The sequence below is a fragment of the Xylophilus sp. genome, from assembly GCA_009914555.1.
In the GTDB taxonomy this organism is placed as follows: domain Bacteria; phylum Pseudomonadota; class Gammaproteobacteria; order Burkholderiales; family Burkholderiaceae_C; genus WNDY01.
Window position 1 is genome coordinate 1 of record WNDY01000019.1, and the last position, 54729, is coordinate 54729.

The 54729-nt window shown below is 70.4% G+C and carries 56 protein-coding genes and 1 tRNA gene (1 of these 57 only partly in view); 32 read left to right on the plus strand and 25 right to left on the minus strand.

Going from position 1 to position 54729, the window contains the following annotated elements:
• Positions 1–456: 456 nt before the first annotated feature.
• The 4 genes from GAK38_RS10490 to GAK38_RS10505 all read right to left on the minus strand — a co-directional run bounded on the left by GAK38_RS10490 (position 457) and on the right by GAK38_RS10505 (position 4480).
• Positions 457–735 carry a hypothetical protein gene (locus GAK38_RS10490; protein WP_325343865.1) on the minus strand — a complete coding sequence of 93 codons (279 nt, stop codon included), beginning with the start codon at positions 733–735 and terminating at the stop codon, positions 457–459.
• Positions 736–1164: 429 nt separating this feature from the next.
• Positions 1165–1241, minus strand: a tRNA-Val gene (locus tag GAK38_RS10495).
• 87 nt (positions 1242–1328) lie between these two features.
• Complete coding sequence (locus GAK38_RS10500) at positions 1329–3545, minus strand: RelA/SpoT family protein (protein WP_325343867.1); 2217 nt, start codon at positions 3543–3545, stop codon at positions 1329–1331.
• Positions 3542–4480: an alpha/beta fold hydrolase gene (locus tag GAK38_RS10505; RefSeq protein WP_325343869.1), complete on the minus strand. Its 939-nt coding sequence runs from the start codon at positions 4478–4480 to the stop codon at positions 3542–3544. Before GAK38_RS10505 ends, GAK38_RS10500 begins: the two co-directional genes overlap by 4 nt.
• 73 nt (positions 4481–4553) lie before the next feature.
• On the opposite strand from GAK38_RS10505, the gene GAK38_RS10510 reads away from it, so the two are divergent.
• A complete protein-coding gene (locus GAK38_RS10510; RefSeq protein ID WP_325343870.1) occupies positions 4554–5336 on the plus strand; it encodes a 3-hydroxybutyrate dehydrogenase in 783 nt (260 codons plus the stop codon).
• A 60-nt stretch (positions 5337–5396) separates the two neighbouring features.
• Here GAK38_RS10510 and GAK38_RS10515 read toward each other — a convergent pair whose 3' ends face one another.
• Entirely contained in the window at positions 5397–6113 is a 717-nt protein-coding gene (locus tag GAK38_RS10515) for an SIMPL domain-containing protein (RefSeq protein ID WP_325343871.1), read from the minus strand.
• Here GAK38_RS10515 and GAK38_RS10520 point away from each other — a divergent pair.
• The 3 genes from GAK38_RS10520 (at position 6088) to GAK38_RS10530 (ending at position 8641) form a co-directional block, all read left to right on the plus strand.
• Positions 6088–6231 (plus strand): hypothetical protein, encoded by a 144-nt coding sequence (locus tag GAK38_RS10520; protein ID WP_325343985.1) that lies wholly within the window; start codon positions 6088–6090, stop codon positions 6229–6231. The genes GAK38_RS10515 and GAK38_RS10520 overlap by 26 nt on opposite strands.
• Positions 6232–6321: 90 nt before the next feature.
• The gene (gene ompR / locus GAK38_RS10525) at positions 6322–7053 is read left to right on the plus strand and encodes an osmolarity response regulator transcription factor OmpR (RefSeq protein WP_325343873.1); all 732 of its coding nucleotides are present in this window, start codon (positions 6322–6324) and stop codon (positions 7051–7053) included.
• A 73-nt stretch (positions 7054–7126) separates the two neighbouring features.
• Positions 7127–8641, plus strand: coding sequence for a sensor histidine kinase (locus GAK38_RS10530; protein ID WP_325343875.1), 1515 nt, complete (start codon positions 7127–7129; stop codon positions 8639–8641).
• Here GAK38_RS10530 and ispF read toward each other — a convergent pair.
• On the minus strand, positions 8627–9130 hold the full coding sequence (gene ispF / locus GAK38_RS10535) for a 2-C-methyl-D-erythritol 2,4-cyclodiphosphate synthase (RefSeq protein ID WP_325343877.1): 504 nt from the start codon (positions 9128–9130) through the stop codon (positions 8627–8629). The two genes, GAK38_RS10530 and ispF, sit on opposite strands and share 15 nt — an antisense overlap.
• Entirely contained in the window at positions 9127–9906 is a 780-nt protein-coding gene (gene ispD, locus GAK38_RS10540) for a 2-C-methyl-D-erythritol 4-phosphate cytidylyltransferase (RefSeq protein WP_325343879.1), read from the minus strand. Before ispD ends, ispF begins: the two co-directional genes overlap by 4 nt.
• A 110-nt stretch (positions 9907–10016) precedes the next feature.
• On the opposite strand from ispD, the gene mfd reads away from it, so the two are divergent.
• The 7 genes from mfd to serB all read left to right on the plus strand — a co-directional run bounded on the left by mfd (position 10017) and on the right by serB (position 16442).
• A complete protein-coding gene (gene mfd, locus GAK38_RS10545; RefSeq protein WP_325343881.1) occupies positions 10017–13484 on the plus strand; it encodes a transcription-repair coupling factor in 3468 nt (1155 codons plus the stop codon).
• A gap of 84 nt (positions 13485–13568) precedes the next feature.
• Positions 13569–13889, plus strand: a complete 321-nt coding sequence (locus GAK38_RS10550; RefSeq protein WP_325343883.1) for an antitoxin — start codon at positions 13569–13571, stop codon at positions 13887–13889.
• Positions 13886–14323: a PIN domain-containing protein gene (locus GAK38_RS10555; protein ID WP_325343884.1), complete on the plus strand. Its 438-nt coding sequence runs from the start codon at positions 13886–13888 to the stop codon at positions 14321–14323. The genes GAK38_RS10550 and GAK38_RS10555 overlap by 4 nt, the downstream gene beginning before the upstream one ends.
• Positions 14324–14389: 66 nt before the next feature.
• Positions 14390–14656 (plus strand): hypothetical protein, encoded by a 267-nt coding sequence (locus tag GAK38_RS10560; RefSeq protein ID WP_325343886.1) that lies wholly within the window; start codon positions 14390–14392, stop codon positions 14654–14656.
• Positions 14653–15051 carry a PIN domain-containing protein gene (locus GAK38_RS10565; protein ID WP_325343888.1) on the plus strand — a complete coding sequence of 133 codons (399 nt, stop codon included), beginning with the start codon at positions 14653–14655 and terminating at the stop codon, positions 15049–15051. The genes GAK38_RS10560 and GAK38_RS10565 overlap by 4 nt, the downstream gene beginning before the upstream one ends.
• Positions 15052–15062: 11 nt before the next feature.
• Positions 15063–15686 carry a hypothetical protein gene (locus GAK38_RS10570; RefSeq protein WP_325343890.1) on the plus strand — a complete coding sequence of 208 codons (624 nt, stop codon included), beginning with the start codon at positions 15063–15065 and terminating at the stop codon, positions 15684–15686.
• A 9-nt stretch (positions 15687–15695) separates the two neighbouring features.
• Positions 15696–16442 carry a phosphoserine phosphatase SerB gene (gene serB, locus GAK38_RS10575; RefSeq protein ID WP_325343892.1) on the plus strand — a complete coding sequence of 249 codons (747 nt, stop codon included), beginning with the start codon at positions 15696–15698 and terminating at the stop codon, positions 16440–16442.
• A 43-nt stretch (positions 16443–16485) separates the two neighbouring features.
• Here serB and GAK38_RS10580 read toward each other — a convergent pair whose 3' ends face one another.
• Positions 16486–16821, minus strand: coding sequence for a hypothetical protein (locus GAK38_RS10580; RefSeq protein ID WP_325343894.1), 336 nt, complete (start codon positions 16819–16821; stop codon positions 16486–16488).
• A gap of 103 nt (positions 16822–16924) precedes the next feature.
• Here GAK38_RS10580 and GAK38_RS10585 point away from each other — a divergent pair, with 103 nt between their 5' ends.
• Together GAK38_RS10585 and GAK38_RS10590 are read left to right on the plus strand one after the other, a co-directional pair.
• Positions 16925–17167, plus strand: coding sequence for a hypothetical protein (locus GAK38_RS10585; protein ID WP_325343895.1), 243 nt, complete (start codon positions 16925–16927; stop codon positions 17165–17167).
• A complete protein-coding gene (locus GAK38_RS10590) occupies positions 17164–18561 on the plus strand; it encodes a DEAD/DEAH box helicase (RefSeq protein WP_325343897.1) in 1398 nt (465 codons plus the stop codon). The genes GAK38_RS10585 and GAK38_RS10590 overlap by 4 nt, the downstream gene beginning before the upstream one ends.
• Here GAK38_RS10590 and GAK38_RS10595 read toward each other — a convergent pair.
• Both GAK38_RS10595 and GAK38_RS10600 read right to left on the minus strand, forming a co-directional pair.
• Entirely contained in the window at positions 18498–18836 is a 339-nt protein-coding gene (locus GAK38_RS10595; protein ID WP_325343899.1) for a DUF6172 family protein, read from the minus strand. The two genes, GAK38_RS10590 and GAK38_RS10595, sit on opposite strands and share 64 nt — an antisense overlap.
• A 27-nt stretch (positions 18837–18863) precedes the next feature.
• Positions 18864–21302: a penicillin-binding protein 1A gene (locus GAK38_RS10600; RefSeq protein ID WP_443089193.1), complete on the minus strand. Its 2439-nt coding sequence runs from the start codon at positions 21300–21302 to the stop codon at positions 18864–18866.
• Between the two features lie 158 nt (positions 21303–21460).
• Between GAK38_RS10600 and GAK38_RS10605 the strand changes: the two genes are divergently transcribed.
• The 5 genes from GAK38_RS10605 to GAK38_RS10625 all read left to right on the plus strand — a co-directional run bounded on the left by GAK38_RS10605 (position 21461) and on the right by GAK38_RS10625 (position 29772).
• Positions 21461–22975: a GGDEF domain-containing protein gene (locus GAK38_RS10605; protein ID WP_325343900.1), complete on the plus strand. Its 1515-nt coding sequence runs from the start codon at positions 21461–21463 to the stop codon at positions 22973–22975.
• Positions 22972–24543: an alkaline phosphatase D family protein gene (locus tag GAK38_RS10610; protein WP_443089194.1), complete on the plus strand. Its 1572-nt coding sequence runs from the start codon at positions 22972–22974 to the stop codon at positions 24541–24543. Before GAK38_RS10605 ends, GAK38_RS10610 begins: the two co-directional genes overlap by 4 nt.
• 245 nt (positions 24544–24788) lie before the next feature.
• Entirely contained in the window at positions 24789–26762 is a 1974-nt protein-coding gene (gene dnaG, locus GAK38_RS10615) for a DNA primase (RefSeq protein ID WP_325343902.1), read from the plus strand.
• A 286-nt stretch (positions 26763–27048) separates the two neighbouring features.
• On the plus strand, positions 27049–29445 hold the full coding sequence (gene rpoD, locus GAK38_RS10620) for an RNA polymerase sigma factor RpoD (protein ID WP_325343904.1): 2397 nt from the start codon (positions 27049–27051) through the stop codon (positions 29443–29445).
• A 168-nt stretch (positions 29446–29613) separates the two neighbouring features.
• Positions 29614–29772 carry a hypothetical protein gene (locus GAK38_RS10625; RefSeq protein ID WP_325343906.1) on the plus strand — a complete coding sequence of 53 codons (159 nt, stop codon included), beginning with the start codon at positions 29614–29616 and terminating at the stop codon, positions 29770–29772.
• Positions 29773–29782: 10 nt separating this feature from the next.
• On the opposite strand, the gene GAK38_RS10630 is transcribed toward GAK38_RS10625, so the two are convergent.
• A complete protein-coding gene (locus tag GAK38_RS10630; RefSeq protein WP_325343908.1) occupies positions 29783–30985 on the minus strand; it encodes an ammonium transporter in 1203 nt (400 codons plus the stop codon).
• A 136-nt stretch (positions 30986–31121) separates the two neighbouring features.
• On the opposite strand from GAK38_RS10630, the gene GAK38_RS10635 reads away from it, so the two are divergent.
• On the plus strand, positions 31122–32552 hold the full coding sequence (locus GAK38_RS10635) for a phospholipase D-like domain-containing protein (RefSeq protein ID WP_325343910.1): 1431 nt from the start codon (positions 31122–31124) through the stop codon (positions 32550–32552).
• A 12-nt stretch (positions 32553–32564) separates the two neighbouring features.
• On the opposite strand, the gene GAK38_RS10640 is transcribed toward GAK38_RS10635, so the two are convergent.
• Both GAK38_RS10640 and GAK38_RS10645 read right to left on the minus strand, forming a co-directional pair.
• Positions 32565–32753, minus strand: coding sequence for a hypothetical protein (locus GAK38_RS10640; protein WP_325343912.1), 189 nt, complete (start codon positions 32751–32753; stop codon positions 32565–32567).
• A 72-nt stretch (positions 32754–32825) separates the two neighbouring features.
• A complete protein-coding gene (locus tag GAK38_RS10645; RefSeq protein ID WP_325343913.1) occupies positions 32826–33293 on the minus strand; it encodes a bifunctional diaminohydroxyphosphoribosylaminopyrimidine deaminase/5-amino-6-(5-phosphoribosylamino)uracil reductase RibD in 468 nt (155 codons plus the stop codon).
• Between the two features lie 154 nt (positions 33294–33447).
• Between GAK38_RS10645 and GAK38_RS10650 the strand changes: the two genes are divergently transcribed.
• Positions 33448–33801, plus strand: coding sequence for a winged helix-turn-helix transcriptional regulator (locus GAK38_RS10650; RefSeq protein ID WP_325343915.1), 354 nt, complete (start codon positions 33448–33450; stop codon positions 33799–33801).
• Complete coding sequence (locus GAK38_RS10655; protein ID WP_325343917.1) at positions 33792–34151, plus strand: FKBP-type peptidyl-prolyl cis-trans isomerase; 360 nt, start codon at positions 33792–33794, stop codon at positions 34149–34151. The genes GAK38_RS10650 and GAK38_RS10655 overlap by 10 nt, the downstream gene beginning before the upstream one ends.
• 9 nt (positions 34152–34160) lie before the next feature.
• Here GAK38_RS10655 and GAK38_RS10660 read toward each other — a convergent pair whose 3' ends face one another.
• The 6 genes from GAK38_RS10660 to GAK38_RS10685 all read right to left on the minus strand — a co-directional run bounded on the left by GAK38_RS10660 (position 34161) and on the right by GAK38_RS10685 (position 40585).
• On the minus strand, positions 34161–34643 hold the full coding sequence (locus GAK38_RS10660) for a hypothetical protein (RefSeq protein ID WP_325343919.1): 483 nt from the start codon (positions 34641–34643) through the stop codon (positions 34161–34163).
• A gap of 176 nt (positions 34644–34819) precedes the next feature.
• Positions 34820–36904 carry a VC_2705 family sodium/solute symporter gene (locus GAK38_RS10665; RefSeq protein WP_325343921.1) on the minus strand — a complete coding sequence of 695 codons (2085 nt, stop codon included), beginning with the start codon at positions 36902–36904 and terminating at the stop codon, positions 34820–34822.
• Positions 36897–37181 (minus strand): DUF4212 domain-containing protein, encoded by a 285-nt coding sequence (locus GAK38_RS10670; protein WP_325343922.1) that lies wholly within the window; start codon positions 37179–37181, stop codon positions 36897–36899. The genes GAK38_RS10665 and GAK38_RS10670 overlap by 8 nt, the downstream gene beginning before the upstream one ends.
• Before the next feature lie 122 nt (positions 37182–37303).
• A complete protein-coding gene (gene ppsA / locus GAK38_RS10675; protein WP_325343924.1) occupies positions 37304–39694 on the minus strand; it encodes a phosphoenolpyruvate synthase in 2391 nt (796 codons plus the stop codon).
• A 238-nt stretch (positions 39695–39932) separates the two neighbouring features.
• Positions 39933–40331: a type II toxin-antitoxin system VapC family toxin gene (locus GAK38_RS10680; protein WP_325343926.1), complete on the minus strand. Its 399-nt coding sequence runs from the start codon at positions 40329–40331 to the stop codon at positions 39933–39935.
• Entirely contained in the window at positions 40322–40585 is a 264-nt protein-coding gene (locus GAK38_RS10685) for a type II toxin-antitoxin system Phd/YefM family antitoxin (RefSeq protein ID WP_325343928.1), read from the minus strand. Before GAK38_RS10685 ends, GAK38_RS10680 begins: the two co-directional genes overlap by 10 nt.
• A 125-nt stretch (positions 40586–40710) precedes the next feature.
• Between GAK38_RS10685 and ppsR the strand changes: the two genes are divergently transcribed.
• The 5 genes from ppsR to GAK38_RS10710 all read left to right on the plus strand — a co-directional run bounded on the left by ppsR (position 40711) and on the right by GAK38_RS10710 (position 43183).
• Positions 40711–41532 carry a posphoenolpyruvate synthetase regulatory kinase/phosphorylase PpsR gene (gene ppsR / locus GAK38_RS10690; RefSeq protein ID WP_325343930.1) on the plus strand — a complete coding sequence of 274 codons (822 nt, stop codon included), beginning with the start codon at positions 40711–40713 and terminating at the stop codon, positions 41530–41532.
• Positions 41533–41690: 158 nt separating this feature from the next.
• Entirely contained in the window at positions 41691–42023 is a 333-nt protein-coding gene (locus GAK38_RS10695; RefSeq protein WP_325343932.1) for a YnfA family protein, read from the plus strand.
• 307 nt (positions 42024–42330) lie between these two features.
• A complete protein-coding gene (locus GAK38_RS10700) occupies positions 42331–42543 on the plus strand; it encodes a hypothetical protein (RefSeq protein WP_325343934.1) in 213 nt (70 codons plus the stop codon).
• A gap of 9 nt (positions 42544–42552) precedes the next feature.
• The gene (infA, locus tag GAK38_RS10705) at positions 42553–42816 is read left to right on the plus strand and encodes a translation initiation factor IF-1 (RefSeq protein WP_325343936.1); all 264 of its coding nucleotides are present in this window, start codon (positions 42553–42555) and stop codon (positions 42814–42816) included.
• A 79-nt stretch (positions 42817–42895) separates the two neighbouring features.
• On the plus strand, positions 42896–43183 hold the full coding sequence (locus GAK38_RS10710) for an RNA recognition motif domain-containing protein (protein WP_325343938.1): 288 nt from the start codon (positions 42896–42898) through the stop codon (positions 43181–43183).
• An 88-nt stretch (positions 43184–43271) separates the two neighbouring features.
• On the opposite strand, the gene dxs is transcribed toward GAK38_RS10710, so the two are convergent.
• Genes dxs through GAK38_RS10725 form a run of 3 tightly spaced genes read right to left on the minus strand, consistent with a single transcriptional unit; the run spans position 43272 to position 46357 of the window.
• Positions 43272–45155: a 1-deoxy-D-xylulose-5-phosphate synthase gene (dxs, locus tag GAK38_RS10715; RefSeq protein ID WP_325343940.1), complete on the minus strand. Its 1884-nt coding sequence runs from the start codon at positions 45153–45155 to the stop codon at positions 43272–43274.
• 21 nt (positions 45156–45176) lie between these two features.
• A complete protein-coding gene (locus GAK38_RS10720; RefSeq protein WP_325343942.1) occupies positions 45177–46130 on the minus strand; it encodes a polyprenyl synthetase family protein in 954 nt (317 codons plus the stop codon).
• Positions 46115–46357: an exodeoxyribonuclease VII small subunit gene (locus GAK38_RS10725; RefSeq protein ID WP_325343944.1), complete on the minus strand. Its 243-nt coding sequence runs from the start codon at positions 46355–46357 to the stop codon at positions 46115–46117. The genes GAK38_RS10720 and GAK38_RS10725 overlap by 16 nt, the downstream gene beginning before the upstream one ends.
• A gap of 253 nt (positions 46358–46610) precedes the next feature.
• Between GAK38_RS10725 and GAK38_RS10730 the strand changes: the two genes are divergently transcribed.
• From GAK38_RS10730 to GAK38_RS10745, 4 genes are all read left to right on the plus strand, one after another.
• Complete coding sequence (locus GAK38_RS10730; protein ID WP_325343946.1) at positions 46611–47747, plus strand: aromatic ring-hydroxylating oxygenase subunit alpha; 1137 nt, start codon at positions 46611–46613, stop codon at positions 47745–47747.
• 34 nt (positions 47748–47781) lie between these two features.
• Entirely contained in the window at positions 47782–48693 is a 912-nt protein-coding gene (locus GAK38_RS10735) for a DMT family transporter (protein ID WP_325343948.1), read from the plus strand.
• A 150-nt stretch (positions 48694–48843) separates the two neighbouring features.
• Positions 48844–49653, plus strand: a complete 810-nt coding sequence (locus tag GAK38_RS10740) for a GGDEF domain-containing protein (RefSeq protein WP_325343950.1) — start codon at positions 48844–48846, stop codon at positions 49651–49653.
• 13 nt (positions 49654–49666) lie between these two features.
• Positions 49667–50500 (plus strand): MinD/ParA family protein, encoded by an 834-nt coding sequence (locus GAK38_RS10745; RefSeq protein WP_325343952.1) that lies wholly within the window; start codon positions 49667–49669, stop codon positions 50498–50500.
• 53 nt (positions 50501–50553) lie between these two features.
• On the opposite strand, the gene GAK38_RS10750 is transcribed toward GAK38_RS10745, so the two are convergent.
• Positions 50554–51186: an NAD(P)-dependent oxidoreductase gene (locus GAK38_RS10750; RefSeq protein WP_325343954.1), complete on the minus strand. Its 633-nt coding sequence runs from the start codon at positions 51184–51186 to the stop codon at positions 50554–50556.
• 98 nt (positions 51187–51284) lie between these two features.
• On the opposite strand from GAK38_RS10750, the gene GAK38_RS10755 reads away from it, so the two are divergent.
• Together GAK38_RS10755 and GAK38_RS10760 are read left to right on the plus strand one after the other, a co-directional pair.
• Positions 51285–52100, plus strand: coding sequence for an AraC family transcriptional regulator (locus GAK38_RS10755; RefSeq protein WP_325343956.1), 816 nt, complete (start codon positions 51285–51287; stop codon positions 52098–52100).
• A gap of 62 nt (positions 52101–52162) precedes the next feature.
• Positions 52163–52816, plus strand: coding sequence for a LysE family translocator (locus GAK38_RS10760; RefSeq protein ID WP_325343957.1), 654 nt, complete (start codon positions 52163–52165; stop codon positions 52814–52816).
• A gap of 4 nt (positions 52817–52820) precedes the next feature.
• Here the strand turns inward: GAK38_RS10760 and GAK38_RS10765 are convergent, their stop codons facing one another.
• A complete protein-coding gene (locus GAK38_RS10765) occupies positions 52821–53645 on the minus strand; it encodes an undecaprenyl-diphosphate phosphatase (RefSeq protein ID WP_325343959.1) in 825 nt (274 codons plus the stop codon).
• Positions 53646–54729 carry the 3' portion of a glutamine--tRNA ligase/YqeY domain fusion protein gene (locus GAK38_RS10770; protein WP_325343961.1) on the minus strand. Its footprint extends 737 nt past the window's final position, so only the last 1084 of its 1821 coding nucleotides appear in the window; its start codon lies off the right edge, out of view; it ends in the stop codon at positions 53646–53648.

Below are 54729 nucleotides of genomic sequence, written 5' to 3' on the forward strand. Positions count from 1 at the left end.
TTGGGGATCGTGGGCAACGCCGCCGTTCGGGCGGCTATCGCTGCGTTCTTCGTTTTCGTCTTGCTCGTCGGCATACATGCTCCTCATTGACATGCTATGCCTCACACACAAAATTTCGGACAGGCTCAGCCTCCGGGACGGACAGAGACTGGTTGTAATCGACCGCAAGTACTGCCTCCTGCCCGAGCACCGATTGCACTTTCCGAACCACGATCAGGTCTTCCTTGACAGTGGGATAGCCGATTTCACCTTCATGGCTTTAAAGCCTTGCTTCAAGCACTCCTCGGCGAGTTCCGAGCCACGCTTGGCCCATCCATTCCTTGGCCTGGCTGAAGTATGAAGGCACGGGACGAAGGCTATCGCCAAGGAGACGCGCCAATGGCATGCCAGCGGCAAGCGCAAGCGCAAGCGCAAGCGCATCCCAGGCAGCCATGATGCCCGCGAGGGCCGTACCGGTCAAGCCGGTGTCACCGAGCAGACGCAAGGCAGCGCCCAGGTCCCTACCGATGTCGAAGGGCGACACCTCTTTCCCGTCAGACGCTCACCGAGCCCATGCAGGCGAGTCCAGCAGGTGGTGCCGCGCACTTGGCTTGCCAGCACCCGCTGTGCGGCCTGCAACACCTCATCGGCCACGCCCGGCCGGTCCTGGCCGGCGCCCTCGCACACCAGCAGCGGCGAAGGGGAAGCGGAAGGGGAAGCGAAGGATTCGAGGTAGGAAAATAGATCGCGCGTCATGGCGGACTCCAGTGATCGGGCGGGATTGCCTGAGACCGGAGACGGCACGCCGCAACGCAGCGGTCACAGTTTCGCTAGACGGCCGCAGGCCGCAGGCCGCAAGCGTGCAGCGCACGCGCCGACCTTGACCGCAAGACCGGCGTGACAGGATGGAGGGAACCAGCAAGCCACCGCCATGCAACCCGCACGGCAAGCGCAGCGCACAGCACCACGGCTGCGGAGGCATCAGCGATGGGAGCCGAAAGGTCGAGACGCTGCAGGCGGCTCGATGCGGAGCACAGTACAGCGCGGCCCGGCGCAGCCGGGAGATGTCCCAAATCTTGAAGGAAGGATTGATGCAGACAAAAAAATAGCCCCTTGCGGGGCTACTTTGATTTCCGTACTGACCAACAAAATCTGGATCAAACTTGCGTAAGTTGTTGATTTTATTGGTAGGCGCGATTGGACTCGAACCAACGACCCCCACCATGTCAAGGTGGTGCTCTAACCAGCTGAGCTACGCGCCTGTCGTTCGTTTCTGAACGGACTTGGATTATAGCCATGGAAAAATGGCGTTCCGGGCAAAAACGGACAAAAAGTTGCTGGCCGCCGGATCAGCGCCTGCGCGCCGCGCGCACGCCGCCGACCTCGCGCACGATCCCGAGCACACGCTGCAGGCGGCCTGCATCCGAGACCTCGACGGTGAACGTCATCCACGCCGTGCCCTTGACTGATTGCGTCTGCACGCTGATCACGTTGGTCTTCTCGCGCGCGAACACATCGGAGATGTCGCGCAGTAGGCCCTGGCGATCCGCGGCCTCGACCATCACGTCGACCGGATAGACGGCGGCGACGCCGGACTTGGGCTGGCCCCACTCGACGTCGATGACCCGCTCGCCGTTGCGTGCAGCCATCTCGCGGAAGTTGCTGCAGTCGGCACGGTGCACGCTGACGCCCTTGCCCCTCGTGACGAAGCCGCGGATCTCGTCGGGGGGCGCCGGCTTGCAGCACTTGGCCAGCTGCGTCATCAGCGAATCGATGCCGACCACCAGCACGCCGCCGCGCGGCGGCCTGCCCTCGCTGCGGGGCTTGCGAAGCAGCACCTCGCCGGCAGTGGGCTCGGGCTCCGACGGGCGCAGCAGCGTTTCGATGGTGCGCAGCGAGAACTCGTCCTTGCCCACCACCTCGAACAGCGCATCGGCGGTCTTGAAGCCGAGCTGCGATGCCAGTTCGTCGAGCTTGATCGCCGTCCTGCCTTCGCGCTGCAATAGCTTCTCGACCGCCTCGCGGCCGCGCGCGACGGTTTCATGCGTGGCCTGGGCGTTGAACCAGGCGCGGATCTTCGACCGCGCGCGGTGGCTGGTCGCATAGCCCAGGTCGGCATTGAGCCAGTCGCGCGACGGCCCGCCTTCCTTCACCGTGGCGATCTCGACGGTCTGGCCGTTTTGCAGCGGCGTGTTGAGCGGCACCATCGCGCCGTCGATGCGCGCGCCGCGGCAGCGGTGGCCGACGCTGGTGTGCACGCTGTAGGCGAAGTCGACCGGCGTGGCGCCGCGCGGCAGCTCGACGATGGCGGCGTCGGGCGTGAGCACGTAGATACGGTCGTCGAACAGGCCGCGGTTGCCCGGCAGGCCCGACAGGTCGCGCTCCCAGGCCAGCAGCTGGCGCAGCACCGCGATCTTCGCGTCGTAGGCGCTGGCTGCCGACACGCCAGCATAGCCCTTGGCGCCCGCCTCCTTGTAGGCCCAGTGCGCGGCCACGCCGTGCTCGGCATGCTCGTGCATGGCCTGGGTACGGATCTGGATCTCGATGGGCTTGCCGTCGCTGCCGCGCACCACCGTGTGCAGCGACTGGTAGCCGTTGGGCTTGGGGCGGGCGATGTAGTCGTCGAACTCCTCGACGATGGGGCTGAAGCGCTCGTGCACCCACGAGAGCGCCGCATAGCAGTCCTTGACCGTGGGCACGACGACGCGCAGCGCGCGCACATCGAAGACCTGGTCGAAATCCAGCGACTTGCCGCGCATCTTGCGCACGATGCTGTAGATGTGCTTCGGACGGCCCTGCACGGTGGCGCCGATGCTGCGCGCGCGCAGGTCCGCCTCGAGCCCGGTGCGCAGCTGCTCCATCGCGACTTCGCGCTCGGCGCGCTTCTCGTCGAGCAGCCGGGCGATCTGCTTGTAGGTCTCGGGCTCCAGGAAGCGGAAGGACAGGTCTTCCAGCTCCCATTTCAGCTGCCAGATGCCCAGGCGGTTGGCCAGCGGCGCGAAGATGTGCAGCGACTCGTGCGCAAGCGCCTCGGACACCGGCCGCTTGCTTGCCGCGCTGAAACGCAGCGTCTGCAGGCGCGAGGCGAGCCGCAGCATCACCACGCGCAGGTCGCGCGAGAAGGCCAGCAGCATCTTGCGCACGTTCTCGGTCTGCGCCGCCGAATCGCCGGGCACCGTGCCGCCGACCGATGCGGCCCGCGCCTGCTGCTGCACGCGCATGAGCTTGGTGGTCTCGACCGCGAGTTCCGCGAAGTTGGCGCCGAAGGCCTTGGCGATCACTTCCTGCGGCCGGTTCAGGTGCTCGCAGGCATGGACGAGATAGCTCGCGGCCTGCATGGCCTCGGAGCCGCCGAGCTGGCGCAGGATCGCGGCGACCGCGTCGGCATGGGCCAGCGTGTTCTCGCCGGTGTCGAGCCGTTCGCCCTCGATCAGCGGCACGGCGAAGGCCCGCGCCCGCGCCAGGGCGTTCGGCTGGCCGTCCGGGCTCTGCGCCGTCGCGGCAATCAGCTCGGGGACCGGGGCATGCGTGACGGCGGCCGGCAGTGCGGCTGCGCGGCTCTTCATGGCGCCTCCGGCGATCCGGGGCCGAAGAGGAAGCCTTCGACCACGGCGATCTGGACCGGGGCCACGAAGGTCGGCGCATGGCCGACACCGTCGAATTCGACCAGGCGCGCATGCGGGCCGCGGTGCGTCATGGCCTCGGCCGTCTCGCGGCTCAGCAGGTCGGAGTCCGCGCCGCGCACCAGCAGCGTGGAGGCGGTGATGTGGTCGTAGAGCTGCCAGAGGATGGCTTCGCTGCGCGCCGTGCCTTCCTCGTCGACCGCGCGGAAAGGCGCGGCGATGGCCGGGTCGTAGTGCAGCCTGAAGCCGCCGTCGCCCAGCGGTACGAGCATGGGCCGCGACAACGCGAGCCACTGCTCCTGCGTGTGCGGGCCGAAGCCGGAGGCGGCCTGCCGCAGCCAGTCGGCGCCCTGCTCCAGCGTGTCGAAGCGCAGCGGCAGACCGACATTGCCGCCGATGCGTTGCAGCGCCGACCACTGCAGCACCGGGCCGATGTCGTTGAGCACCAGCCGGCGCACCGGCAGCGGCAGGGGCAGCCCGGGCTGGCCACACAGCGCCAGCGCGATCAGCCCGCCCATGCTGGTGCCGACCCAGTCGAGCGTGCCGATGGGCGACTGCCGGTGCAGGTGCGCCAGCAGGGCCAGCATGTCGCCGGCATAGACGGGGATCTGGTAGCCGGCCGCGTCGGCCAGCCAGTCGCTGCGGCCGCGGCCGACGACATCCACGCCGATGACGCGGGCGCGCTGCGCGAGCGCCAAGGCCAGCGCGTCGAAATCGCGGCCCTGCCGCGTGAGGCCGTGCACGCAGACGACGACGTGCGGATGGCGGGGGTCGCCGGTGCCGTTCCACTCCCAGTACGCCATCCGGTGGCCCGCGCCGGCTGCGCCTCCGATGGCATCGGGACCGGGGCAGGTTACGTAGTTCAGCGTAGGTTGCATGGACGTCGAGCAGAGAAACGGGATGCCTTTGATAATGGCCTTTCGGGATCGTAAATCAACCGGAGCACCTTCCATGACCCAGGGAAAAACAGTTCTCGTGACCGGCTCGACCAGCGGCATCGGCCTCGGCATTGCGGAGGCTTTCGCCGGCGCGGGGGCCAACGTGGTGATCAACGGCTTCGGCGACGCCGAAGCCGCCAAGCAGGCCGTGCAGAAGGCTGGGGCGGCCCACGGCATCCGCGTGGTCTACCACGGCGCCGATCTGAGCAAGCCCGCCGAGATCGAGGACCTGATCCGCTTCGCGGAGAAGGAGTTCGGCCGCGTGGACATCCTGGTGAACAACGCCGGCATCCAGCACGTGGCGCCGGTCGAGGACTTCCCGGTCGAGAAGTGGGACGCCATCATCGCGCTCAACCTCACGAGCGCCTTCCACACGACCCGGCTGGTGCTGCCGGCCCAGAAGGCGGCCAACTGGGGCCGCATCATCAACATCGCGAGCACGCACGGCCTCGTGGCCTCGGCGCAGAAGTCGGCCTATGTCGCGGCCAAACATGGCCTCGTGGGCTTCACCAAGACCGTGGCGCTGGAGACGGCGACCACCGGCGTCACGGTCAACGCCATCGCCCCGGGCTGGGTGCTGACGCCGCTGGTGCAAAAGCAGATCGACGCCCGCAAGGCCAAGGACGGCCTCTCCGAGGAAGACGCGGAGCGCGAACTGCTCGGCGAGAAGCAGCCCTCCCTCCAGTTCACGACGCCCGAGCAGCTCGGCGCGCTGGCGCTGTTCCTGGCATCGGACGCCGCCGACAACGTGCGCGGCGTGACCTGGCAGGTGGACGGCGGCTGGACCGCCCAGTAAACTCCCCCGAGCAACCTTCCCTGGCGTGCGCCAGCCGCCTGCCTGGGAGGTATACCCCCTTCACTGCATCTGCACGCTGCCCGACACCGTGACGGTGACGGTGCTGCGGCCGGCCTGGACCGGCACCGGCGCCGGCGCATCGGAGAAGCTCTTGGCCTCGGCCGCCATGAAACGCGGTCGCGGGCCCGGCGACGCATCGCTGGTATCGACCGACACCTCGCGCAGCGTGTAGCCGGTGAAGCCGAAGCCCCGCGCCAGGTCGCCGGCGCGGGCCTTGAACCGCTCGATGGCCTGGGTCTGGGCCTCGCCCTCCACCTTCTGCCGCTGCGCGCGGCTCAGGCCGAACGCGATCTGGCCGAGCGTCAATTCGCGGATCGTGGCGGCCGTCGACGTGATGCGGTCGAAATCGCGCCCCTCCAGCACCAGTTCGACGCTGCCCTGCCAGTTGGCGATGCGCCCGTCCTTGTTGTAGCGCGGGTGGATGCTGAAGTTGCCGGTCCGCACATCGAGCTGCCCGCGCTGCTCCGCACTGCGAGCACGCGCCAGCGCTTTGTCAAGAGCTTCCCGCAGCTCCAACTGCACGGCCGCGGGCTCGGCCCCCTCGCGCGTGGTGCTCAAGGTGAGCTGGAGCAGGTCCTGCTGCACCTCGACCGTGCCGTTGGCCGACAGTTGGACGACGTTGCGCGGCTCGGAATGGGCCACGGCGGTCTGGGCGGCGGCGGTAGCAGTTCCAAGGATCACGCTCACATATATGAGCAACCTGACGGCATTTTTCATCAACATTTTCTATTCAATGGCAATTGCCGTGACCACACCGCTGAGCAGCGCAAGCCCGGCGCAACCGATTGGACACGCATCGGAAAGACACCCCGACCAGCCGCCGAAACTCTTGTAACAGTTGGTCAGAACGTGGGGGAAAAGCCGCTTTTTGACGGGTAAACCCCGCAGAATCGGTCGCTGTTACAAATTCAGCTCGCGAACGCTTATGACCCAGACCGCCAGCCGTACCGACAAGATCCTCGTGGTGGATGACGATGCCCGCATCCGGGACCTGCTGCGCCGCTACCTCACGCAGGAGGGATTCGAGATCATGGTCGCCGAAGACGGCAAGGCGCTCAACCGCATCCTGCTGCGCGAGACGGTGGACCTCATCGTGCTCGACCTCATGATGCCGGGCGAGGACGGCCTGTCGATCTGCCGCCGCCTGCGCGCGGCCAACGACCGCACCCCCATCATCATGCTGACCGCCAAGGGCGAGGACGTGGATCGCATCGTCGGCCTCGAAGTGGGTGCCGACGACTACCTCGGCAAGCCCTTCAATCCGCGGGAACTGCTGGCCCGCATCCACGCGGTGCTGCGGCGCCGCCCGCCGCAGGAGGCGCCGGGCGCGCCCTCGGGCGAAAACGAGGTCGTCACCTTCGGCCCGTTCACCTTCGACATGGGCACGCGCGCCCTGCAGAAGAACGGCGAGGAACTGCCGCTGACCACCGGCGAGTTCGCGATGCTCAAGGCCCTGGTGCGCCATCCGCGCCAGCCGCTGTCGCGCGAGAAGCTGGCGCTGCTGGCCCGCGGCCGCGAGTTCGAACCGTTCGACCGCAGCCTGGACGTGCAGATCTCGCGCCTGCGCAAGCTGGTGGAGGCCGATGCGGCGGCGCCGCGCTACATCCAGACCGTCTGGGGCGTAGGCTACGTGTTCGTTCCCGACGGAACGAATTAGATGACGGCTTCCCGAGCGGCGTCTCCCGCGGCCGCAGGCTGCGGCCGTGCGCAGGCCGTCGGCGGGGCCTGAGGTGCCCAGCCATCCTTCTTCCTCCTCGCTGGTTCCGGAGCCGACGAGCCCCGCGCCGCTGGAGTGGGCGCAGGCCCAGGCGCGGCATGAGCGTGCGCGGGCGCGGGTCGGTCTCAACCTTTTCTGGCGCACTTTCTTTCTGCTCGCGATCCTGCTGACCGGATGCATCCTGGCGTGGGTGCAGACGCTGCGGGCGCTGGAGTTCGAGCCACGCGCGGTCAGCACGGCGCAGCAGATCGGCTCGCTGGTCAACCTGAGCCGGGTGGCGCTGATCCATGCCGATGCGATCGCGCGCGTGTCGCTGATCAAGACCATGGCCGAGCAGGAGGGCGTGCGCATCCTGCCGCGCGAGCCGGGCGACCGCTTCGAACTGCTCGACGGCTCCGACATCGGCGGGCGGCTGGCCGCGGAACTCAAGCGTCGGCTCGGCGCCGAGACCATCCTGGCGCAGGCCGTCAACGGCGAGCCGGGGCTGTGGATCGGCTTCACCATCAATGGCGATGCCAACTGGCTGCTGCTGGACCGCGAGCGCTTCACGCCGGCCACCGGCAAGACCTGGCTGGTCTGGCTGGTGACGGCCGCGGCGCTGTCGCTGGCAGGCGCGGCGGCGATCGCGCGGCTGATCAACCGGCCGCTCAAGCAGCTGTCGTTCGCGGCCAACCGGGTGCGCGACGGCGACTTCGCCGCCAGCCGTCTGGACGAGGAGGCCGTGACCAGCGAGATCCGCGAGGTCAACATCGGCTTCAACCGCATGGCGCAGCGCTTGGCCAAGGTGGAGCAGGACCGCGCCATCATGCTGGCCGGCATCTCGCACGACCTGCGCACGCCGCTGGCGCGCCTGCGGCTCGAAACCGAGATGAGCGTGGCCGACAAGGCCGCGCGCGACCACATGGTGGCCGACATCGCGCAGCTCGACGCGATCATCGACAAGTTTCTCGACTACGCCCGTCCGGACCAGGTCGAGCTCAAGCCCATCCTGCTGCGCGACGTGGTCGCCTCCTGCCTCTACGCGGTGCAGCAGCAGCCGGACATCCTCATCAACGACTCGGTGCCGCCGGACCTGCGCGTGCTGGCCGACGAGGTGGAACTGCGCCGCGTGATCTCCAACCTGCTGGAGAATGCCCGCCGCTACGGCAAGTCGCCAGGCACCGGCGTGGCCTATGTGGACATCGCGGCCAAGGAACGCGACGAATGGGTTCTGGTGAAGGTGCGCGACCATGGGCCGGGCGTGCCGGACGACGCGATCGGCGACCTGACCAAGCCCTTTTTCCGCGGCGACTCGGCCCGCACCGAGGCCACGGGCGCCGGCCTGGGTCTGTCGATCGTCGACAAGACGGTGCAGCGCATGGGCGGCGTGTTCGCGCTGGCCAACACCAGTTCGGGCGGCCTGGCGGCGCATCTCCAGCTGCGCCGTGCGGTCGAGCAGCCGGGCAGCGGCTCGGCCGCCCGCAAGAGCCGCCTGCAGCGCGGCAACCGCGACGACAGCGGCGGCGCGGCCCTCTCAAGCGCCAAATAGCAGGACGGCGGCGTTGGCCTCGATGCCCTCGCCCCGCCCCACCGGCCCCAGGCGCTCGGCCGTCTTGGCCTTCACGTTGACCTGGGACGCCTGAAGCCCCAGCGCCCCGGCGATGCGCTCCTGCATGCGCGGGATGTGCGCGGCCAGGCGCGGCGCCTGGGCGACGACCGTGGAGTCGATGTTGCCGATCTTCCAGCCGGCCGCGGCCACCCGGCGCGCGGCCTCCTGCAGCAGCGCAACCGAATCGGCGCCCTTGAAGCGCGGGTCGGTGTCGGGAAAGTGACGGCCGATATCGCTCAGCCCCGCGCCGCCCAGCAGCGCATCGGTGATCGCATGCAGCAGCACGTCGGCGTCCGAATGGCCGAGCAGGCCCCGGGTGTGCGGTATCTCGATGCCGCCGATGATCAGCGGCCGGCCTTCGACCAGGGCGTGGACGTCCCAGCCCTCACCGATGCGAAAGGGCGGGAAGGGGGTGTTGGATGAGGTCATGCAGAAGTGGAAGGCGATGCAATGGAGAGGATCCGGCGTGTGGACAGCAGGGCTTCGGCCAGCGCGAAGTCCTCGGGCCAGGTGACCTTGAAGTTCTGGGCGCTGCCCGGCACCAGGCGCGGGCGCAGGCCGAGCCGCTCGAAGGCGCTGGCTTCGTCGGTGACCTCGTCGCCGGCGCGGTCGAGCGCATCGGCCAGCGCGCCCAGGCGGAACATCTGCGGCGTCTGCGCCAGCCACTTGCCGCCGCGGTCGAGCGTCCGCTCGACGCGGGGGCCGTGCGGGCCGGGCGGCGAACCTTCCTTGAGCGTGTCGGCCAGCGGCTGGGCCAGCAGACCGCCGACCGGATCGCCGGCGCAGGCGTCGATCAGCGCGTCGATCTGGGCTGTAGTAACCAGGCAGCGCGCGGCGTCGTGCACCAGCACCCAGTCGCCATCGAGCGCACCGGCATGGCGCAGCCGGTCGAGGCCGCGGCGCACCGTGGCGGCGCGGGTGGCGCCGCCGCAGCCGCCCAGTGTGAAGGCTTCGGCATAGGGCCGCAGGAATTCATCGCCCGGCGCCACGGCCACGAGAATGCCGCGCAGCCGGGCGACACCGGCGAATGCGGCCAGCGTGTGGAGCACCAGCGGCCGCCCGGCCACATCGCGGTACTGCTTGGGCAGGCCGCCCGCGCCGGCGCGCGATCCGCTGCCGGCACAGGGCACCAGGGCCCAGGCGGCTGCCTGCGCGACGGAGGAGGCAGGAGGCACAGGGGCGGATACGGGCGGCAGCGCGGTCATGGGAGGCGCATTCTAGAATCGCTTCTTTCCTCTTCTGGCCCCGATCCCGGGGCGCATCAGAAACAGTTGCCAGTATGTGCGCCACGCGCGCGCATCACGCCCGCCCCCGCATGGTACTCCCCCCCCTATTCCCCGGCAAGCGCTATGCGCTGCCGCGCCCGGCCGGTTCGGCCGATGCCCTGCTGCTGGCCCGCGTGGCCGAGCGCGACTGCGCCGCAGGCCGGCGCACGGCCATCATCGCGGCCGACCCGGCCGATGCGCAGCGGCTCATCGACGAGATCGCGTTCTTCGCGCCGGCGCTGCGCTGCGTGCTGTTCCCGGACTGGGAGACGCTGCCCTACGACACCTTCTCGCCGCACCAGGACCTGATCAGCGAGCGTCTGGCCACGCTGTGGAGCATCAGCCAGGGCGAGGCCGACGTGGTGATCGCCCCGGCCACCACGGCGCTCTACCGCCTTGCGCCGCCCTCGTTCCTGGCCGGCTACACCTTCCACTTCCAGACGAAGCAAAGGCTCGACGAGGCGAAGTTCAAGGCGCAGCTGACGCTCGCCGGCTACAGCCATGTGACGCAGGTCGTAAGCCCCGGGGAGTACGCCGTGCGCGGCGGCCTGATCGACCTGTTCCCGATGGGTTCCTCCCAGCCGTATCGGGTGGACCTGTTCGACGACGAGATCGACTCGATCCGCACCTTCGACCCCGACAGCCAGCGCAGCCTGTATCCGGTGCCCGAGGTGCGGCTGCTGCCGGGCCGCGAGTTCCCGATGGACGAGGACGCACGGGCCGGGTTCCGCCGCCGCTGGCGCGAGCTGCTCGAAGGCGACCCGACGAGGAGCCGCATCTACAAGGACATGGGCGCGGGCCTGGCCACGGCCGGCATCGAGTACTACCTGCCGCTGTTCTTCGACGAGACGGCCACCGTGTTCGACTATCTGGGAGAAGGTGCCACGGTCGTGCTGCACGGCGACCTGGAGGCCGCGTTCCAGCGCTTCTGGCAGGACACGCGCGAGCGCTTCCGGCTGATCCAGGGCGATCCCGACCGCCCCGCGCTGCCGCCCGAGACGCTGTTTCTCACGGCCGAGCAGTTCTACGGCCGCGCCAACGCGCATGCGCAGATCGCCGTGCGGCCCGGCGCCAGCGACCACCCGGACAGCGCCCTCTTCCAAGCCCTGCCCGACCTCTCGGCCGCGCGCGGCACCGAGGAGCCGCTCGCGCGGCTGCAATCGCACATCGCGGCCACGCCCGACCGCGTGCTGCTGCTGGCCGAAAGCGACGGCCGGCGCGAGAGCCTGCTCGACTTTCTGCGCGCGAGCGGCCTGAACCCGCCCGCGTTCGATTCGCTGGCCGAGTTCGAGGCCAGCGACGAGAAGGCCGGCATCGCCACCGCGGCGCTCGCCGCGGGCTTCCGCTGGGTGGAGCAGGCGATCGACTTCGTCACCGAGACCGAGCTGTTCGCCGCCGCGCCCACCGCGCGGCGCCGCCGGCGGCAGGAGCAAGTCAGCGACGTCGATGCGCTGATCAAGGACCTGGCCGAGCTCACGCCGGGCGACCCGGTGGTGCATGCCCAGCACGGCATCGGCCGCTACCACGGCCTGGTCAACATGGACCTCGGCGCGAAGAACGAGGACGGCAGCCCGGCGGTGCAGGAGTTCCTGCACCTCGAATACGCCGACAAGGCCACGCTCTACGTGCCGGTGAGCCAGCTCCACCAGATCAGCCGCTACACCGGCGTCTCCGCCGACGAGGCGCCGCTGCACAAGCTCGGCTCGGGCCAGTGGGAGAAAGCCAGGCGCAAGGCCGCCGAGCAGGTGCGCGACGCCGCGGCCGAGTTGCTCAACATCTACGCCCGCCGCGCGGCGCGCGAGGGCCATGCGTTCCGCTACGCGGCGCAGGAATACGAAGTCTTCGCCAAGGACTTCGGCTTCGAGGAGACGGCCGACCAGCGCGCCGCGATCCATGCGGTGATCCAGGACATGGTGAGCCCGCAGCCGATGGACCGCCTGGTCTGCGGCGACGTCGGCTTCGGCAAGACCGAGGTGGCGCTGCGCGCGGCCTTCATCGCGGTGCTCGGCGGCCGGCAGGTCGCCTTCCTCGCGCCGACCACGCTGCTGGCCGAGCAGCACTACCAGACGCTGGTGGACCGCTTCGGCAAGTGGCCGATGAAGATCGCCGAGATGAGCCGCTTCCGCTCCGCCAAGGAGATCGGCGCGGCCGCCAAGGGCCTGGCCGAAGGCAGCGTGGACATCGTCGTGGGCACGCACAAGCTGCTCAGCGAATCGGTGAAGTTCGCCAACCTCGGCCTGCTCATCATCGACGAGGAGCACCGCTTCGGCGTGCGCCACAAGGAGGCGATGAAGGCCCTGCGCGCCGAGGTGAACGTGCTCACGCTCACGGCCACGCCGATCCCGCGCACGCTCGGCATGGCGCTCGAAGGCCTGCGCGACCTGAGCGTGATCGCCACCGCGCCGCAGCGCCGGCTCGCGATCAAGACCTTCGTGCGCAACGAGGGCACCGGCGTGATCCGCGAGGCGGTGCTGCGCGAGTTGAAGCGCGGCGGGCAGGTCTACTTCCTCCACAACGAGGTCGAGACGATCGAGAACCGGCGCCAGAAGCTCGAAGAGATCCTGCCCGAGGCCCGCATCGCCGTGGCCCACGGCCAGATGCCCGAGCGCGAGCTGGAGCGCGTGATGCGCGACTTCGTCGCCCAGCGCTACAACATCCTGCTGTGCTCGACCATCATCGAGACCGGCATCGACGTGCCGACGGCCAACACCATCGTCATCAGCCGCGCCGACAAGTTCGGCCTGGCGCAGCTGCACCAGCTGCGCGGCCGCGTGGGACGCAGCCACCACCAGGCCTATGCCTACCTCATGGTGCCCGACATCGACGGGCTGACCAAGCAGGCCGCGCAGCGGCTCGACGCGATCCAGCAGATGGAGGAACTGGGCTCGGGCTTCTACCTTGCGATGCACGACCTGGAGATCCGCGGCGCCGGCGAGGTGCTCGGCGAGAGCCAGAGCGGCAACATGATGGAAGTGGGCTTCCAGCTCTACAACGAGATGCTGGCCGAGGCCGTGGCCGCGCTCAAGGCCGGCAAGGAGCCCGACCTGCTCGCGCCGATGGCCGCGACCACCGAGATCAACCTGCACGCCCCCGCGCTGCTGCCCGACGACTACTGCGGCGACGTGCACCTGCGCCTGTCGTTCTACAAGAAGCTCGCCACCGCCAGGACGGCCGACCAGTTGGATGCGCTGGTCGAGGAGATCGTGGACCGCTTCGGCAAGCTGCCGCCGCAGGCGCAGACGCTGATCGACGTGCACCGCCTGCGCGTGCTGGCCAAGGGCTACGGCGTGGTCAAGGTCGACGCGGCGCCGGGCGTCATCAGCATCACCTTCCAGCCGAATCCGCCGATCGACCCGATGCGCATCATCGGGCTGATCCAGAAGAACAAACACATCAAGCTGGCGGGCAACGACAAGCTGCGCATCGAACGCGAGCTCGCGGCGCCGAAGGACCGGGCGCAGATGGTGCGCGACGTGCTGCGCAGCCTGGGGCAGCCGGTGGCCGAAGCCGTCGCCTGAGCCGCGCGCCAAGACGGCGCAGCTTGCCATATGCCCAGGCATATGTCAGACTGCGCCATCGTCCTGCTTCCGAAAGGATCTGCCATGCACCCCGTTGCCGAAGCCCCCCTTCCCTCCGCCGCCGGGCAGGAAGACCAGGTGCGCCGCGTGCGCCTGTTCCGCAACGGCGCCAACCAGGCCGTGCGCATTCCGCGCGAGTTCGAACTGCCGGCGCAGGAGGCCATCCTGCGCAAGGTCGGCGACACGCTGGTGCTCGAACCCGTGGCCCCGCTGCCGCGCAAGGGCAGCCTGGAGGCGCTGCAGCTGGCCCGCGAGCGCATCCGGACGCTCGGCCCCTGGCCCGAAGGCTATGAATTCCCGGACGCGGACGCGGGCCAGCCGGCGCTCGACGACGTGGCGCTGTGAGCCCGCCGGCGGCCGCGGGCCTGCTCTACCTGCTCGACACCAACATCGTCAGCGACCTGGCGAAGCACCCCGACGGCCCGGCCGCGCAGCGCGCCGCCGCGGCCCTGGCCCGCGCCGGGGACGGCGCGACGCTGGCCATCAGCGCCGTCGTGCAGTGCGAGCTGCTCTACGGCCTGGCCAAGCGGCCGGCCGCGCGCGTGCAGCAGGCCGTCGAGGCGCAGCTCGAACTGCTCGAGGTGCTGCCGCTCGATGCGGCCGTGGCGCCGCACTATGCCGCGCTGCGCGCCCGGCTCGAAGCGCTCGGCACGCCGATCGGCCCCAACGACGGCCTCATCGCCGCGCATGCGCTGTCGCTCGGCGCCACGCTGGTCAGCGGCGACGCGGAATTCGCCCGCGTGCCGGGCCTCGTGCTGGAGAACTGGCTGCGGCCCTGAACCCAGGGCTGCAAACCGGCCGCCTCCGTATAATTGTTCATGTAATTGCCGAGCTGGAGGTGCCGCATGTCGCAAGTCACCATCTACCTGGAAGAAGACACCCTCGCCGCCGCCAAGGCCGCTGCGGCACGGGCGCAGATGTCGGTCAGCAAGTGGTTCGCGCAGTTCGCCGAGGCCGAGAAGGCGCGGCTTGCCGCCGATCGACAGAAGTTCTGGAACGAAATCGATGCCTTGCGCCAACCCGGCGAGGACGACGGTCTGGACTTTCTGCTCGATCCCAAGCGGCGCTACGAGGGCCTGGGCGAAGACGTACCGCGCGTGCCATTCGAATGAGCCTGCTGGTCGATACCAACATCCTGATCTACGCCTACCGCCACCAGGGTGGCTGCCGCGAACGGATTGAAGCCTGCGCGCCCGCCGAGGTCGCCATCAGTGCCGTCAGCATCGTGGAAATCGAATCGGGCATCGCCAAGGCCACCCGGCCCGAACCACTGCGGCGCTTTCTGGAAGACTCCATCGGGCGCTACCGGGTGCTGCCGCTGGATAACGAGGCCGCCCGGCGGGCGGGCCGACTGCGCGCCCAACTGGAATCGCAGGGCAGGCCCATCGGCCATTACGACACGCTCATCGCCGCCACCGCACTCGCCCACGGCCTCACCGTCGTCACCCACAACACCCGCGAATTCGCCCACGTGCCCGGCCTGCGCCTGGAAGACTGGTACGACTGACCCGCCACGCCATGCTGCTCGAAACCCTGCTCCTGCTGGCGGCCCTGGCCGCCGCGCTCGCGCTGCAGCCCTGGCGGATGCTGCGCGGCGGTGCGCTCGGCGGGCCGCTGCTGGCCACGCTCGTGCTGCTGCCGTGGCTCTGGGCGCTGCCGGCGCTGCATGCGATGCCGCTGCAGCTGCAGTGGTCGGGCGCCTGCCTGGTGCTGCTGATGCTCGGCTGGCCGCTCGCGGTGCCGGTGTTCGCCGCCGTGGCCGCGCTGGCCTGGGCCTTCGCGCCGTCGATGGCGGCGGGCGATGCCCTGGGCCTGGCCGGCTGGCAGGGCATCGCGCCGGCCACGCTCGCGCTCGGGCTCGGCTGGCTGGTGCGGCGCTTCGTCGGCGCGCACCTGTTCGTCTATGTGCTCGGCCGCGCCTTCCTCGGCACCGTGGTCTGCGTGTTCATCGCCGGCGCACTGTCGCAGTTCGCGGGCCATGCGCTGCCGCGCATCGACGGCGGGCTGTCGCTGGTGGGCCGCTGGCTCATGGCCTGGGGCGACGGCATCGTCACCGGCATGCTCGTGGCGGTGTTCGTGGCCTTCAGGCCGGCCTGGCTCGCAACCTGGTCGGACCGGCTCTACCTGCCGCCGCCTGGATAATCGCCGCCCATGACGCTTCCCGCTGCCCAGCCCACCGAAATCTCCCCCGGCCTCGTCGTCCAGCGCATCGCGCCGCCACTGCGGCTGGCCGACTTCAAGCTCATCGCGTTCGACATGGATTCGACGCTGATCAGCATCGAATGCATCGACGAGATCGCCGACGCCGTGGGCAAGAAGGCGGAGGTGGCCGCGATCACCGAGGCCACGATGCGCGGCGAGATCGCCGACTTCAAGGAAAGCCTGCGCCGCCGCGTGGCGCTGCTCGAAGGCGTGCCGGTGGCCGCGCTGCAGCAGGTCTACGACGAGCGGCTGCGGCTCAACCCCGGCGCGCGGGAACTTGTGGCCGCGGCCAAGGCGGCCGGGCTGAAGGTGCTGCTGGTGTCGGGCGGCTTCTCCTTCTTCGCCAACCGCGTGAAGGACCGGCTCGGCATCGACTTCGCGCGCTCCAACCTGCTCGACGAGCAGGACGGCCGGCTGACCGGCCGTGTGGTGCGGCAGAGCTGGGGCGACATCTGCGACGGCGCCGAAAAGCGCCGCACGCTGCTGGAGGTGGCCTCGCTGCTCGGCATCTCGCCGGCCGAGACCATCGCCGTGGGCGACGGCGCCAACGACCTGCCGATGATGGGCGAGGCCGGCCTGTCGGTGGCCTACCACGCCAAGCCCAGGGTGCGCGAGCAGGCCCAGGTAGCGATCAACGACGGCGGGCTGGACCGGCTGCTGGAGATCGCCCAGCCTTGCATACCCCCAGCAGGATAGCTTTATAGCGGGCGAGTCTCGCTCACCAGCAGCATATACTCCCTCAGGCAGCGCGAGGTGGCATGGCGCCTTCGCTGCGCCGCGCCCGGGCGATCGCCTCGCGGGCACGCAGCTCGGCCGCGACCGCCACGTCGATCGGCGCGCGGCACAGCCCGGCCGCGGCGTACTGGATGTTCTCGTAGACGGCAGAGGCCGCCGGCGAGACGTTCAGCAGGTTCTCGAGCGCCGCGTCGTGCGGCACGTCCGCCAGCTCGCGGGCGAGCCGGGCGGCGACATCGCGGTACTGGCCGGCGTCGGCGGGGCCGCGGCTTTCCAGCCGCTCCAGCAGACCGGCCAGCACGGCGGCATGGGTCAGGGGATGGGTGGTCGAGGTGGTCATGGCACACAGTTTGTGCCTCGGCCGGTTTTTGCAAGGCAGCCGCCCGTCTGGCGCGGTGACGGACAATAGGCGCCCTTTTCCGACTCTTTGACCCCTCCATCGCATGGCCACCAGCCCCAAGGCAAAGAAACCCGACTGGACGGCGCAGATCCTCGCCGTGCTGCGCAGCGGCAACACCACGGCCGCGATCGCGCAGATCAAGGTTGCGCCGACCCACAAGGACCTGCTGGCGCTGCAGGCCCGGCTGGCGCAGCCGGACTGCGCCGGCACGTGGCGAGACGTCGAAGCCGCCGTGCGCGACAACCTGCCGCTACTGGCCGCGCCACGGCTGCACCGTTCGCCATGAGCCCCGCCCGGCCGCCCGAAGGGGCTCGCACCGCAGGCCGCCCGGCCGAAGGCATTCCTGCGCGCGGGTTCAACTCGCTCGGGCTGGCTGCCGGGCTGGGCCAGGCCGCGGCCGACGCCGGCTTCGCCACGCCGACCGCCGTCCAGGCCCAGGCCATCCCGCCCGCGCTCGCCGGCGCCGACCTGCTGGCGACCGCGCCCACCGGCTCGGGCAAGACGGCCGCCTTCGCGCTGCCGCTGCTGCAGCGGCTGCTGCGGCCCGCCGCGGCGGGCCAGACCCCTTCCTTGCGCGCACTGGTGCTCGTGCCCACGCGCGAGCTGGCCCACCAAGCCGGCACGGTGCTGCGCGACCTGGCGCGCCAGCTCCAGCCGCGCCCGCGCATCGCCGTGGCCTTCGGCGGCGTATCGATCAACCCGCAGCTCATGGCGCTGCGCGGCGGCACCGACGCCACCGTGGCCACGCCGGGGCGCCTGCTCGACCTGGTCGAGCACAACGCGCTCACGCTGTCGCAGGTGGAGCTGCTGGTGCTCGACGAGGCCGACCGGCTGCTCGACCTGGGCTTCGCCGGGGAGTTCGACCGCGTGCTGTCGCTGCTGCCGGCGCGGCGGCAGAGCCTGTTCTTCTCGGCCACCTTCGCGCCGCCGGTGCAGGCGCTGGCCCACGCGCTGCTGCGCCAGCCGGTGCGGGTGGACGTGCGCGTCAACCCCGGCGTGGATGCGCCGGCGGACCGGTCGCCCCACATCCACCAGCGCGCCATCGCCGTGGATGCCCCGCGCCGCACGCAACTGCTGCGCCAGCTGCTGGCCGACGAAACGCTGCGGCCGGCCATGGTGTTCGTCGCCACCAAGCACGCCGCCGGCGCCGTGGCCGGCAAGCTCTACCAAGCCGGCATCTATGCCGCCGCCTTCCATGGCGACCTGAGCCAGGGCACGCGCACCGAAGTGCTGGCCGAGCTGCGCGCCGGCCGCTGGGACGCCGTGGTGACGACCGACCTGGCCGCGCGCGGCATCGACGTGGCCCAGCTGCCGCTGGTGGTGAACTACGACCTGCCGCGCTCGGCCGACGACTACGTGCACCGCATCGGGCGCACCGGCCGCGCCGGCGGGCGCGGCCAGGCGATCAGCTTCGTGAGCGCCGCGACCGAGGCCCATTGGCGGCTGATCGCCAGACGCCAGCGGCTGGCACTGCCGCTGGAGCAGGTGGCCGGCTTTGAACCGGCCGAGACGGCGCCGCCGCCGGCGACCGCAGCGCGGGCCGATGGCAGCGGCATGAAAGGCAGGCGCCCGAGCAGGAAGGACAGGCTGCGGGCCGCCGCAGGATCGGCACAGGTTCAGGCGGCGGACGGGCCGGCGCCGCCCTCCGGCTCCGGCTCCGGTTCGTCGCGGAATTCGTAGTGCCGCACGCCGTGCCTGGCGAGGATCTCGACGTAGAACGAGTCCGCGCCGCCGGCGGCCGCGGCGCTCACCAGGCCGATCAGGTTGGCAAGGTGGGTCTTCTCGGCCGTGGCCTCGGTCAGGCCGAAGCGCACGTCGAAGTCCCAGTAGTCCACACCCTTGGGCAGGTCGCGCCGGCGTTCGCGTCTGAGGTACTTGCGGATGTCGTGCTTGACGGCTTCGAGCAGCCGGTCACGGTTCTTGCCTTCGACGGCAATCGAAAAAGTCTTTTTCATGCGCGATCGTATCGCGCCCCGGATGGACTACCGCGGAACGACGACGCCGCTCTCCACCGGCTGGGCCTGCGCCGCGCCGGACTGCGGCACCACCACGGTGCCGGGCTCCGCCCCGCGCGCCGGCGGCGGCACGATGCGCAGCCCTGTGGTGGACTGCTGCGGCACCGGCGCGGCGGGTGCCGGCAGGGGCGTGCCGACCACCGCGGGCGCCACTGGATTGCCAGGCTCGGCCGGCGCCGCCGGGCGCTCGCTCAGAGAGCCCGGCGGCAGGCCCTCGCCGCCTTCGGCGGCCGGTGTCGCGCCCCAGCCCGGCAGCACCGTGCCCTGCTCGGGCACCACTTCCTGCGGCGGCGCGGGCGGCGGCGCATGCGGCGCGTCGAACACCGCGTCGGGGTCGATGGCCCGGGTGCGCAGGGCGGTCTGCACGAAGTCGCCCACGATCGGCAGTGCGCTGCGCGCGCCCTGGCCCCAGGAATCTGCCATGGTCAGCCGGCTGTCGTTGAAGCCGACCCAGGCGCCCGCGACCAGCTCGGGGTGCATCAGGATGAACCAGCCGTCGGTGTTGTCCTGCGTGGTGCCGGTCTTGCCGGCCACGTCGCCGCGCACGCCCCAGCGGCTGCGGATCGCCGTACCGGTGCCGCGGTCGACCACCCCGCGCATGGCGTCCAGCAGCAGCTGGTCGGCACCGTGCTCCAGCGCCGGCTCGGGCGGCGCGCTCTGGAAGGCTTCGAGCACGCGGCCGTTGCGGTCTTCCACGCGGGTGACGACCAGCGGCTCGACGTAGTTGCCGCCGTTGGCGATGCTGGCATAGGCGTTGACCACCTCCTTGAGCGTCACCGGGCTGGTGCCCAGCGCCAGCGAGAACACCTCGTCGAGCCTGCTCTGCCGCACGCCGAGCGCGCGCGCCGTTTTCGCCACGCTGGCCGCGCCGATGCGCTGCACCAGCTGGGCGGTGATGGTGTTCTTCGACAGCGCCAGGCCGTCGCGCAGGGTCATCGGCTGGTAGCTCGGCGCGCCGATGTCGGTCGGGCGCCAGACCTGGCCGTTGCCGAGCGGGATCTCGACTGCGCCGTCGACGAAGGTCTCGTTCGGATCGATGCCCTGGGCGAAGGCGGCGCCATAGACGAAGGGTTTGAAGGTCGAGCCCGGCTGGCGGCGGGCCTGCTGGACGTGGTCGAACTGGTCCTCGTCGAAGCCGCGGCTGCCGACCCAGGCGCGGATGGCGCCGTTGCGCGGGTCGATGGCAACGAAGCCGGCCTGCAGCCGCGCCTTGTCGGCACGCAGCGCCTGCATGGCCTCGGCATCGGCCAGCACCTGCTTCAGTGCATGGGCGTCGTCCTCGCCGGCCTCGCGCGCGATCTTGTAGGCCGCGGTCTCGCGCACCAGGGCCTGCACCACCGGGCGGTTCGCCGTCCAGGCGCGCGGGCCCCACTGGGCGCTGGCCGCGCGCTGGAGCACGTCGCCCTGGCGCTGCACCGCGCGGTTGGCCGCGTCCTGCAAACGCGCGTCGATCGTGGTGTGCACGCGCAGGCCGTCGGCATAGATGTCGTAGTCGTTGCGGTCGGCCCAGTCGATGAGCCAGCGACGCAGGTAGCGCGCCAGGTGCGGGGCGGGGCCGCTGTCCTCGACCTGGCGCTCGAAGTCGATCCTGAGGGGGCGGGCCTGGAGCTTACGGAGCTGGCCGTCGGGCAGTTCGCCGCGCGCGTCCATCAGCGACAGGACGAGGTTGCGACGCTCCTGCGCGCGCTCGGGCCGTGTCACCGGGTTGTAGTAGCTCGTGCCCTTGAGCATGCCGACCAGCGTGGCGCTCTGCAGCACGTCGAGCTTGGCCGAGGAGGTGTCGAAATAGGTCCGCGCCGCCATCTCGATGCCGTAGGCGTTGTAGAGGAAGGGCACGGTGTTGAGGTAGGTTTCGAGAATCTCGTCCTTGGAGTACGAGGCCTCGATCTTGAGCGCGGTGATGGCCTCGCGGATCTTGCGGGTGACCGACACCGAGCGCCCGATGTCGTCGGGATACAGGTTGCGCGCGAGCTGCTGGGTGATGGTGGAGCCGCCCTGCAGGTTGCCCTGAGCGGTGTGCAGCAGCGCGCCGATGGTGCGGCGCACGTCGATGCCGTGGTGCTCGTAGAAGCGGCGGTCCTCGGTGGCCAACAGGGCCGCGATCACATGCGGCGAGATGTCCGCGAGCTTGACCCACGAACGGTTGGCCCGCCGGTATTCGGCCAGCGCCTGGCCATCGGCCGACAGCACCACGGCAGGCCGCTCCTCGCGGACGCGGCGGATGTCGCCGATGCCCGGTGTGAACGGGATCTGGATCAGCACGTAGAGAAGCAAGGCCGCGGGCAGGGCTGCGGCAGCCCACCACGGATGGCGCCGCAGCACGGCGCCGGCGCGCCGGGCGCGGGCCGCCGCCGAACGGGCCGCGCGGGCGGGGAAGGAAGCGGGGGCATCGGTCACGGGCCGCATCTTAGGCGGCTGCCGAATATCTTTGTAACAACCTTGCGAACCGCTGCCGCAGCACAAAGTGCGCTGCCGTGGCGCCATAGCGTCTTCGCCGCTTCCTCCCGGCCACCGGCGCAGTTACATTTCTGCCGGAAACCACGGCTTCTTCCTGCGACACCGCCATGCCCCACCGCCAACCTTCCGAGATCGCGCGCGAGACGCTGCGGCAGCTGGCAGCCCGGCGGCTGGCGCCCACGCCGGACCTGTACCAGGCGGTGTACGAGGAGGTGTCGGGCCAGCGCCTGCCCGCCGCCTTCCCCGACGGCCCGCTGCGCGCCATCGGCCGCGTGCTGCCGGCGCAGAACGCCGCGCAGAAGCGCGTGCTCGACCTGTACCTGGCCGCAGTGGCCGCGCGCGACTGGGTGCAGCTGCAAAGCGCGCTGGTGGCCTATGCCCAGCTCGGACTCGACCGCGCGGCGGTCGACGCCGCAGCCGAGCCCGTCGACGTGAGCCCGCGCAGCCTGGCCGAGCAGCTGGCGCGCTGGGTGGACCACATCCTGCCTGCGCTCGGCGGCAATGACAGCCGGCTGCATGCCGTCGCCACCCAGTTGGCGGAGCTGCTGCGCTCCGATCTGCCCTCCGCGGCCCGGACACAGGCGCTGGTGGCCGACTTCGGCTTCCAGCTCGGCTTCGCGGCCGAGGAGCAGGAGGGTGTCCGCGCCATGCTGCTGGCGCTGCTGCGGCTGCTGTTCGAGAACATCGCCGAACTCAGCATCGACGATGCCTGGCTGCACGGCCAGGCCGGCGCGCTGCTCGCTGCCACGACGCCGCCGGTCAGCCTGCGCCAGCTCGACGAGGCCCAGCGCCGGCTCAAGGACGTGATCTTCAAGCAGTCGCAGGCCAAAGCCCGCTCGGTGCAGGCCCAGGCGCAGATGAAGGAGATGCTCTCCACCTTCATCGAACGGCTTTCGCACATGGCCGAGAGCAGCGGCGCCTACCGCGACCAGGTGGAGCGCTGCGTCGAGCAGATCGGGCGCGCGTCCACCATCGAGGAGATCGCGCCGGTGCTGCAGGAAGTGATCGCCGCCACCCGCGCCATGTCCCAGGGCAGCCGCGCCGCGCACGAGGAACTGGCCGCCCTGCGCGAACGCGCCGAGCGCACCCACGGCGAGGTCCACCGCCTGCAGCAGGAGCTCGACCGCGCCAGCGCCCAGGCCCGCCACGATCCGCTCACCGGCGCCCTCAACCGCAAGGGCCTGGACGAGGCCTTCGAGCGCGAGGTCGAACGCAGCCGCCGCAACGGCGACCCGCTCTGCGTTGCGCTGCTGGACCTGGACGACTTCAAGCGCATCAACGACGAGCTGGGCCACGACGTGGGCGACGCGGCGCTGATCCACCTGGCCGACGTCGCCCGCGCCTGCCTGCGCAAGAGCGACATGCTCGCGCGCTACGGCGGCGAGGAATTCGTGCTGCTGCTGCCCGAGACGCCGCTGGCCGCCGGCGTGGACTTCATGCAGCGGCTGCAGCGCGAGCTGACCCGCCACTACTTCCTGCAGGGCAGCGACAAGCGGATGATCACCTTCAGCGCCGGCGTGGCCGAGCTCGGCCCCGACGAATCCGGCGCCGATGCCCTGAAACGCGCCGACCAGGGCATGTACCTGGCCAAGCGCGCCGGAAAAAACAGGGTGATGGCGTGACCCTCCTCGACCGCCGCGCCCTGCTGCTGCGCGCATCCTCGCTGGCGCTGGCCTGCACCCTGCCGCGCTGGGCCTGGGCGGCGCTGCAGTCCGCCGCCGCCGACGACCCCTTCGCGCTCGGCGTGGCCAGCGGCGATCCGGCGCCCGACGGCATGGTGCTATGGACCCGGCTGCTGCTGCCCGCCGCCGCGGCGGCCGCGACGGTACAGTGGGAAATCGCCCACGATGCGGCCTTTCGCCGCATCGCGCAGCGCGGCCAGGCCGTGGCCGACGCGGCGCTGGCCCACAGCGTGCATGTGGAAGCCGCAGGCCTGGAGCCGGACCGCTGGTACTTCTACCGCTTCATGCACGGCGGCGCCGTGAGCGCCGTCGGCCGCACCCGCACCGCGCCGGCACCTGGCGCTCTGCCCGCGCGCCTGCGGCTGGCCTATGCCTCCTGCCAGCGCTGGGAGCACGGCTACTACGCCGCCTGGCGGCATCTGGTGGACGACGCGCCGGACCTGGTCGCCTTCCTCGGCGACTACATTTACGGGTACGCCGCGCCGCCCCAGCCCGGCGGCCTGCCGCGCACGCACCCGCTGCGCCATGCCCGCACGCTGGCCGACTACCGCGACCGCTATGCGCTGCACAAGAGCGACCCGGACCTGCAGGCCGCCCACCGCGCCTGCCCCTGGATCGTGACCTGGGACGACCACGAGGTCGAGAACGACTATGCCGGCGGCACCGGCCGCCAGGGCGCGACCGACGCCTTCGTGCGGCAGCGCACCGCGGCCTGGCAGGCTTTCTACGAGCGCATGCCGCTGCGTGCGTCCACGCTGGCGCGCGGCCTGGGCGGGCTCGGCGCGGCCGGCGGCGTGCAGCTCTACCGCAGCATCGGCTGGGGCCGGCTGGCGCAGGTGCATCTGCTCGACGACCGGCAGTTCCGCGCGGTGCAGGCCTGCCGCGAACCCGGGGCCTCGACGGCAGCCGCGGTGCAGCCCGGTGCCTGCGCGGCGCTGGCCGATCCGGCGCGCAGCCTGCTCGGCGCCGCGCAGGAGGCCTGGCTCGACGCCGCCCTCGCCCGGGATGCGGCCGGCGACGGTCCGCACTGGAGCGTCATCGCGCAGCAGACGCTGTTCTCGCCGCGCCGCTATCCGTCGGGCGTCGTCTCGACCGACAACTGGGACGGCTACCCGGCCGCGCGCGAGCGCCTGCTGCAATCGCTGCAGCACCATCGGCCGCGCAACACCGTGCTGCTGGGCGGCGACATCCACCAGAACTACGTCTGCCGCGTGCACGCCGCGCCCGCCGACCCGGCGAGCCCGGTCGTCGCCAGCGAGTTCTGCGGCACCTCGATCACCTCGCACTCCGGCACCACGCAGCAGAAAGTCGATGCCGTGGCGCGGCACAACCCCCATGTGCTGCTGGCCGACTGCGATCACCGCGGCTATGGCCTGTGCGACGTCACGCCTAGCCGCTGGACCACCGCCCTGCGCGTGGTAGACGACGCGGCGCGGCCGGATGCGTCGATCGCGACGCTGGCGCGCTTCGTGGTGGAAGACGGCCGGCCCGGCCCACAGGCAGCCTGAGAACGCGTTCCGAGCCCCGCTGCCTCTTCGGCGGGCAATGCGTCGCAAGCCCTTGCGAATCAAGCACTTGCAAGCGGCTTGCACGCCCGGGCCACGGGTTATCCACATGTTTGTCCAAGGCCGGCGGGGACAAGTCCCTTCGGCACGCTGCACATACTCCCTACCCTGACGCCCCCATACGCCTATACAACAGGCGCTAGAGACATATACCCCCTCCCTCTCCCATACCGGGTAAAGTCGCTCCCGTGTCCATTCCCGCATCTTTCATCCAGGAACTCCTCGGCCGCACCGACGTGGTCGAGGTTGTGGGCAGGCACGTGCAGCTCAAGAAGAGCGGCGCCAACTACATGGGGCTGTGCCCCTTCCACGCCGAGAAGTCGCCCTCCTTCTCGGTCAGCCCGTCCAAGCAGTTCTACCACTGCTTCGGCTGCGGGGCGAGCGGCGACGCGATCAAGTTCCTGACCGAGCACACCGGCGCCACCTTCGTCGAAGCGGTGCACGATCTGGCCGCCCAGTCCGGCCTCACCGTGCCCGACGAAGGCGGATCGCCGCAGGACCGCGAGCGCGCCCGCCAGCAGCGCGCGCGCCAGGTCACGCTGTCGGACGTGCTGGAAAAAGCCGGCGCCGCCTACCGCAGGCACCTCCGGGGCTCGGCCCGCGCCATCGACTACCTCAAGCACCGCGGCCTGTCGGGCGAGATCGCCAGGCGCTTCGGCCTGGGCTACGCGCCCGAGGGCTGGCGCACGCTGGCCAGCACCTTCGCGCGCTACGACGACCCGCTGCTCGAAGAAGCCGGCCTCGTCATCGTGCAGGCCGAGAAGGACGACAGCGGCAGCGTCAACGAAGGCAGGCGCTACGACCGCTTCCGCGACCGGATCATGTTCCCGATCCGCAACGTCAAGGGCGAATGCATCGGCTTCGGCGGCCGCGTGCTCGGCGACGAAAAGCCCAAGTACCTCAACTCGCCCGAGACGCCGGTCTTCCACAAGGGCCGCGAACTCTACGGCCTCTACGAGGCCCGGCCCGCACTGCGCGAGATGGGCTACGCCCTCGTCACCGAGGGCTACATGGACGTGGTCGCGCTCGCGCAGCTCGGCTTCCCGAACGCGGTGGCCACCCTGGGCACCGCCTGCACGCCCGAGCATGTGCACAAGCTCTTCCGCTTCACCGATTCGGTGGTATTCAGCTTCGACGGCGACGCCGCCGGCCGGCGGGCCGCGCGCAAGGCGCTCGACGCCGCCCTGCCGCATGCGAGCGACACGCGCACCGTGCGCTTCCTCTTCCTGCCGCCCGAGCACGACCCCGACAGCTTCGTGCGCGCGCACGGCAGCGACGCCTTCTCGCTCCAGGTCGCGCAGGCGCTGCCGCTGAGCCGCTTCCTCGTCGAAGCTGCGCGCGAGGGCTGCGACCTCGGCACCGCCGAGGGCCGCGCCCGCATGTGCAGCAACGCCCGCCCGCTCTGGAGCGCCCTGCCCGACGGCGCCCTGCGCCGCCAGCTGCTCGGCGAGCTGGCCCAGCTGGCCCAGCTCGGCGCGGCCGACCTGGCCGCGCTCTGGCAGGAGCCGGCCGGCGCGCCGGCCGCGCGCCGCAGCGACGGGGCGGCGGAGCCATCGCCCGACCATGCCGACCTGCCGCCGGAGGACCGCTGGGCGCCTGCCGAGCCGATGCCGTTCGCCAGCGAACCCGCCGCGCCGTATGCCGCGCGCAAGCCCTGGCAGCGCCGCAACGGCCCGCCCGAGCCGGCCTTCGACCGCAGCCCGCGCACCGCGCCGGCCAGCCGGGTCGACCACACGGCCCGGCTGCTGCTGTCGCACATGGAATTCGTCGAGGAGCTCAGCCACGAGCACCACGACCTGCTCAATGCCCAGCCCGAGCCGCACCGCCAGCTCTTCGCCTGGATCGGGGGCCAGTTCCACGAGCATGGCGTGCAGCCCTGGGCCGTGCTGCGCGAGAGCCTGCGCGGCGCCGGCTGCGAGAACCTGGCCGTGCGGCTGATGACCGGCTCACACGCGCAGACCGAGGGCGAACTGGCCGATCTGCGCGCCGAACTGACCGACCTGCTGGCCCGCATGGAGGTCGACCGGCTCAAGCAGCTGGAAAACGACGCGCTCGCCGCCACCTCCCACGACCCGGCGGCATTGCAGCGCTACCGCGAGCTGTTCCGGCGCCGCACCGAGCTGGAACGCCGGCAGACGCATACCACGCCGGGCGGCTCTTGAAAAGCCGCACGCCGCTATAATGTAGGGTTGTCGGCAAGAGCGACAGCAGCACCTCCGGACCGGGCCCTCCCTCGACATGGGAGCCGATGATCGCCACGATCGGCCCACCTCACCGCAAGGACTGCACACCAAATGTTCGCCCAGACATCTTGCCCCCGGGGACGCGCTCCCCGGCGCCGCCGTGGCCGGGCTCGCAGCCGGCCGCAGCGGCAAGCCATCGCGCCGGTGCGCCGTGGCACTTGTCAGTTTCTTCGTGCCTGCCTTTTTGATGTTTCGAGGTTCTTCCATGCCCGCTCAAAAGTCCGCCAAGTCCGCCAAGTCCGCCGCCCTCAGCAGCACCGCCGCGAAGCCCGTGTCGAAAACCGCCGTCCAGCCCGCAGCCAAGACAGCGCGCGCATCCAGCGCCGCCGCCACGGCCGTGCAGGCCACGGCCGCAACGAAGGTGAAAAAACCAGTGCCCGCATCGAAGTCCCCCACCAAGCCTGAAGTCAGCGCGGAAGAAGCAGCCGCCAGGAAGACCGCCAAGACAGCCGCCGCTGCTGACGACACCGAAGCCCCGGCCAGGAAGAAGCCGGGCCGCCCGGCCAAGGCCGCCGCAGCGAAGACCACCGCCGCCAAGGGCAAGGCCGGCGCCAAGGCCAAGGGCAAGGTGGAAGACGACGACGACACCGACCTGTCCGACATCGAGGCCGAGTTCGAGGAAGAAACTCCGGAACCCGAGGTGGTGGCCGCCGCCGACCCGGCCGCTCCGGCCGAGAAGGCCAAGCCGCTGCGCATGAAGATCAGCAAGGCCAAGGAGCGCGCGCTGATGAAGGAGTTCGGCCTCGACGAGACCGTGCTCTCCGAGGAAGACCTGGCCAAGCGCCGCTCCAGCCTCAAGAAGCTGATCACGCTCGGCAAGACCCGCGGCTACCTCACGCAGGGCGAGATCTCCGACCACCTGCCCGACAAGCTGGTCGATGCCGAGACCATGGAAGTCGTGGTCAGCATGCTCAACGACATGGGCGTGGCCGTCTACGAGCAGACGCCCGACGCCGAGACGCTGTTCCAGAACAACGTCACGCCCACCGCCGCCACGGTCGAGGAAGCCGAGGAAGAGGCCGAGGCCGCGCTCTCCACGGTGGACAGCGAATTCGGCCGCACGACCGACCCGGTGCGCATGTACATGCGCGAGATGGGCACGGTCGAGCTGCTCACGCGCGAAGGCGAAATCGAGATCGCCAAGCGCATCGAAGGCGGCCTGCAGGACATGATGGCCGCCATCTCGGCCTCGCCCGCGACCATCGCCGAGATCCTCAAGCTCGGCGAGGAAATCCGCGAGGGCAAGGTCGTCATCTCCACCATCGTCGACGGCTTTTCCAACCCCAACGAGGCCGACGACTACGTGGCCGAGGAGGACTTCGACGAGTTCGACGAGGAAGACGACGACGACGGCAACGGCGGCTCCAAGGCGCTGACCAAGAAGCTGGAGGAACTCAAGCGCGAGGCCCTCTCGCGCTTTGACCGGCTGCGCGAGCTGTTCGAGAAGATCCACAAGATCTACGACAAGGAAGGCTACGGCACGCCGGCCTACGTCAAGGCCCAGGACGCCCTGTCGGCCGAGTTGATGACGATCCGCTTCACCGCGAAGACCATCGAGAAGCTCTGTGACCTGGTGCGCAGCCAGGTGGACGACGTGCGCAAGACCGAACGCGAGCTGCGCCGCATCATCGTCGAGAAGTGCGGCATGCCGCAGGAGACCTTCGTCAAGGACTTCCCGCCCAACCTGCTGAACCTGCGCTGGGTCGAGAAGCAGGCTGCCGCGGGCAAGCCTTGGAGCAACATCCTCCAGCGCAACATCCCGCCGGTGCAGGAGCTCCAGCAGCGCCTGATCGACCTGCAGGCCAGCGTGGTCGTGCCGCTGCTCGAACTCAAGGCGATCAACAAGCGCATGAACGACGGCGAGGCCGCCTCGCGCGACGCCAAGAAGGAAATGATCGAGGCCAACCTGCGCCTCGTGATCTCCATCGCCAAGAAGTACACCAACCGCGGCCTGCAGTTCCTCGACCTGATCCAGGAAGGCAACATCGGCCTCATGAAGGCGGTCGACAAGTTCGAATACCGCCGCGGCTACAAGTTCTCGACCTATGCCACCTGGTGGATCCGCCAGGCCATCACCCGCTCGATCGCCGACCAGGCGCGCACCATCCGCATCCCGGTGCACATGATCGAGACGATCAACAAAATGAACCGCATCAGCCGCCAGCACCTGCAGGAGTTCGGCTTCGAGCCCGATGCGTCGATCCTGGCCGCGAAGATGGAGATCCCCGAGGACAAGATCCGCAAGATCATGAAGATCGCCAAGGAGCCGATCTCGATGGAAACGCCGATCGGCGACGACGACGACAGCCACCTGGGCGACTTCATCGAGGACAGCACCAACACCGCGCCGGTCGATGCGGCGGTGCAGGCCGGCCTGCGCGACGTGGTCAAGGACATCCTCGACGGCCTCACGCCGCGCGAAGCCAAGGTGCTGCGCATGCGCTTCGGCATCGAGATGTCGACCGACCACACGCTCGAAGAAGTGGGCAAGCAGTTCGACGTGACCCGCGAGCGCATCCGCCAGATCGAGGCCAAGGCGCTGCGCAAGTTGAAGCACCCGAGCCGCAGCGACAAGCTGCGCAGCTTCATCGACTCGCTGTAAGCGCGGCCTGCCGCCCTGCCCCCCAAAGAAGCCCGCCCGGTGCGCCCGGCGGGCTTTTTCTTTGTCGGGCCGGGCGGGACCGCCTCCTACCTGAGGCGGCCACGCCTGCCCACGCAGCGGCGCCGCGCGGCACGCTGGAATCGACGCTCGATCACCCCAGGAGATTCCATGCCCGACCCGCAGACCACCCCGCAGCCGAGCTACCCGACCGATCCGACGACGCCGGGCCAGCAGCCGATCCAGCCCGGCAAGCCACCCGAGCCGCTGGAGCCGCAGGAAGTGCCGGGCCAGCCCATTCCGACGCCGCCGCCGGCAGCCCTGCCGTGACCGCGCGGCGCTACCAGTTGACCTCGCGCTCCGGCGTCGCGCCGATACGGTGGATCGACAGGTCGGCGCCGTCGAACTCCTCCTCCTGCGACAGCCGCAGGCCGAGCACCGCCCGCAGCGTGCCGTAGACCGCGAAGCCGCCAGCCAGCGCCCAGGCCACGCCGAGCAGCGTGCCGGCCAGCTGCGACCAGAAGCTCACGCCGCCGATGCCGCCAAGCGCCTGCTGGCCGAAGATGCCGGCCGCGATGCCGCCCCAGGCGCCGCACAGGCCGTGCAGCGGCCACACGCCGAGCACGTCGTCGATCTTCCAGCGATTCTGCGTCAGCGTGAACATCTGCACGAAGACGACCGCGGCGATCGCACCCACGATCAGCGCGGCCAGCGGATGCATCAGGTCCGAGCCCGCGCAGACGGCCACCAGCCCGGCGAGCGGGCCGTTGTGCACGAAGCCCGGGTCGTTGCGGCCCAGCGCCAGCGCGGCCAGCGTGCCGCCGGCCATGACCATCAGCGAATTGACGGCGACCAGGCCCGAGAGCTTGTCGAGCGTCTGCGCGCTCATCACGTTGAAGCCGAACCAGCCGACGATCAGGATCCAGGCGCCGAGCGCGAGAAACGGGATGTTCGACGGCGGATGGGCCGACACCGCGCCGTCCTTGCGGTAGCGGTTGCGCCGCGCGCCCAGCAGCAGCACGGCCGGCAACGCCAGCCAGCCGCCCATCGCGTGCACCACGACGGAGCCGGCGAAGTCGTGGAACTCCGCCCCGGTCCAGCGCAGCAGCGCCGCCTGCACGCCCAGCCGCTGGTTCCAGGCCACGCCTTCGAACGCCGGATAGATGAGCCCGACGATCACCGCCGTGGCGATCAGCTGCGGCCCGAAGCGGGCCCGCTCGGCGATGCCGCCCGAGATGATCGCAGGAATCGCCGCGGCGAAGGTCAGCAGGAAGAAGCACTTCACCAGCCCGTAGCCGTGGAACCGCGCCAGCTCGTTCGCGCCGGCCAGAAAGTGCGCGCTGTAGGCCACGCCGTAGCCGACCAGGAAATAGACCACGGTCGACACCGACAGGTCGGCCAGGATCTTGACCAGCGCATTGACCTGGTTCTTCTTGCGCACCGTGCCGAGTTCGAGAAAGGCGAAGCCCGCATGCATTGCCAGCACCAGAATGCCGCCGAGAAGGATGAACAGCGCATCTGCGCCCTGTTTGAGTGCGTCCATGGAAGGAAGAAGGAGGTGGTTGTGCCCGGTCTTGGTGCGGCGCACACGGCGCGTACGCTGCGCACCAGGTGCAAGCAAAAAGCAAGCCGGTGCGGTGCATGCGTGCACCGGATTGCCGCAGCGATGCCTGCCACCGGTGCCGAACGTCTTCTCACGCTGCGGCAACCCGACCGTGGATACTCGGGGCGTGTACCACGCCTACCTGTCCTGGCTGCCCTCGGTTTCCCAGCACCTGCTGTTCAGCGTGGGCGCCGTGCTGGTCTACGTGCTCACCACGCGGGCGCGGCGCGAGCAGCGCGCGCCGTCCGCGGCCATCGCCTGGGTCATGGGCCTGGCGCTGGTGCCCTACCTCATGCTGCCGATGTACCTGGTGTTCGGCCAGCGCAAGCTGCGGCCGGCCGGCCGGCTGCATTCGGCGGCCCAGGCCACGGTACTACCGCCCAGCCACTGGGCGATGGAACTGGTCGAGAGCTTCGGCCTGCCGCCGGCCTTCGCCTGCAGCGTGCGGCTGCACGAGAACGGCAGCGAGGCCCGCTCCGCCCTCTGGGAGACGATCGACCGCGCGCGCGAGCGGCTGCTGGTGTGCTCCTTCATCATCGGCTGCGACGAACTGGGCCGCGAACTGGTGCAGCGCCTGGCCGCCCGCGCGCGCCAGGGCGTGCAGGTGCGGGTGATGCTCGACGGCTTCGGCGCCCTGCAGGTGCCACGCAGCCACTTCGACGTACTGCATGGCGCGGGCGGCCACATCACCGTCTTCCGCCCGCTGTTCCGGCTGCGCGGCGATGGCCCGCGCAACCTGCGCAACCACCGCAAGTTCGTGATCGCCGACGACTGCTGGCTCTGGAGCGGCGGGCGCAACCTCGCGGCCGAATACTTCCTCGGCCGCCCGCAGCAGGCGGCGTGGATCGACCTGTCGTTCGACCTGCATGGCGGCGTGGCCGCGGCGGCGGCCCACCAGTTCGAGCAGGACTGGGCCAGCGCGCGCCGCGTGAGCCCGCGGCCGGTCGCGCTGCCGGCCGAGGCGCCGCACGGCGCGCTGGCGCAGTTCCTGCCGAGCGGGCCGGACCAGGTCGAGGACACGGCCAACGCGCTGCTGATCGACGCGGCCTTCCGCGCGCGCCGGCGCATCCTGGCCGTCACGCCCTACTTCATCCCCGACAACGGCCTGCGCGACGCGCTGCGGCTGGCCGCGCGGCGCGGCGTGGAGATCACCATCCTGATGCCGCTGCGCTCCAACCACCGGCTGGCCGACTTCGTGCGCGCCCGCGCGATGCGCGACCTCGCGCGCGCCGGCGTGCGCTTTCGCCTGCTGCCGGTGATGGTCCACGCGAAAGCCGTGGTGGTGGACGACACGCTCGCCCTGTGCGGATCGATCAACCTCGACGCGCGCAGCCTGCTGCTCAACCACGAGGCCTCGGTCATGTTCTACGGCGAGCACGAGATCGCCTGGCTCGCCGGCTGGATCGAGCGCACGGCCGCGCCCGGCCACGACTACGTGCCCGACGATCCGGGCATGGCCCGCGACTTGGCCGAGGGGCTGCTGCTGACGGTGGCGTTCCAGCTGTGAACGCCATCCGTGTCAGTCCGGGATCACCGCCCCGACCACCGCTCCGGCCGCCTTGGCCGTGGTCTTGACCGCGACGGCGCCGACCGTCACGGCCGCATCGGCCACGGCGACGACCGCGCAGCCGGTGCACAGCAGGGCGGCGCCGGCGAGGGCCGCGGCCAGGCGGGCGGCACGCAGCCAGTGAAGAGCATGAGAGGTCATGAAGCCTTCTGCAGGGGTATATGCCGGGTGCTTTTGTCTTTCGCGCGCTGGAGGACGGCTGGGTCGGGGGTATCAGCGGCCGTGCGCATGCGCCGGGTTGTTCTCGGGCAGCGCCAGATACGGTGCCAGGTCGCGCCGCGCCTCGTCGGCCAGCAGGCCGACGGTCACCTCCGCGCCGCCCTCCTCCAGGATGCGGATGCCGGCGCCGTCGTTGCGGGCGTCCGGGTCGAGCAGCGCGACGACCACGCGCCGCACGCCGCGCGCCAGCAGCGTGCGCGCGCACGAGGGCGTGCGACCGTGGAAGGCGCACGGCTCCAGCGTGACATAGGCGGTCACGCCGGCCAGGTCGCCCTCGGCGCGGGACAGCGCCAGCGCCTCGGCATGCGGGCTGCCCGGCGGCTGGGTGTGGCCGGTGGCGATCACCGCGCCATCGCGCACCAGTACACAGCCCACGGGTGGATTGGGCAGGCAGGCCGGCAGGGCCCGGCGGCCTTCGGCCAGGGCCTGGCGCATGAAGTCTTCGTCGCAGGGGCGGGGCATCGCAATGGGCGCAGAGGGAGGAAAGCGGCGGTCGAACACCGGCCGGGACGGCGATGATAGTCTCTCGGCGCGGCCATCGAGCCCGTGGCGCCGGACGTTCCGCGCTATAGTGCCCGGCAGTTTTTTGCCGAGACGCCGGCCAGGAGGCCATCCCGTGAGCACCAAGGACAATGCAGCCGCCCACCAGCTTTTCTCGCTGCTGGAAAGCCGCTATGCCCTGCGCGCGCTCTGGGCGCTGCGCGACGGCCATGCGCAGACCTTCCGCCTGCTGCAGGACAGCGTGGGCGGCGTGACGCCCAACACGCTCAACACCCGCATCAAGGAACTGCGCGAGGCTGGCCTCGTCCGGCACGGCAGCGACGGCTATGCGCTCACGCCGACGGGCGCCGACCTGCTGCGGCGGCTGGCCGACGTGCAGGCGTTCGCGGCGCGCTGGGCGGCGTCGCGTCCGGCCGCCGCACCGCAGGATTCTTTCCACCACCACAAGGACCCCCCTTCATGGCACTGACCACCACCGCTTCGGGCCTGCAGTACGAGGACACCACCGTCGGCGAGGGCGCCGAGGCCCGCGCCGGCCAGCATGTCACCGTGCACTACACCGGCTGGCTCTACAACGACGGCGTGCAGGGCGCCAAGTTCGATTCGAGCAAGGACCGCAACGACCCCTTCCAGTTCGGCCTGGGCGCCGGCCAGGTCATCAAGGGCTGGGACGAGGGCGTGCAGGGCCTGCGCGTGGGCGGCAGGCGCACGCTGATCATTCCGGCAGCGCTGGGCTACGGCGCGCGCGGCGCGGGCGGCGTGATTCCGCCGAACGCCACGCTGAAGTTCGATGTCGAGCTGCTGGGCGTCGAAGGCTGACCCGCGCCGCTATCCGTTGAGCGCGCGGTCGAACGCCGCGAATTTCTCCTCGCCCACGGCCTCGCGGATGCGTGGCGCCAGGGCCGCGAGCTCGGCATAGCTCCGCGCGGACTCGACCGCCAGGCTCAGGCGGAAGCCCAGCAGGCCCAGCTGGCCGGCGAATTTGATCGCGACGTAGTACGCATCCAGGTAGCGCTGCTGCTGCGAGCGGACGCCCGGGGCGGGCGGCGCGCCGGCGTCCCCGTCCGGCCCGCCGGCCGGCGCGTCGTCGACGTCGTGGCGGCCTGCGTCGGGTGCGGCGGCGGCCTCGGCCAGCAGGCCCCGTCCGCAGAGCGAAGCGACATCCTCCGCGCTGCTGCCGGTGGCCGCGACCACGTCGGCCGTGGAACGCTTGCCGTCGAACAGGATGAAGGCCGGCCGAAGCCGCACCGCGATCGGCCCCTGGCGCTCCTTGAAGGCCTGCTGCCCGGCAGGCGTCTTGATCAATGGCATCGTGCTCCCGGACGCGGCTTGCATGCCGCGGGGCGCAAGCTTGGCACGAAGGCCGGCCGGCCTGCATCAGGGTTTGCGCGCGAACCCTGCTGTACCAAGCCCTTCATACCCCTGCCTGTTCCCTCCCATCATCCCCATGAACTGAGTGCTGGGACAATATACCCCCTGACAGACCCTCAGATGCCGTCGTGCGGCTGAAAGCTGGGCCGCCCCGGCTGCGTCAGCAGGCTGGCCAGCCAGATCGCGGCGAAGCCCGCCGGCACGCCGAACACGCCGGCCGAGATCGGCTCGATGCCCAACCACAGCTCCCCGCGCCCGGCCAGCCCGAAGGCGGCCCGCACGCCCGGCGCATGGGCCAGCATGTACCAGACGGCCACGCCCAGGCCCGCGAGCATGCCGGCGACGGCGCCCTGGCGCGTGGCGCGGCGCCAGAAGATGCCGGCCACCATGGCCGGCACCAGCGCCGAGGCCGCCAGCGAGAACGAGGCCGACACCAGCGGCAGGATGTCCGACGGCTTGAGCGCCGCGACGAAGGCCGCGAGCATGGCGACGGCCAGCAGCGCGAACTTCGACAGGATCACCCGCTGCTCGGGGCTGGCCCGGCGGCCCGACTCCTGGAAGTAGATGTCGCGCACGATGGCGTTGCTGATGGTCAGCAGCAGCCCGTCGGCCGTCGACAGCGCCGCGGCCAGGCCGCCGGCGGCCACGAGCCCCGAGACGACGTAAGGCAGCCCGCCCAGCTCCGGCGTGGCCAGCATGATGATGTCGGCGCCCAGCCGCAGCTCGCCGAACTGGAGGATGCCGTCGCCGTTGACGTCGGCCACCGACAGCAGCGAGGCATCGACCTTGGCCCACTGCGCCATCCAGGTGGGCAGCGCGTCGAAGCGGCTGCCCACGAGGTGGTTCATCACCTCGTACTTCACCAGCACCGCGAGCGCCGGCGCGCTCAGGTAGAGCAGCGCGATGAAGAACAGCGACCAGGCCACCGACGAGCGCGCCTCGCCCACCGAGGGCGAGGTGTAGTAGCGCGTGAGCAGGTGCGGCAGGCCGGCGGTGCCGACCATGAGGCAGAACATCAGCGCGAGAAAGTTGGCGCGCGCGTCGTGGAAGGCGCGCTGCTCCTCGGGCGAGCCGTGCGGGTCGCCCGCATAGGCCTTGCTCTGCCGCGGCAGGCCGCCCAGCGGCTGGGCGCGGGCGCGGTTCTCGGCCATGGCGCGGCTCCAGAGGGCGCGGGCCGCACCGGCGTCGCGCGGCAGGTTGGTCAGCTCGCGGTTGGCCGCGACGATGAGGGTGACGTCGGCATTGGCGAGGCGCAGCTGGCGCAGCTTCTCCTGCGCGAGCTGGCGGTCGCGCGCCAGCGCGGCATCGACGTCCTTGAGCCGCTCCTCGAAGGCGCGGGCGCGGCGGGCGTATTCGGCGATCACGGCCTGCTCGGCCGGGTCGGCGATCAGCCTCTCCTCCAGCTCGGCGATCTTGCCGAGCTGCTCGCCGTAGACCACGATGGCCACCGGGTTGCCGAGCTGCTTGTAGGCCAGCCACGACACCGGGATCAGGAAGGCCAACAGCAGCATGATGTACTGCGCCACCTGGGTCCAGGTGATGGCCTTCATGCCGCCGAGGAAGGAGCACAGCAGCACGCCGCCCAGCCCGAGCATGATGCCGATCTCGAACTGCACGCCGGTCAGCCGCGAGGCGATCAGCCCCACGCCGTAGATCTGCGCGACCACGTAGGTGAACGAGCAGGCCACCGCCGACAGCGCCGCGATCACCCGCGGCCAGCGCTCGCCGAAGCGCACGTGGAAGAAGTCCGGCACGGTGTAGAGCTCCATCGCCCGCAGGTGCGGCGCGATCAGCAGCGCGACGAGGCAGAAGCCGCCCGTCCAGCCGAGCAGGTAGGCCAGCCCCCCGGGCTGCCCCGGCGTGCCCGAGAAGCCCTGGAGGTAGAGCGCTCCGGCCATGCTGATGAACGAGGCCGCGCTCATCCAGTCGGCCGCAGCGGCCATGCCGTTGTACATCGGCGGGATGCGCCGGCCGGCGACGTAGTACTCCTCCGGGTCGGTGGTGCGGCCCCAGATGCCGATGCCGGCATAGATCATCACCGTGACGAACAGGAAGATCGGCCCGATCCAGTGCCGCGCGAGGCCCTGCTGCTCGGCCCAGGCCATCGCCAGCAGGAAAGCGACCACGCCCGCCGTGTAGAGCGCGGCGATGCGGTGCAGCCGCCGCTGGTAGGCGCGCGCGGCGCCCTGCTCCTCAGCCATTGCGGCTCGATTCGGCCGAAGCGGCAGCAGCGTCATCCTGCCGCGCGAAGCGGTTCATCGCCCAGGCATAGAGCACGACGATGCCGATGAAGACCAGCACGCAGCCCTGCGCCGCCAGCCAGTAGTTGACCGGCCAGCCGGCGACCATGAACTCGAGGTCGCGCGCGAAGAAGCAGACGCCGAACGAGAAGACGACCCACACCGCCAGTAGCACCGCCTTGAGCTGGAGATGGCGGCTGTCGTGGGTGTCGGGGATGAAGGGGACCGGGCCGGACATGGTGGGCCGATCATCGCACCGCGGCGCTGAACGCGTGCTCGGTAGTTTCCACGCGCGCAGCGCCCGACGAACGAAGGCCGCGCCCTTCGCAGGGCACGGCCTTCGTGGGTCAGCGCGCAGGCTTATTCAGCAAGCTTCTTCCACGTATCGATCACGCTGTCGGGGTTCAGAGAGATCGACGAGATGCCCTGCCGGGCCAGCCACTGGGCGAAGTCCGGATGGTCGCTCGGGCCCTGCCCGCAGATGCCGACGTACTTGCCCTGCTTCTTGGCCGCCTCGATCGCGCGCTTGAGCAGCGCCTGCACGGCCGGGTCGCGCTCGTCGAAGTCGGCGGCGAGCAGTTCCAGCCCCGAGTCGCGGTCCAGGCCCAGCGTGAGCTGGGTCAGGTCGTTGGAGCCGATCGAGAAGCCGTCGAAGTACTGGAGGAACTCGTCGGCCAGCACCGCGTTGCTCGGCACCTCGCACATCATGATGACCTTGAGGTCGTTGTCGCCGCGCTTGAGGCCGTGCTCGGCCAGCAGACGGGTGACGCGGTCGGCCTGGCCCAGCGTGCGCACGAAGGGCACCATGACCTGCACGTTGGTCAGGCCCTGGTCATTGCGCACGCGGCGCAGCGCTTCGCATTCCAGCGCGAAAGCCTCGCCGAAGTCCTCGCTGATGTAGCGCGCAGCACCGCGGAAGCCCAGCATCGGGTTCTCTTCCTCCGGCTCGTAGCGGCTGCCGCCGATGAGCTTGCGATATTCGTTGGACTTGAAGTCCGACAGGCGCACGATCACCGGCTTGGGCCAGAACGAGGCGGCGATGGTCGCCACGCCCTCGGCGATCTTGTCGACGTAGAACGCCTTGGGCGACGCATGGCCGCGCGCCACCGACTCGACCGCCTTCTTCAGGTCCACGTCGACGTTCGGATAGTCGAGGATGGCCTTCGGATGCACGCCGATGTTGTTGTTGATGATGAACTCCAGCCGCGCCAGGCCCACGCCCTCGTTGGGCAGCTGGGCGAAGTCGAGGGCGAGCTGCGGGTTGCCCACGTTCATCATGATCTTGGTGGAGATCTCGGGCATCTCGCCGCGCAGCACCTCGGTCACCTCGGTTTCCAGCAGGCCGTCGTAGATGCGGCCGGTGTCGCCCTCGGCACAGCTCACGGTCACGAGCGTGCCGTCCTTGAGCAGGTCGGTCGCGTCGCCGGTGCCGACCACGGCCGGGATGCCCAGTTCTCGCGCGATGATGGCCGCATGGCAGGTGCGGCCGCCGCGGTTGGTGACGATGGCGCTGGCGCGCTTCATCACCGGCTCCCAGTTCGGGTCGGTCATGTCGGTCACGAGCACATCGCCGGGCTGGACCTTGTCCATCTCGCGGATGTCGTGCACCAGGCGCACCGGGCCGGTGCCGATCTTCTGGCCGATCGCGCGGCCCTCGGCCAGCACCGCGCTGGTTCCCTTGAGCTTGAAGCGCTGCTCGGCCTTGCCCTGCTGCTGGCTCTTCACCGTCTCGGGGCGCGCCTGGAGAATGTAGAGCTGGCCGTCGGTGCCGTCCTTGCCCCATTCGATGTCCATCGGGCGGCCGTAGTGCTTCTCGATGACCAGCGCGTACCGGGCGAGCTGCTCAACCTCGGCGTCGGTCAGCGAATAGCGGTTGCGCTGCTCGGCCGGCACATCGGTGGTCTTCACGAGCTTGGCCGTAGCGGCCTTCTCCTCGGGCGAGGCGAACACCATCTGGATCAGCTTGCTGCCGAGGTTGCGGCGGATCACCGCGCGCTTGCCGGCCGCGAGCGTGGGCTTGTGCACGTAGAACTCGTCGGGGTTGACGGCGCCCTGCACCACCGTCTCGCCGAGGCCGTAGCTCGACGTGATGAAGACGACCTGGTCGAAGCCGGATTCGGTGTCGATGGTGAACATCACGCCGGCGGCGCCGAGGTCGGAGCGCACCATGCGCTGTACGCCGGCCGACAGCGCCACCACGTCGTGGGCGAAGCCCTTGTGCACGCGGTAGCTGATCGCGCGGTCGTTGTAGAGCGAGGCAAACACTTCCTTCATCTTGTGCAGCACATCGTCGATGCCGACCACGTTGAGGAAGGTTTCCTGCTGGCCGGCGAAGGATGCGTCGGGCAGGTCTTCCGCCGTGGCCGAGGAGCGCACGGCGAAGCTCGCCTGCGGGTTGCCCGCGGACAGCTTGGCGAAGGATTCGGTGATGGCCTTCTGTAGGTCGTCCGGGAACGGCTGGGCCTCGATCCAGCCGCGGATCTCGGCGCCGGCGGCGGCCAGGGCGCGCACGTCTTCGGTGTCGAGCGTGGCCAGGCGCTGGCTGATGCGCTCGGTCAGGCCGTCGTGCGCCAGGAACTGGCGGAAGGCATGGGCCGTGGTCGCGAAGCCGGTGGGCACGCGCACGCCCTCGGGCAGCTGGGAGATCATTTCGCCGAGGCTGGCGTTCTTGCCGCCGACCGCCTCGACGTCGCTCATTCTCAGGTTTTCGAACGGAACGACCAGGGCGGTCGCGTCGAACAGTGCAGACATGGGAAAGCTCCAGAAGTTGAAACCGCATCGGCTCCCCGGCCGGCGAAGGCGGGCGGGCGAGCGTGCTCCATGCGCAGCGCGGCGCTTTGGTCTTGTGCTTGGGGGCGGACGAGGCGCATGGAGGAAAGAGGGCGAGGGAAATTGGATTTCCGCCGGAAGGCTGGCCGCGATTGTAGAGGGAGCGGCCGGCGCGGCCCTGTCGGACAGCCGGCCGTGCGATGCCTGCGCGGCGCGCGGCCTACAGTACGTTGCGCACCCATGCCCCCGCTGCGCGGGCCAGGCGTTCGTCGTTCGTCCACAAGACGGCGCCATGGTGCTGTGCGCAGGCCAGGTGCAGCGCATCCGGCATCTTGAGCCCGAAGCGCGCGCGCAGCTGGGCGGCTGCAAGGAAAACGGGCTCGGGCATGTCCAACGTCAGGAACCGCTCGAACCAGGCCGCGTAGCGGCTCTGCAATGCAACGTCGGCCCGCCGGCTCGGATCGATCAGGCATTCGCTCTTGACCAGCGGTGAAATGCCCAGCCGCACGTCGCCGGCCCGGGCCGCGGCCTCCAGGGCGGCGGCCGCCGCGGGTGCCCAGACGGGATGCTCCTCGGCCAGATAGATGACCAGACAGGTGTCGAGGTAGATCAGTCCCATGCGTCGCGCCCGGCCTGGACGGCGGCATCGATCTCTGCCGCGCGCCGCCGTCCGGCCTCAGGCAGCGGATGCCCCGCCAGCCATCCGAGCACGCCTTCCACCCTGCCCGGCTCCGCCGCAGCCGGCTGAGACGCCACAGGGACCAGGCGCACCAGCGCCCTGCCCCGGTTGGCGATCACGACGTCCTCGCCCGCCTGTGCCGCCTTGATGACTTGCGACAGCCGGTTGCGGGCGTCCAGCACATTGATCTGCATCGCAGCTCCTTGAAAATGGCTAGCTTCTTGGCAATTCTAGCCATATGGCTGCGAACGCCCGGGACTGCAGGCCGGTGGTAAGGTCCGCCTTTCGCCCCACCCGTGCAATACACCGCGCCCGCTCCATGCACACCCGCACCGTCTTCCTGCTCTCCGACGGCACCGGCATCACCGCCGAGACCTTCGCCAACGCCATCCTCGCCCAGTTCGACATCACCGCGCGCCGGGTGCGCCTGCCCTTCATCGACACGGTGGACAAGGCGCACCAGACGGTGCGGCAGATCAACCACACGGCCGAGACCGAGGGCAAAAAGCCGATCGTGTTCAGCACGCTGGCCAATGCCGAGGTGTTCCAGGTGGTCGAGCAGGGCTGCAAGGGCATGCTGATGGACATGTTCGGCACCTTCGTGCAGCCGCTGGAGGTCGAACTCGGCGCCAAGTCGCTGCACCGCGTGGGCCGCTTCAGCGATGTCTCCAAGAGCAAGGAATACAACGACCGCATCGAGGCGATCAACTTCAGCCTGGCGCACGACGACGGCCAGAGCAACCGCGACCTGGCCGGCGCCGACGTGATCCTCGTGGGCGTCTCGCGCAGCGGCAAGACGCCGACTTCGCTCTACCTCGCCATGCAGCACGGCCTGAAGGCGGCCAACTATCCGCTGATCCCCGAGGATTTCGACCGCCGCCAGCTGCCGCCGGCGCTGGTGCCGTTCCGCAAGAAAATCTTCGGGCTGACGATCGACCCGCAGCGCCTCGCCGAGATTCGCAACGAGCGCCGGCCCGGTTCGAAATACGCCAGCATCGAGAACTGCCGCCACGAGGTGGCCGAGGCCGAGGCCATGATGCGCCGCGCGGGCATCCGCTGGCTGTCGACGACGACCAAGTCGATCGAGGAGATCGCGACCAACATCCTCCAGGAGATCCGGCCCGACCGGCTCGGGTATTGAGAGCATCCCCCGAGCAGCTTCGCTGCTTCCCCCTTCTCTGGCTTGCGCTGCGCTGGCCGGAAAGGGGGCGACGCCGAACGAGGCTGCGCGTATGGATACTCTCGGATCAACCACCCCCAAAGCGACCATTTTCCGCCTGCTCCAAGCCCATACTCCCCATGGACTATGTCAAGACTTTTTCCCTGTTCGCTGCCACCGCCTTCTGCGAGATCCTCGGCTGCTACCTCCCTTGGCTGTGGCTGCGGCAGGGCCGGACGGCCTGGCTGGTCGTGCCGGCCGCGGCGAGCCTGGCGCTGTTCGCCTGGCTGCTGACGCTGCACCCGCAGGCCGCGGGGCGCGTGTATGCGGCCTACGGGGGGGTTTACATCGGCGTGGCGCTGGCCTGGCTCTGGGCTGTGGACGGCATCCGCCCGACGGGCTGGGATGTGCTGGGCGCGGGTGTGGCGCTCGCCGGCATGGGCATCATCCTGTTCGCGCCGCGGCCGGCGTGACCGCGGGCGCCGATCCGCGTTAGCGGCTACAATCCGCCGTCCGCGATATGCTTGCCGTCGCGGCCGCCCACGTCTGACCCGCCCGCCCCGCCGCCCCTTGGCCGCCGCGCAGCCCTTTCGTCCGCACCGCTGCCAGGCCGTGTAGCGACAGTCAAACGCTCTTCTGCGGCAAGCAGTGCAGCCGCCACCCTCTTTCCCGGCTTGCACATCCGCCGAGCGGCGCCTCCCCTGGCGGTGCCGCCCTCCTCTGTTCCCGCCGCCTGCCGCGCCCATGCGCCGCCTGCGGGCGGTCCGTTTCCTGGAATCCATGCACAACACCGCCATCGCCATCGGGCGATTCGCCGTCACGCCGCTCACGCGGCTCACGGCAGCCGGCGACTACATCGCCTCCGTCTCCATTCGCAACGGCATGCACGACCGCGTGTTCCGCTTTATCCCGCGCTTCGACAGCGACGCGAGCGCCCGCCGCTACGCCGCCTTGGAAGGCCGCCGGATGGTCCTCGACAACCAGCTGAACTGAAAAGGCTCCATGGCAAAGGAAGAACTCATCGAAATGCAGGGCAAGATCGACGAAGTCCTGCCCGACGCACGCTTTCGCGTGACGCTCGAGAACGGACACCAGTTGATCGCCTACTCCGGCGGCAAGATGCGCAAGCACCGCATCCGCGTGCTGGCCGGCGACCGCGTGTCGCTGGAGATGTCGCCCTACGACCTGACCAAGGGCCGCCTCACGTTCCGCCATATCGAGAATCGTGCATCCGGCCGCCCGGCCATCCCGCCCCGCCGGCGCTGAACGAACGGCGACCGGCACCTCTTTCCCTCCCCCGCCCCCACCCGCCCATTGCGGCGCGGGCATTCACCGGACATATTCCATGAGCAACAGCAAACTCTACGTAGGCAACCTCTCCTACGCTGTCGAAAGCAACACCCTGCAGGAACGCTTCGGCGAATTCGGCCAGGTGACATCGGCCAAGGTCATGACCGACCGCGACAGCGGCCGCTCCAAGGGCTTCGGCTTCGTCGAGATGGATTCGGCCGACGCGGCCCAGGCGGCCATCCGCGGCCTGCACGGCACGCAGCTCGACGGCCGCGCACTGACGGTCAACATCGCCCGCCCGCCCGAGCCGCGCGAAGGCGGCTTCCGTTCCCACCGCTATTGATCCGCTGCCATCTCCGGCTCGCCGGAAGATGGAGTGAATGGATGAACGAACGCCGGCCTCGCAACGAGGCCGGTCGTGCGTCAGGGCCTCAGGCGGCCTTGACCGCGGGCCGCGCCGCACCGAAACGCGCGGTGATCGACGCTTCGATCCCCTTGGCGTCCAGCCCCTGCAGCGCCAGCAGCCTGGCCGGGTCGCCGTGCTCGATGAACACGTCGGGCAGGCCCAGCTGCAGCAGCGGACGCTCCACGCCGGCGGCGGCCAGCGCCTCGGCCACGGCGCTGCCGGCGCCGCCGAGGATGGCGCCCTCTTCCACCGTCACGAGGGCGTCGTGCGTGGCGGCGACCTGGAGCAGCAGCCCGGTGTCGACCGGCTTGGCCCAGCGCATGTTGACCACGGTGGCGTCGAGCGCCTTGCCGGCGGCGATGGCCGGATAAAGCAGCGTGCCGAAGGCCAGGATCGCGATGCGCCGTCCCTGGCGGCGGATCTCTGCCTTGCCGAACGGCAGCGCGTCCAGGCCCGGCAGCGGCTCCACGCCCACTCCGGCGCCGCGCGGATAGCGCACTGCAACCGGATGGTCCTGCGCGAACGCGGTGGACAGCAGCTGCCGGCACTCACGCTCGTCGGCCGGGCAGGCCAGGCTCATGTTGGGGATGCAGCGCACGAACGGAATGTCGTAGGCGCCCGCATGGGTCGCTCCGTCGGCGCCCACCAGGCCCGCGCGGTCGAGCGCGAAGACGACCGGCAAGTTCTGCAGGGCGACGTCGTGGATCAGCTGGTCATACGCCCGCTGGAGGAAGGTCGAGTAGATCGCGACCACGGGCTTGAGGCCTTCGCAGGCGAGGCCGGCGGCAAAGGTGACCGCATGCTGCTCGGCGATGCCCACGTCGTGGTAGCGCGCCGGGAAGCGCTGCTCGAACTCGACGAGCCCCGAGCCCTCGCGCATGGCCGGCGTGATGCCGACCAGGCGCTCGTCCTTCTCGGCCGTGTCGCAGAGCCACTGGCCGAAGACCTGGGTGAAGGTCTGGCGCGCCGGCGCTGCGGGCTTGACCAGCCCCACGCGCGGGTCGAACTTTCCAGGGCCGTGGTAGGCCACCGGGTCGGCCTCGGCCAGCTTGTAGCCCTGGCCCTTCTTCGTGACCACGTGCAGGAACTGCGGGCCCTGGAGCGCGCGCAGGTTCTCCAGCGTGGGGATCAGCGATTCGAGGTCGTGGCCGTCGATCGGTCCGACGTAGTTGAAGCCGAACTGCTCGAACAGCGTGGCCGGCACGACCATGCCCTTGGCATGCTGCTCGAAGCGCTTGGCCAGCTCGAAGAGCGGCGGCGCGACCTTGAGCACGCTTTTTCCCACGTTCTTGGCGGCCGCGTAGAAGCGGCCGCTTATGAGCTGGGCCAGGTAGCGGTTGAGCGCGCCCACCGGCGGGCTGATGCTCATGTCGTTGTCGTTGAGGATGACCAGCAGCTTGCAGTCGTGCTGCACGCCGGCGTTGTTGAGCGCCTCGAAGGCCATGCCGGCGGTCATCGCGCCGTCGCCGATCACGGCCACCGCATGGCGATCCTCGCCTTTCTGCCGCGCGGCCACGGCCATGCCGAGCGCGGCGGAGATGCTGGTGGACGAATGCGCGGTGCCGAAAGTGTCGTATTCGCTCTCGGCCCGCTGCGGAAAGCCCGAGAGGCCGCCGAGCTGGCGCAGCGTGGGCATGCGCTCGCGCCGGCCGGTCAGGATCTTGTGCGGATAGGTCTGGTGGCCCACGTCCCACACCAGGCGGTCGCGCGGCGTGTCGAAAACGTAGTGCAGCGCGACGGTCAGCTCGACCGTGCCGAGATTGGAACTCAGGTGGCCGCCGGTGCGCGAGACGCTGTCGAGCACGAAGGCGCGCAGCTCCGACGCCAGGGCCGGCAGTTGTTCGCGCGGCAGGCGGCGCAGGTCGGCCGGGTCGGCGATCGTTTCGAGCAGGGGGTAGTTCGTGGTCATGCGGCTTTTTCGCCTCTTCTCTCAACTGGCGCGATGGACGACGGCGTCGGCCAGCGCGGCCAGCGCGCGGGTGTCTTCGAGGCCGCTGTCGTCGAGCGCTGCCAGCGCCTGCTGGCGCAGCTCCCATGCATGTTCGCGCGACTGCTCCAGGCCCAGCAACGAAACGTACGTGGGCTTGTCGGCCGCGGCGTCCTTGCCGGCCGTCTTGCCGAGGGTGGCCGAATCGGCCGTCACGTCGAGGATGTCGTCCACCACCTGGAAGGCCAGGCCGATGGCCGCGCCGTAGCGGCCCAGTGCGTCGAGGGCGCGGGAGGGAGCGTCGCCGCAGGCCGCGCCCATGAGCACGCTGGCCTGCAGCAGCGCGCCGGTCTTGAGGCGGTGCATATGGCGCAGTTCGTCTTCGGAGAGGGCCCGGCCGACGCTGGCCAGGTCGATGGCCTGGCCGCCGGCCATGCCCGCATGGCCGGCCGCGTGGGCCAGCAGGCGGCAGAGCGCGGCCTGCACGCGCGCCGGCACGGTCGGGCCGCCGGGCGTGAGCAGTTCGAAGGCCAGCGCCTGCAGCGCATCGCCGGCCAGCAGCGCGCCGGCCTCGCCGAACTGCACGTGCACCGTGGGCTTGCCGCGGCGCAGCACGTCGTTGTCCATGCACGGCATGTCGTCATGCACCAGGGAATAGGCGTGGATCAGCTCCACCGCGCAAGCCGCGCGCAGGGCGGCCTCGTCCAGGCCGGGCGACGGCACCTCGTCGGCGATGGCCGCGCGCGCAGCCAGCACCAGCAGGGGCCGCAGGCGCTTGCCGCCGTCGAGCACCGCATAGCGCATGGCCTCGCCCAGGCCTGCCGGGGCCAAGCCGTCGCCGGCCACCCAGTGCGACAGCGCCTGCTCGACGCGGCCGCGCTGCAGACAACTCCACGCCTCCAGCGAGAAAGGCGCCGCGGCCGCCGTCTGCTCCAGCCGCCTCATGCCTGCGTCCATGCCTTGAGAACCCCCGCGTCGAGCACCTTGATCTGGTTCTCGACGGCATCCAGCCGCTCGCGGCAGAAGGCCAGCAGCGTGGCGCCGCGCTGGTAGCCGGCCAGCAGCTGCTCCAGCGGCAGCTGGCCCGACTCGATGCGGGCGACGAGCTGTTCGAGTTCCTCGAGCGCCGCCTCGTAGCTCGCGGGAGCGGCAGGGTCGGCGGAAGCGGCGGGCACCTTGGGCATGGAAGAAGACGCGGACATCGTGAGGAAACCGGCCATTTTAGTTCGCGGCCGGCGCACCGCCCCGCGGACGCGGCCGGCGCCGGGCAATACACGCATATATGCTCCGGGTTTAGCCATGGCGAATAACCCCACGGGGTACAATCCCATTCCCTCCTCAGCCGGCCTCCGTCGCCGGCTGTTTTTTTCACCGCGCGCACTGCCGCGTGCATCTCCCGCAAGTCCCCCTGTGGGGAGTCTTTAGGTCAGGTCACCCATGTCTGATTTAAGTCTTCGACTGCAGCAGGCCGCAAGCCAACTACCAGTTTCAAGCTACTTCGACCAGGCGCTGTTCCAGCGCGAACTGGAGACCATCTTCCAGCGCGGGCCCCGCTGCGTGGGGCACCAGCTCTGCGTGCCCCACCCGGGGGACTACCACGCGCTGCCGCAGGAGGCCGAAGGCCGCGCGCTGGTGCGCAATGCGCAGGACCGCGTGGAGCTGATCTCCAATGTCTGCCGCCACCGGCAGGCGGTGATGCTCAAGGGCCGCGGCTCGCTCAACGCGCAGGGCAAGGGCCATGCGGGCGGCAACATCGTCTGCCCGCTGCACCGCTGGACCTACAGCCCGGCCGGCGAACTGCTGGGCGCGCCGCACTTCGCGCACGACCCGTGCCTGAACCTGTCGAACTACGGCCTGCGCGAGTGGAACGGGCTGCTGTTCGAGGACAACGGCCGCGACATCGCCGCCGACCTCGCCCGCGTCGGCCCGGCGGCCGACCTGTCGTTCGACGGCTATGCCCTCGACCGGGTCGAGATGCACGAATGCAACTACAACTGGAAGACCTTCATCGAGGTCTACCTCGAGGACTACCACGTCGGGCCCTTCCACCCGGGCCTGGGCAACTTCGTGACCTGCGACGACCTGCGCTGGGAGTTCGGCGCCGAATACTCGGTGCAGACCGTCGGCGTGGCCAATGCGCTGGCGCAGTCGGGCAGCCCGGTCTACAAGCGCTGGCAGGAGGCCCTGCTGGCCTACCGCGGCGGCGAGCAGCCGCGCTACGGCGCGATCTGGCTCACCTACTATCCGCACATCATGGTGGAGTGGTATCCACACGTGCTGACCGTCTCGACGCTGCATCCGGTCAGCCCGTCGAAGACGCTCAACATGGTGGAGTTCTACTACCCCGAGGAGATCGTCGCGTTCGAGCGCGAGTTCGTCGAGGCCCAGCAGGCCGCCTACATGGAGACCTGCATCGAGGACGACGAGATCGGCGAGCGCATGGATGCCGGCCGCCGTGCGCTGCTGGCGCGCGGCGTGGACGAGCGCGGCCCCTACCAGAGCCCCATGGAAGACGGCATGCAGCACTTCCACGAATGGTATCGGCGCAGCATGCGCGGCGCGCTGCGTGACTGACACGGCGGCCCGGGGCCGCGGGGGCTGAGGCGGCATGCAGGCCCTCTGGATGGTCCTGGGCGCGTTCTTCTTCTCCACCATGAGTGTGGCGGTGAAGTACGCATCGGCCTGGTTCGGCGCGGCCGAACTGGTGTTCTACCGCGGCGTGGTCAGCATACTCCTGCTGTGGCTGTTGGCGCGCGCCCAGGGAATCAGCGTTGCAACGCGATACCCTGGCATGCATGCTTGGCGCAGCTTGGTCGGCGTGACCTCGCTGGGCGCCTGGTTCTATGCGATCGGCCACCTGCCGCTGGCCACCGCGGTCACGCTCAACTACATGAGCAGCGTCTGGATCGCCGCCTTCTTCGTCGGCGGCGCGCTGCTGGCCTGGCGGCCCGCGTCGGCGGGCGCCCGGCCGCCGCTGCAGGCGCCGCTGGTCGCCACCGTGCTGGCCGGCTTCGCCGGCGTCGTGCTGATGCTGCGGCCCACGCTGGCGCCGAACCAGATGTACCCGGCGCTGATCGGCCTGCTGTCGGGCCTGTTCGCCGCCTTCGCCTACATGCAGGTCGTCGCGCTGTCGCGCATCGGCGAGCCGGAGACCCGCACCGTCTTCTACTTCGCCGTCGGCTCGGCCGTGGCCGGCGGCGCCGCAGCCTCGGTCGAAGGCTTTTCGCCCTGGGACTGGCACGGCGCCGTCTGGCTCGTTCCGGTCGGGCTGTTCGCATCGCTCGGGCAGTTGTGCATGACGCGCGCCTATGCCACGGCCAGGACGCAGCGCGGCACGCTGGTGGTGGCCAACCTGCAGTACTCGGGCATCGTCTTCGCGGCCGCCTACGGCGCGCTGCTGTTCGGCGACACGCTGCCGCTGGCGGGCTGGCTCGGCATGGGGCTGGTCATCGGCAGCGGCGTCGCCGCGACCATCCTGCGCGGCCGGGCCGCGGCCGACGCGCCGGCCGAGGAACATTGATAACAAAGCGGGGACCCCGGCGTGGTTACAGCGATTTACAATATCGGGGCCCCACGACATATCGGCGACGGCGAGGCATGCGCAGCAGAATGGCCCCTCCCCGCGGACCGAGTCTCGGTCGGGAAGTCCCTTCTCTAGCGCAACCCAACCGTGTCTTCACCGGCGGCTCCCGCAACCATCGACCTGCGCCACCTGCGGCTGGATACGGCGCGCGCCCTGCTCTCGCAGGCCGACTTCGGACGCAGCTTCGCCGCGGAAGACACGCCTTCCGTCGCCTACCTGCAAGACGTGATCGACGGCCTGTGCGAGCTGTCGCTGCGCGACCCGCTCACCGGCCTGGCCAACCGCCGGCACTTCGAGACGGTGCTGGAGCGCGAGCTCGACCGCGTGGCCCGCTCGGGCGAGGCGGCGCTGCTGCTGATGCTCGACATCGACCACTTCAAGAAGATCAACGACGCCTACGGCCACCCGGCCGGCGATTCGGTGCTGCAGGCCGTGGCCCAGGCCATTGCCGGCTGCGTGCGCCCGATGGACACCGTCGCCCGCTACGGCGGCGAGGAGTTCGCCGTGGTGCTGCCGGCCTGCCATGCCGCCTTCGGCACCGCGGTGGCCGAACGCATCCGCCTGGCGGTGGCGGCCACGCCGATCCGCATCACGCCGACCGAGGTCATCCAGGTGGAGATCAGCGTGGGCGGCGCCTTCGCGCTGCAGTGGATCCGCTCGACCACGACGCTGTGGACCGAGCGGGCCGATCTGCAGCTCTACCGGGCCAAGGCCGACGGGCGCAACCGGGTATGCTTGGAGCCGCAGCCCGACAGCACCGTCACGGCCGAAGAAAAGAACCTGCTGTTTCTGACGGTCCCGCCCGAAGGCGAGGACGGCGGCGGCATCGCCGCAGCACAGCCGCCGCGCAGCGACCTGCCGCCCGCGCCCCGCAACGCGAACGACAGCGCCACCTGAACCCACCCAACCGATGAGCGACGCGCTGACTTCCAACCCCACCCCGGGCGCCAACGCCCCGGCGCCGGCGGGCGCCCGCATCATTGCCGTGACCAGCGGCAAGGGCGGCGTGGGCAAGACCTTCGTCTCGGCCAACCTCGCGGCCGCCCTCACCCGCCGCGGCCTGCGGGTGCTGGTGCTCGACGCCGACCTCGGTTTGGCCAACCTCGACGTGGTGCTCAACCTGCACCCCAAGATCACGCTGCACGACGTGTTCACCGGCAAGGCAAAGCTGGAGGACGCCATCCTCAAGGCGCCCGGCGGCTTCTCGGTGCTGCTGGCCGGCTCCGGCATGGTCGAGTATTCGCGCCTCACGCCCGAGGTGCGCAACGAGCTGATGCGCGTGATCCAGACCCTCACGCCGCACTACGACGTGCTGCTGCTCGACACCGGCGCCGGGATCTCCGACGTGGTGCTGTTCTCGGTCTCGCTCGCCTCCGAGGTGCTGGTCGTGGCCACGCCCGAGCCCACCTCGCTGACCGACGCCTACGCCGCCATCAAGGTGCTGGCGATGCAGCAGAAGCGCCAGCACGTGCGGCTGGTCGTCAACCAGGCCGCGCGGCCCGGCGACGGCCGCGCGATCACCAGCCAGCTGCAGCAGGTGCTCGACCGCTTCGTCTCGACCGAATCGGGCCGGCCGGTGCGGCTGATCCACCTGGGCGACATCCCGGCCGACCCGGCCGTGCGCGACGCCGTCATGCGCCGCCAGCTGCTGCTGTCCAGCACACCGGGCTGCCCGGCCGCGATGGCCCTGTCGCAGCTGGCCGGCAAGCTCCAGGACGCGGTCCTGTCGCCGCCGAAGCGCTAATCATACCCCCGGGGGTACCACCCCACAGCGCGCGTAATTCACCCGCTGCAGGCCTATACTACCCCTATGCAATAAGCAACCGAGAAGCGCCGGCGCGCGTGCTGCGGCCGCTCGATCTCGTCGGCCAGCGCGATCGCGTAGTCCTCCGTCGAGATGCGGCTGCGCCCGTCGGCGCCGGTCAGCAGCTGGTCGCCGCCGATGCGGAAGACGCCGGTGCGTTCGCCCGGCGCGAATTCGGCGGCCGGCGAGAGGAAGGTCCAGTCCAGGTTCTTCTCCTGCCGCAGCGCTTGGAGGAACGCGCGGCCGGCGCCGGCTTCGGGCTTGTAGGCGTCGGGGAACTCCGGCGTGTCGATCAGCGCGCGGCCCGGCGCTACCTCCAGGCTGCCGGCGCCGCCCACCACGAGGACGCGCGGCACGCCGGCCGCGCGCGCGGCGGCCAGCAGCGTCGGTGCGTCGATGCCGCCCACGAAGCGCGTGGCGCTCACCACCGCGTCGTGGCCGCGCAGCAGCGGCACGATGGCCTCGGCGCGCGTGGCGTCGGCCTCGTGCAGGGTCAGGCCCGGCCGCGCGGCGGCCCGGGCCGTGGAGCGGGCGATGCCGGTCACCGTGTGGCCGCGGCGCAGCAGCTCGTCGGCGACGCGCGAACCGACATGGCCGGTGATGCCCAGGATGGCGATATTGCTCATGGGAAAGTCCCTTTCAGGAAAGAAATGAACGGCATGGGGGCCGGCCGGCATCGTACGGCCCTGCTGCGCCGGCAGGCGGCGGCCGCGACAATCCCCCCATGACCACGGCCACCGAACGCTTCTGGCGCGACCCCGCCCTGCCCTTCGCCGAAGCGCGCACCGCCTGCGCCAGCCGGGCCTGCTACCGGTCCCATGCGCACGACACCGCGTCGGTCGGCGCGGTCGATGCCGGCCGCAGCGTCTTCCGCTGCCAGGGCCGCGCCACGCCGATCGCCCCCGGCAGCGTGGTGCGCGTGCCGCCCGGGGTGGTGCACGACTGCAATCCCGAGAAAGGCGCCTGGAGCTACCGCATGCTGCACCTCGACGTGCCGTGGGTCCACGGCGTGCTGGCCGAGATCGCGCCCGCCGCCGGCGCGGCCTCGCCGCTGCTGCACGAGCCGCTGGCCACGACCGCTGCCACCGCGTGGCAGGGCTTCGCCGCGCTTTGCCGGCAGCTGTTCTCCGATGCCCCCGCCGCCGCCAAGGAGGCGCACCTCGTCGCCTACGTCGGCCGCGAAGCGGATGGGCTGGCATCGCAGCGGCTGCCCCATCCGCGGCGCGTGCGGGCCGGCGTGGCGCGCGCCCACGCCCTGCTGCGACTGCACTGGGCCGAGCCGCTGCCGGTGGCCGAACTGGCCCGCGCCGCCCGCATGGGCCGCTATGCGTTCATCCGCGCATTCCACTGCGCCACCGGCCTGCCGCCCCACGCCTGGCAGCTCGATCTGCGCATCCAGCAGGCGCGCGTCCTGCTGCGGCAGGGCGCCGGCCTGGCCGATGTCGCGCTGGCGACCGGCTTCGCGGACCAGAGCCATTTCCAGCGCGCCTTCAAGGCCCGCGTGGCCATGACGCCCGGCCGCTACCGCGCGGCCGGCTGAACGCGAGCCCGGGGCAATTTCGTGCAATACGGCGGAGGCGCGCGCCGCGACACTGCGCGCCCATGTCGTCGCAGCCTCCGCTCCACCTGTTCCTCGTCGCCGCCGGCGCCCACTTCCTGGCCCTGCTGCTGCCCGGCCCGGACTTCCTGCTGATCCTGCGCACGGCGCTGGCCGGGGGACGGCGGCGCGGCGCCTGGCTGTGCCTGGGCATCGCCTGCGCCAACGCCTTCTACATCGGCCTGGCGATCGCCGGCTTCGCGGCGCTGCGCCCGGGCAGCGCGGCCTTCACGGCACTGCAGGCCGCCGCGGGCGGCTTTCTGCTCTGGCTGGGCCTGCGGCTGCTGCGCGATGCAGGGGCCGCAGCCACGGCCACGGCCGGGCCGGTGCCCGCCGCACCGCCAGAGGGACGGGCCCGCGCCTGGGCCACCGGCTTCATCGCCGCCATGCTCAACCCGAAGAACGGCCTGGCCTACGCCGGCCTGTTCGCGGCGCTCGCGCGCCAGCCTGCGGCATGGCAGCTGGCCTGCGGCGCCTGGATGGCCGCCGTGGTGTTCGCGTGGGATCTGCTGGTCTGCCGCGCCGTCAGCCACCGCCGCGTGGCCGGCGGCTGGGTGCGCCATGGCCCGCTGGTGGCGCGATGCGCCGGCACCGCCCTGGCACTGGCAGGACTGGCTGCGGGGTATACCGCCATGGTGGGCTATTTAAGCCCGCCCTGAAGGATTACTCCGCCCAGGTTACTACGCCCGACCAGGCCGTCGCCAGCACCACGATGCCGAACGCGATGCGGTACCAGGCGAACGGCACGAAGCTGTGCGTGCTGATGTAGCGCAGCAGCCAGCGCACGCAGAACCAGGCACTGACGAACGAGAACAGCAGCCCGACCGCGAACAGCGGCACATCGGCCGCCGACAGCAGCGCGCGCTGCTTGTAGAGGCTGTAGACGCCGGCGCCGACCAGCGTGGGCATGGCCAGGAAGAACGAGAAATCGGTCGCCGCCTGGCGCGACAGGCCCAGCAGCATGCCGCCGATGATGGTGGCGCCGCTGCGGCTGGTGCCCGGCACGAGCGCCAGGCACTGCGCCAGGCCGACCTTGAGCGCGTCGGCCGGCGTCATGGCGTCCACCGTCTGCACCCGCACCGCCGAGGGCGGGCGCTTTTCGGCCCAGAGGATCACGAAGGCGCCGAGGATGAAGGTGGTGGCCACGACCACCGGCGTGAACAGGTGCGCCTGGATCGCCTTGCCGAACAGCAGCCCGAGCACCACGGCCGGCAGGAAGCCGATCGCCACGTTGAGCGCGAAGCGCCGCGCCCGCGGCTGCGTGGGCAGCGCCGCCACGGTGTCGCGGATGCGCTGCCAGTACACGAGGATGACCGCGAAGATCGCACCCGTCTGGATCGCGATGTCGAAGACCTTGGCCCGGTCGTCATCGAAGCCGAGCAGCGCGCCGGCGAGGATCAGGTGGCCGGTGGACGAGATGGGCAGGAATTCGGTCAAACCCTCGACCACGCCCATGATCGCGGCCTTGAGCAGCAGGATGGCGTCCACTTATTTGCTCCAGAAGTCCTTGAGGCCGGTGATCCGGTTGAAGACCGGCCTGCCGCCCGCGACGTGGTCCTCGCGGTCGGCCACGAAGTAGCCGTGCCGCTCGAACTGCAGCCGGGTGTCGGGTGCCACGCCCGCCGCGGCCGGCTCGACGAAGCCGGTGACGATGCGCAGGCTGTCCGGGTTCAGCGCGGCCAGGAAGTCCTTGCCGCCCGCGTCGGGATGCGGGTCGCCGAACAGGCGGTCGTAGAGACGCACCTCGGCGGCCACGCCGTCGCTGGCGCCGACCCAGGTGATCACGCCCTTGACCTTGACCGCGTCGGCGCCCGGCGTGCCGCTCTTGGTGTCGGGCACGAGGCGGGCCTGCACCTCGACGAGCGTGCCATCGGCATCGCGCACGGCGCCGGTGCATTCGACCACGTGGCCGTACTTCAGGCGCACCTTGTTGCCGGGGTAGAGGCGGTGGAAGCCCTTGGGCGGGATGTCTTCGTAGTCGGTGCGCTCGATCCAGAGTTCGCGGCCGAACTGGAAGCTGCGGCTGCCGCGCTCCGGATGGTGCGGATGCACCGGCGCGCTGCAGGCGTCGAGGGCGCCGACGCCGTGCAGTTCCTCCCAGTTGGTGACGACGAGTCGCACCGGGTCCAGCACGACCATCGCGCGGGCGGCCTTCGGGTCGAGGTCGTCGCGCAGCGCGATCTCCAGGCTGGAGTAGTCGATCCAGCCGGCGGCCTTGCTCACGCCCGAGCGTTCGGCGAACAGCCGCAGCGATTCGGGCGTGTAGCCGCGGCGGCGCAGGCCGACGATGGTGGGCATGCGCGGGTCGTCCCAGCCGCTGACGCGGCCCTCGTCCACCAGCTGCTTCAACTTGCGCTTGCTGGTGATGACGTAGGTGAGGTTCAGCCGCGCGAATTCGTACTGGCGTGGCGGCGGCGTATTGATGAGGCCGCCCTCCTCCAGCCGGGCCAGCAGCCAGTCGTAGAACGGGCGCTGGTCCTCGAATTCGAGCGTGCAGATGCTGTGGGTGATGTTCTCCAGCGCGTCCTCGATCGGATGCGCGAAGGTGTACATCGGATAGATGCACCAGGCG

Coding starts and splice junctions, on each gene's coding strand:
- GAK38_RS10490 (WP_325343865.1), bottom strand. CDS start 735: ATGACGCGCGATCTATTTTCCTACCTCGAATCCTTCGCTTCCCCTTCC.
- GAK38_RS10500 (WP_325343867.1), bottom strand. CDS start 3,545: ATGAAGAGCCGCGCAGCCGCACTGCCGGCCGCCGTCACGCATGCCCCG.
- GAK38_RS10505 (WP_325343869.1), bottom strand. CDS start 4,480: ATGCAACCTACGCTGAACTACGTAACCTGCCCCGGTCCCGATGCCATC.
- GAK38_RS10510 (WP_325343870.1), top strand. CDS start 4,554: ATGACCCAGGGAAAAACAGTTCTCGTGACCGGCTCGACCAGCGGCATC.
- GAK38_RS10520 (WP_325343985.1), top strand. CDS start 6,088: ATGAGCAACCTGACGGCATTTTTCATCAACATTTTCTATTCAATGGCA.
- GAK38_RS10515 (WP_325343871.1), bottom strand. CDS start 6,113: ATGAAAAATGCCGTCAGGTTGCTCATATATGTGAGCGTGATCCTTGGA.
- ompR (WP_325343873.1), top strand. CDS start 6,322: ATGACCCAGACCGCCAGCCGTACCGACAAGATCCTCGTGGTGGATGAC.
- ispF (WP_325343877.1), bottom strand. CDS start 9,130: ATGACCTCATCCAACACCCCCTTCCCGCCCTTTCGCATCGGTGAGGGC.
- ispD (WP_325343879.1), bottom strand. CDS start 9,906: ATGACCGCGCTGCCGCCCGTATCCGCCCCTGTGCCTCCTGCCTCCTCC.
- mfd (WP_325343881.1), top strand. CDS start 10,017: ATGGTACTCCCCCCCCTATTCCCCGGCAAGCGCTATGCGCTGCCGCGC.
- GAK38_RS10550 (WP_325343883.1), top strand. CDS start 13,569: ATGCACCCCGTTGCCGAAGCCCCCCTTCCCTCCGCCGCCGGGCAGGAA.
- GAK38_RS10560 (WP_325343886.1), top strand. CDS start 14,390: ATGTCGCAAGTCACCATCTACCTGGAAGAAGACACCCTCGCCGCCGCC.
- GAK38_RS10565 (WP_325343888.1), top strand. CDS start 14,653: ATGAGCCTGCTGGTCGATACCAACATCCTGATCTACGCCTACCGCCAC.
- GAK38_RS10570 (WP_325343890.1), top strand. CDS start 15,063: ATGCTGCTCGAAACCCTGCTCCTGCTGGCGGCCCTGGCCGCCGCGCTC.
- serB (WP_325343892.1), top strand. CDS start 15,696: ATGACGCTTCCCGCTGCCCAGCCCACCGAAATCTCCCCCGGCCTCGTC.
- GAK38_RS10580 (WP_325343894.1), bottom strand. CDS start 16,821: ATGACCACCTCGACCACCCATCCCCTGACCCATGCCGCCGTGCTGGCC.
- GAK38_RS10585 (WP_325343895.1), top strand. CDS start 16,925: ATGGCCACCAGCCCCAAGGCAAAGAAACCCGACTGGACGGCGCAGATC.
- GAK38_RS10590 (WP_325343897.1), top strand. CDS start 17,164: ATGAGCCCCGCCCGGCCGCCCGAAGGGGCTCGCACCGCAGGCCGCCCG.
- GAK38_RS10595 (WP_325343899.1), bottom strand. CDS start 18,836: ATGAAAAAGACTTTTTCGATTGCCGTCGAAGGCAAGAACCGTGACCGG.
- GAK38_RS10600 (WP_443089193.1), bottom strand. CDS start 21,302: ATGCGGCCCGTGACCGATGCCCCCGCTTCCTTCCCCGCCCGCGCGGCC.
- GAK38_RS10605 (WP_325343900.1), top strand. CDS start 21,461: ATGCCCCACCGCCAACCTTCCGAGATCGCGCGCGAGACGCTGCGGCAG.
- rpoD (WP_325343904.1), top strand. CDS start 27,049: ATGCCCGCTCAAAAGTCCGCCAAGTCCGCCAAGTCCGCCGCCCTCAGC.
- GAK38_RS10625 (WP_325343906.1), top strand. CDS start 29,614: ATGCCCGACCCGCAGACCACCCCGCAGCCGAGCTACCCGACCGATCCG.
- GAK38_RS10630 (WP_325343908.1), bottom strand. CDS start 30,985: ATGGACGCACTCAAACAGGGCGCAGATGCGCTGTTCATCCTTCTCGGC.
- GAK38_RS10640 (WP_325343912.1), bottom strand. CDS start 32,753: ATGACCTCTCATGCTCTTCACTGGCTGCGTGCCGCCCGCCTGGCCGCG.
- GAK38_RS10645 (WP_325343913.1), bottom strand. CDS start 33,293: ATGCCCCGCCCCTGCGACGAAGACTTCATGCGCCAGGCCCTGGCCGAA.
- GAK38_RS10655 (WP_325343917.1), top strand. CDS start 33,792: ATGGCACTGACCACCACCGCTTCGGGCCTGCAGTACGAGGACACCACC.
- GAK38_RS10660 (WP_325343919.1), bottom strand. CDS start 34,643: ATGCCATTGATCAAGACGCCTGCCGGGCAGCAGGCCTTCAAGGAGCGC.
- GAK38_RS10665 (WP_325343921.1), bottom strand. CDS start 36,904: ATGGCTGAGGAGCAGGGCGCCGCGCGCGCCTACCAGCGGCGGCTGCAC.
- GAK38_RS10670 (WP_325343922.1), bottom strand. CDS start 37,181: ATGTCCGGCCCGGTCCCCTTCATCCCCGACACCCACGACAGCCGCCAT.
- ppsA (WP_325343924.1), bottom strand. CDS start 39,694: ATGTCTGCACTGTTCGACGCGACCGCCCTGGTCGTTCCGTTCGAAAAC.
- GAK38_RS10680 (WP_325343926.1), bottom strand. CDS start 40,331: ATGGGACTGATCTACCTCGACACCTGTCTGGTCATCTATCTGGCCGAG.
- GAK38_RS10685 (WP_325343928.1), bottom strand. CDS start 40,585: ATGCAGATCAATGTGCTGGACGCCCGCAACCGGCTGTCGCAAGTCATC.
- ppsR (WP_325343930.1), top strand. CDS start 40,711: ATGCACACCCGCACCGTCTTCCTGCTCTCCGACGGCACCGGCATCACC.
- GAK38_RS10695 (WP_325343932.1), top strand. CDS start 41,691: ATGGACTATGTCAAGACTTTTTCCCTGTTCGCTGCCACCGCCTTCTGC.
- GAK38_RS10700 (WP_325343934.1), top strand. CDS start 42,331: ATGCACAACACCGCCATCGCCATCGGGCGATTCGCCGTCACGCCGCTC.
- infA (WP_325343936.1), top strand. CDS start 42,553: ATGGCAAAGGAAGAACTCATCGAAATGCAGGGCAAGATCGACGAAGTC.
- GAK38_RS10710 (WP_325343938.1), top strand. CDS start 42,896: ATGAGCAACAGCAAACTCTACGTAGGCAACCTCTCCTACGCTGTCGAA.
- dxs (WP_325343940.1), bottom strand. CDS start 45,155: ATGACCACGAACTACCCCCTGCTCGAAACGATCGCCGACCCGGCCGAC.
- GAK38_RS10720 (WP_325343942.1), bottom strand. CDS start 46,130: ATGGACGCAGGCATGAGGCGGCTGGAGCAGACGGCGGCCGCGGCGCCT.
- GAK38_RS10725 (WP_325343944.1), bottom strand. CDS start 46,357: ATGCCCAAGGTGCCCGCCGCTTCCGCCGACCCTGCCGCTCCCGCGAGC.
- GAK38_RS10730 (WP_325343946.1), top strand. CDS start 46,611: ATGTCTGATTTAAGTCTTCGACTGCAGCAGGCCGCAAGCCAACTACCA.
- GAK38_RS10735 (WP_325343948.1), top strand. CDS start 47,782: ATGCAGGCCCTCTGGATGGTCCTGGGCGCGTTCTTCTTCTCCACCATG.
- GAK38_RS10745 (WP_325343952.1), top strand. CDS start 49,667: ATGAGCGACGCGCTGACTTCCAACCCCACCCCGGGCGCCAACGCCCCG.
- GAK38_RS10750 (WP_325343954.1), bottom strand. CDS start 51,186: ATGAGCAATATCGCCATCCTGGGCATCACCGGCCATGTCGGTTCGCGC.
- GAK38_RS10755 (WP_325343956.1), top strand. CDS start 51,285: ATGACCACGGCCACCGAACGCTTCTGGCGCGACCCCGCCCTGCCCTTC.
- GAK38_RS10760 (WP_325343957.1), top strand. CDS start 52,163: ATGTCGTCGCAGCCTCCGCTCCACCTGTTCCTCGTCGCCGCCGGCGCC.